Here is a 56,841-nt window from a genome sequence, read left to right as displayed (position 1 = left end):
CTGTCATAAAGTCATAAAAGTGTCACAGAAAATTCTAATAATTGGCGCACCCATCTTCACAGAGGAGAGAGAAGGGAATGGCTAAGCGAATTCTGGTGGTCGAGGACGAAGCACCGATCCGCGAAATGCTCTGTTTCGTGCTGGAGCAGAAGGGGTATGAGACGATTGAAGCGGAAGATTTCGCCGACGGACTGGCGAAGGTGCGTGAACCCTACCCGGAACTTATCGTGCTGGACTGGATGATGCCAGGCGGCAGTGGCATCCAGTTTATCAAACAGCTCAAGCAGGATGAGGTGACCCGCCAGATCCCGGTGGTGATGCTCACCGCCCGCGGTGAGGAGGAGGACAAGGTGCGTGGTCTGGAGGCCGGTGCCGACGACTATATCACCAAGCCGTTCTCGCCCAAGGAGCTCACCGCTCGCCTCCATGCGGTGATGCGCCGAGTTTCCCCCACCTCGGTAGACGAGGTGATCGAGGTGCAGGGGCTCAAGCTGGACCCCGTCTCCCACCGGGTCAGTGCCGAGGAGAAGGCGCTCGACATGGGGCCGACCGAATTCAAGCTGCTGCATTTCTTCATGACTCACCCCGAGCGGGTCTATAGCCGTGAGCAGTTGCTCAACAATGTCTGGGGTACCAATGTGTACGTCGAGGACAGAACCGTGGATGTGCATATTCGGCGCCTGCGCAAGGCGATTGAAGAGACAGGGCACGACAGATTGATCCAGACGGTGCGTGGAGCCGGATACCGCTTCTCAACCCGTCTCTAGAGGCAGTTATGTTGCAACCTTACGCCTGGCGGCGACAGTTGTGGCGAATGGCGTTTTTCTACGCCCCCTTCGCATTGGTTGGCTGGTTGATTGATCATCTTGCCCTCTGCCTGTTGGTGGCGGCAGTGTTGCATCTGGGCTGGCATTACCGTTTTCAGAAGCGGCTGTCTGATTGGCTGTGGCACGACCGCAGCCTGGTACCACCTAACGGCAGTGGCAGCTGGGAGCACATTTTCAACGGGATCTACAAATTGCAACAGCGTCACCGGGCTCGGCGGCGCGAGCTGGCGGGGCTGATCCGCCGCTTTCGGGAGGGGGCCGAGGCGCTGCCCGATGCGGCCGTGGTGTTTCGCGAAGATGGCAGCATCCTATGGTGCAACCGGCTGGCAGAGCAACTGCTCGGTTTCCGCTGGCCGGAAGATGCAGGTCAGCACATTGGCAACTTGATCCGCCATCCTGCCTTTGCCGCCTATCTGGGGAAGGGGAGCTATGATGAACCACTGGAGATGACTTCTCCGATCAACGAAGAGAAGTTTCTCGAGTTTCGCATTATGCCCTACGCCTCCGATCAGGCGATGCTGGTGGTACGCGATGTCACCCGCCTGCGCAGTCTGGAGAAGACCCGCAAGCACTTTGTCTCAAATGTCTCCCACGAGCTGCGCACTCCGCTCACCGTGCTCAAGGGCTATCTGGAGATGACTGAAGATCCGCCCCCGCCTGCCATGTGGGCCAAGGCGCACCGGGTGATGATGGAGCAGACCATCCGGATGGACAATCTGGTCAACCAGCTGCTCACCCTGTCGCGCATCGAGGCGGCACCGACCGTTGATCTCTCCCATCTGGTGGACATGCCTGCCATGCTCGGACTGCTGGAGCAGGAGGCGCGGGCGCTCTCGGGCGAACGGGCCCACCAGATCGAATTCATGGTGCAGCCAGACCTGTTTGTGCGCGGGGATAAGGAGCAGCTGCGCAGCGCCGTCTCCAATCTGGTCTACAACGCCATCCACTACACACCGGCAGGGCGCAAGATCAGCGTGGAGTGGCGCAAGCAGGGGGCAATGGCGCTGTTTGCCGTGAGGGATGAGGGGGAGGGGATTGCCCCCGAGCATCTGGCGCGGCTGACCGAACGGTTCTATCGGGTCGACAAGGCCCGCTCCCGCCACACCGGTGGCTCCGGACTCGGCCTTGCCATCGTCAAGCATGCCCTCAGTCATCATGACTGTCAGCTCGAGATTGAAAGTCGTGTCGGCCTTGGCAGTCGCTTCAGCTTCCTGATACCGGCTCGTATGGTGGTGTTAAAATAGCTTTTATGACAATGGGTTAGTAAATTCGAGAGGGCCACAATGCGGGCCCTCTCTGCATTTGTGCAACTTTGTTGTCATGTCATTAAAGTGTCACATTTAATCCATAAATTTGTCACTGCCAGGTCAGATACTGGCGCCGTCTTAAGAACGGACCTTCTGTAACTTTGGAGAGATTGGATGAAACTCAACAAACTGGCTGGTGTAATCGGATTTACCGCAGCAACCCTGTTTTCTGCCAGCACCCTGGCCTATGGTGTCGACAAGGATCTGCCGGATTACACTCCGACCAGCGGTATCTCAGGCAACCTGTCCTCTGTCGGCTCTGATACTCTGGCCAACATGATGACCCTGTGGGCAGAAGAATTTAAGCGTGTCTACCCCAACGTCAATGTCCAGATCCAGGCTGCCGGCTCTTCTACCGCACCGACCGCCCTGACCGAAGGGGTTGCCCAGTTTGGTCCCATGAGCCGCGCCATGAAGGCCGGTGAAATCGAAGCGTTCGAGAAGCGTTATGGCTACAAGCCGACCGCTATCCGCGTTGCCGTCGATGCCCTGGCGGTATTCGTCAACAAGGACAACCCCATCAAGGGGCTGACCATGCAGCAGGTTGATGCCGTTTTCTCCAGCACACTCAAGTGCGGCGAAGCCAAGGCGGCTACCAAGTGGTCTGATCTGGGTCTGGATGGCAGCTGGTCCGGCAAGGATCTGCAACTGTTCGGTCGCAACTCGGTATCCGGCACCTACGGTTACTTCAAGGAGCACGCGCTCTGTAATGGTGACTTCAAGAGCGGTGTGAACGAGCAGCCGGGTTCCGCCTCCGTGGTGCAGTCTGTTTCCGCTTCCCTCAACAGTATCGGTTACTCCGGTATTGGTTACGTTACCTCCGGCGTTCGTGCCATTCCGCTCTCCAAGGATGGCAAGACCTTTGTCGATGCTACTGCCGATAATGCCATCACCGGCAAATATCCGCTGTCACGCTTCCTGTACGTTTACGTGAACAAGCATCCGAACAAGCCGCTCTCTCCGATGGAGCAGGAGTTCGTCAAGATGATGCTCTCCAAGGCGGGCCAGAACATCGTTGCCAAAGATGGCTACGTACCGGTACCGGCCAAGGTGGTGCAGGCGGATCTGAAAAAGCTGGGCATCATGTAACCGCTTGCTGCCAGCATCTACTGATAAAACGAGCCCCAATCGGGCTCGTTTTGTTTTTGGTGACTGTCAGTTCTGTTAATAGCGCTGGATGGATGTTTTTCCGCCAGCCGGGGGCAGGTTCCCTTGCGTAGCAGGGCTGCATTTCCGAGAATAGGGCAACGTTATGGCAAAGGATCCCTTCATGATTGCGTCCCTCTCCAAGTTTGGCCTGGTAGCCCTCTGTAGTTCCCTGCTGGTCGCCTGCGCCCAGTCGCCGACTGGCCGCAGCCAGATGCTGCTCTACTCCCCCCAGCAGATGAACCAGCTTGGTGCCGACTCCTTCGAGCATATGAAAAAGCAGGAGAAGGTGAGCAAGGATGCCAAACTCAACGCCTATGTCTCCTGTGTCGCCAAGGCGGTGACCGCCCAGGTGCCGGCCAGCTATGGCATCACCAATTGGGAAGTGGTGGTGTTTGACTCCAAGCAGGTCAACGCCTTCGCCCTGCCCGGCGGCAAGATCGGGGTCTACAGCGGCCTGCTCAAGGTGGCCAAGAATCAGGATCAGCTGGCGACCGTCATCGGTCACGAGTTGACTCACGTGCTGGCCCAGCACTCCAACGAGCGACTCTCACGCAGCCAGTTGGCGGGGATCGGTCTGGCGGCTGCGGACATTGCCATGGGCACCAGCGAGTATCGCGGCGCCACCATGGCCGCCCTTGGCCTCGGGGTTGAGGTCGGAGTGATGCTGCCCTATGGCCGTACTCAGGAGAGCGAAGCGGATCGGCTCGGGCTTGAGCTGATGGCGCGCGCCGGATTCAATCCGGCCGAGGCGATCCCCCTGTGGCAAAACATGAGTGCCGCTGCCGGTGGCAACACCCCGCCGCAACTGCTCTCCACCCACCCGAGCAACGAGAACCGGATCGCCGAGTTGCAGGCGCAACAGGCGCAAGTGCTGCCGCTCTATGAGCAGGCCCGCGCCAACGGTCTGGTGCCCCAATGCAAGGCATAAGCCTGCGCATGGCGCGCAGCGACGATGCCGCCGCCATGACGGTGATGCAGCGAGCCAGTTGGCTCGCTGCCTATGGCCAGGTGCTTGGTGCCGACCTGCTGGAGCAGCTGGACGTTACCGCCCATCTGCAGATCTGGCAGAGCCGTCTGGCCGAGCCGGGCCCAAGGCCCATGCTGCTTTGTCTCGATGAGGTAGTGATAGGCCTGCTCTACTGGCAACCACAGCAGGAAGCGGAGCAGAGCAGCGCCCTGATCCGCGCTTTTTACCTCCATCCCGACCACTGGCGACAAGGCTATGGCAAACGGCTGTGGCAGGCGGTGGCGATGCAGATGCGCCGCGCCGGTTGCCATAGCGTCAAATTGTGGCTGCTCGATGGCAACCACATTGGCGAGGGGTTCTACCTGCGCCGCGGCTTTGTCTTTGATGGCGAAGAGCGCACCCTGATAAGCCTCGGGCAGCCCTGCCTGCAGCGACAAATGAGCCGTTTGCTCTGATCACTCTCCCGTTTTTCGCCTTTGGTCACTTTATTTTTTTTGCGAATTAATACAATGTTCCCCTTGAAACAGAGTTGGATAAACACGGGCTGACAAGGGAGTGCTGGCATGTATTACGGCTTTGATATCGGTGGCACCAAGATCGCCTTTGCGGTCTATGACGGTGCATTGAACCTCTGCCACGAGGAGCGCATGAGCACCCCGGGCAACGATTACGAGGGGTTGCAGCAGCTGATCCGCTCCCGGGTCGAGCAGGCGGATGCCCGCTTCGGCGCACGGGGCTCGGTCGGTATCGGTTTTCCCGGTGTCATCAACAGCCAAGATCACAGCATAGTGGCGGCCAATCTGCCCTCCATCAATGGTCGCCATCTGGGCGCAGATCTGGCCGAACTGCTGGAGCGGCCGGTCAAGGTGGATAACGACGCCAACTGCTTCCTCTGGTCCGAAGTGCATCAAGGGGCAGCCGACGGCGCAGGCAGTGCGCTCGGCGTCACCATCGGCACCGGCATCGGCGGCGCTGTTTATCTGGCGGGCAAGCTTATTCAGGGGCGCAACTGGCTGGCTGGCGAGATTGGTCACTACCCCTTGCCCGCGACCATTCTGATGAAGTATCCCGAGTTGCCGCGTCCCCGTTGCGGCTGTGGCCGTCTGGTCTGTTTTGAAACCTATGCCTCCGGCACCGGTCTGGAGCGTCTCTATCACCATTTCCATGGCCAACGTGCCACGGGTCACCAGATTGTGGGACGCTTCGAGGCCCATGAACCCCATGCGGTCGAGACGGTCGAATGCTGGCTGGAGATCATGGCCGCCGGGCTTGCCACCGCCATTTCGGTGATTGATCCCGAAGTGGTGGTGTTGGGGGGCGGCCTGAGCGGCCTGCCCGCCCTCTATGAACAGCTGCCGCTGCGTCTGCCCGGTCACTTGCTGCCCGGGGTCGCCCTGCCCGAGATCCGCCAGGCCCGCTTCGGCGGCGCCGGTGGTGTGCGCGGCGCAGCCTTGCTCAATCTATGAGATCAGATGTGGGGTCTGATCTCCCCGAAAAAGGAGTCCTCATGACCCGTCTTGAAATCTGTATCGACAACCTGGAATCCCTGTTCACCGCCCAGCAATCCGGGGCGGATCGCATCGAGCTCTGCTCTGCGCTGGGTCTGGGCGGCCTGACCCCCTCCTACGGTTTTATGCAGCAGGCGGCCCGCCATGCCAGCGTGCCGGTTTATGCCATGATCCGCCCGCGCGCCGGGGATTTTTGCTTCAACGACGGCGAGTTCGAGATGATGCTGCAAGATATCGCGGCGGCACGTGCTGCGGGGCTGCAAGGGGTGGTGGTCGGTTTGCTGGATGAGGAGGGACGGGTGCCTGCCGCCAAGCTCAAACAGCTGGTGGATGCAGCAGGATCGTTGGGGGTCACCTTCCATCGCGCCATCGACCTCTCTTCCGACTGGCGCCTCGATCTGGAGACCATAGTTGCTGCCGGTTGCGAGCGCATTCTGAGCTCGGGCCATGCGCCGACCGCGCTGGCGGGGCTGGAGACCCTGCAGGAGATGCAGCAGGCGCTGGCGGGACGTGCCAGCCTGATGCCGGGCGCCGGGGTCAATGCCGACAACGTGCGTACCATCATCGAGTTCACCGGGGTGAGCGAAGTGCATATGTCCGGCATGGGCTGGCGCGGCGGCATGGTGCCGCACGGAGTGAATATGGGCACTTCGGATGATGGTCGGGTCAATATCACCGATGGCGCCAAGGTGGCTGCGGTCAGAGCCTTGCTGGATCGCGGTTAAGCAGATCGCCGCCGTTGGGCGGCGTTCATCCGCATCTTGTGTGAAGTTCCTCCCACTGACGGGGAAATCAGGGGCGCCCCCGGCAGCACCCAGGCCAAAAGTCTGATATTATCCCGCCTCTTTACTACATGGATCTGGAGCAACATCTCAATGTCCCAATACGACTCTATCGAACAGAAGGCCAGCTATGGCATCGGCCGCAACATGGGTGATCAGCTGGCGCAGCAAGCTTTCGCCGGTCTGGATATCCCGGCCCTGCAACAAGGTCTGGCAGATGCCCTGAATGGTCTGGAGTTCGCGGTCAGCCGTGACGATATCAATGATGCCTTCCAGGTCATCACTGCGCGTATGCAAGAAGAGCAGGAAGCCGCCGCCAAGGCCGCCGCTGCTGACGGCGAAGCCTTCCTGGCTGATAACGCCAAGCGCGCTGAAGTGAAGGTGACCGACTCCGGTCTGCAGTACGAAGTGCTGGTAGAAGGCAACGGTGCCGTTCCGGTAGCCGGTCAGTCCGTGCGTGTGCACTACCACGGTACCTTCACCCACGGTGGCGTATTCGACAGCTCCGTCGCTCGCGGCCAGCCGGCTGAATTCCCGGTGACCGGCGTGATCGCTGGCTGGGTTGAAGCGCTGCAGCTGATGCCGGTTGGTTCCAAATGGAAGCTCTACATCCCCCACGATCTGGCCTACGGTGCCCGTGGCGCGGGCTCCATCCCGCCTTACTCTGCACTGGTATTTGAAGTCGAGCTGCTGGACATCCTGTGATCCTGCTGGCTTGATGCAAACGGCGACCCTCGGGTCGCCGTTTGTTTTTGGGCTATGTGATAGACAGCATTTGTCGCGACCAGCGGGCTGGAGAGCAGAAAAGGGCGGCACTTTTGCGCTTTTTACTGGTTTTTTCAGAAACGGGAACAGGCATACTGCGACTCATTAGAGAGGATAAGGAGAACCCGATGAGCAAGAAGATGAAGAAAGTAGCGGGGCTTGCTCTGTTGCTGCTGAGCATTCCGGCCAGTGCTGATGCCATGCGCTGCAAGAACGCCCTGATCACCGAGGGAGACACCACCGCCGAGATGCTGCTCAAGTGCGGTGAGCCGATGTTGCGTGAAGAGCTCAACCGCAACGAGGAGAACCAGTTTGGCAACATGGTGCAGGTCAAATATGGTGAACGCTGGACCTACAACTTCGGCAAGAACGAGTTCATGCGCTTTGTGACGGTGCGCAACGGCATCATTACCGATATCGAAAACGGCCCGCGCGGCCAGTAGCCGGCGGGCAAAGCATGGATGCACAACAGACAGTAGGGCAAGACCCTTTGACTCACATGTCCGGCAAGGGGTCGCGGTGACCAAGTTGTCTGACCGCCAGATTGATCTGGCGAGCCAGTCTTAGCCGCTGGCGGCAGGTCAGGCCATGGAGGCTGATCCTGCCCGCGTTGAATTCAAATGTCCCCAGCGACTCGATGGCAAAATAGCCTCGATGAAAGCTCTTGATGTAGCGAGCGATCTGCCGTGGGGATAACTGCTTGAATACCTTCATCACACGGTTCCCTGATTGCCTGGACAGGGCACACTATGGTGTCGGTCGATGACACTGATATGACGGTTTATAAAGATTTGCATGAATCCTTATTTTGCCAGTGAGCTCGGCAAATTGACGGCATCATCGAAAAAGTTGTGCCATGACAAACCACCGCACCGATATACTGCGGGCTTGAATGGAACAAATAAAAGGGCCTGTGCGTGGAATGGGTTGATGTGGTGGACGAGGATAACCGGGTGATTGGCGTGGCCGAGCGAGCCAAGGTGCGACGGGAGAATCTCTGCCATCGCGCCAGCTATATTCTGGTGCTCGACGACGCGGATCGGATCCTGGTGCAGCGACGCACCCTCAGCAAAGATTTCTGCCCCGGCATGCTGGATGCCTGCGCCGGTGGCGTGGTCACCACCGGTGAGGAGATGGAGCGCTCCGCCCGCCGCGAGCTGGCCGAAGAGCTGGGGATTATGGATGTTCCTCTGCAGGGCTTTGGCAGCTTTTATGCGGAAGGGGAGGGCTACCGGGTCTGGGGTGGCCTCTTCAGTTGCCGTTATCAGGGGCCGCTGCAGTTGCAGGCCGAAGAGGTGAGCGCGGTGCACTGGATGAGCCTGGCCGAGATCGCGGAGCGCGCCAGCGAATTTACCCCCGACTCCCTGCTCGCCATCGCCACTTGGCAGGCGAGACGCTGACAAGCGCCGCACATTTTCTTCGCCAGAGAGAAGACGGGCAGCCTGATGGCTGCCCGTCTGCCTTTGTGAATTTACTTGGCCTGCTACACCAGTTTTAGGCGCCGGTTGGAGCGACCGCACGGGCTTGGCGTCGTGAGCCAGTGCCCCTGCCAGTCGGTGACGAGGCGCAGCAATGGATACTCCAGGTCAAGCCTGGTCAGCACCAGCTGGCCGGTCTCGTCGCCGCTCACCGGCTCGCCGCTGGCGGGATCGATGATCTCGATTATGCAACTCTCGCTCACAATAAATCCCTCTCCTGGTCGGCTCTCGTAAGCCACCACCCCCACATCCTGCCACACCAGACAGTTGAGGGCTGCAATGCCGTGAATGGCGCGCAGCGGCGCGGTTTCCGGGTGAGTGGCTTCACACAGCAGGGCGCGGCGCAGTGAGTCGGTCGGGATGTCGGCCGCTTCGGCCGCTTCCAGCAGATCGAGCAGGGTCACCAGCGGACCGACGTAGCCGGTGGGTTGATAGCGCAGCAGCGCCTCCAGTTGGCGCTGGGTATCGTGGGGCCCGCAAGGTACCACGGGGGCACCCAGCTGTCGGGCACCGTTATCGAAGATAAAGGCGGTGGGGCCGGCATGATAGTCGTGGCCATTGAGTATTACCTCACCCGGCTTGAAGCCGGCGGCAAACAGTGCTCGAGCGGCCCCCCACCAGTCTGCTCCCGCATACTCGGGGATGGCCAGCTGGCCCGGACAGGAGAAGACCCGTAACGCCTGACTGGCGGGGCGGCCGGTGAGTCCGGCGAACGGAGGGTGAGCCTGTTGGGCGGCAAACAGTTCTTTGCTGTCGAGCAGTGGCAGGGTGGCCAGCTCTGCCAGATCCTCGAGGCGGCACTGGCGATAGACGCTGGAGTAACCGGCGCAATATTGACTGACATGGGTAAGCTGATGATTGAGCTGCTCCAGCTGCTGTTGTTCGCGCAAGGCGGGGGGGCGAATTTCCAGTCCATCGTAATAGTGCTGCATGAGGCCTCCTTGGTCGGCTGATCCTGCTCAAGGTTAGTTCAAATGATCCCGGCAAAGGGAGGTCTGTGTCACAGCTCGGCAGTGGGGTAGACTGGGGCCTCCTCCCTCCACTTAAGGACGAGCACAATGATTGCGATGGGTCAGACTCTGCCTTCGGGCGAATTTACCTTTATCACCGCCGAGGGCAAGCAGCTGCGGGATAGCCAGACGCTGTTCGCCGGTAAAAAAGTAGTGCTGTTTGCCGTGCCCGGTGCTTTTACTCCCACCTGCTCCAATGCCCACCTGCCCGGTTATGTGGTGCTGGCCGATCAGTTTATGGCCAAAGGGGTGGATGCCATCTGCTGTCTGTCGGTCAACGATGCTTTCGTGATGCGGGCATGGCAGACGGCCCAGAATGCCGAGGCGATCACCATGCTGGCGGATGGCGACGGCAGCTGGACCCGGGCGTTGGGTCTGGCCAAGGATACCGGCGCCTTTGGAGGTATCCGCGCCCAGCGCTTTGCGTTGATCGCCAACGATGGCGTGGTCGAGCAGCTGTTTGTGGAGGCGCCTGGCAAGTTTGAGGTCTCCGATGCCGCGAGTCTGCTGGCTGTGCTGTGAAATGTTAATCGCAGTTTGATTTTCCCTTGAAATGGGAGGCTGGCTCGTTACACTGGCGCCACTTTTGAATTGGGTCAGGAGCTTGTCCTGACTCTGTTGCTTACTGGCGATGGGATGGAGATGTTATGACCCTGGCTGTTGTTGCCCTGATTGCCGGACTGGCGCTGCTGGTCTGGAGTGCTGACAAGTTTGTGGATGGTGCTGCGGCGACCGCCCGTTATGCGGGGATGCCACCGCTGCTGATCGGCATGGTGATCATCGGTTTTGGTACATCGGCCCCTGAGATGGTGGTCTCCGCGCTGGCGGCGTCACAGGGCAATCCCGGGTTGGCGCTTGGTAATGCCTATGGCTCCAACATCACCAATATCGCGCTGATCCTGGGTCTGACGGCACTGATCAGCCCTATCGCGGTGGCCTCTCAGGTAGTGCGCAAGGAGATCCCCATCCTGCTCGGTATTACCCTGCTCTCAGGTGCCCTGCTGATTGATGGTCATCTGGGCCGGATGGATGCGGTCATTCTGGGGGCCGTCTTCGTTGCCCTGATGGGCTGGTCTATCTGGGCTGGCATGAATGGCAAGGGAGATGCGCTGGATACCGAGACCGCCGAGGATATCGAGAGTGAGGGGATGTCCCTCAAGAGCGCCGTTTTCTGGCTGGTGGTCGGGCTGGTGCTGCTGATCGGCGCTTCCCGCCTGTTGGTCTGGGGGGCGGTGACCATCGCTCAGGCACTTGGTATCAGCGATCTGGTGATTGGTCTCACCATAGTCGCGATAGGAACCTCCCTGCCGGAGCTGGCTTCGTCTCTCATCGCCATTCGCAAGAACGAGCATGATCTGGCCCTTGGCAACGTGCTGGGCTCCAACCTGTTCAACACCCTGGCGGTGGTGGGGATCGCGGCGGGTATTCATCCGTTGGATGTGGCGCCGGAAGTGCTCTCCCGCGACTGGAGCATCATGATGGGGTTGACCCTGCTGCTGCTGGTGATGTGTCTGGGCCGCAAGGGGCAGGGCCGTATCAACCGGTTGGAGGGGGGCGTGCTGCTCACCTGCTTCGTCGCCTACACCGGCTGGCTGCTGACCAGTCAGTTCGTCTAGCCAGATCTGGCAAGATAAAACGAAAGAGGGGAAGCCTGGCTTCCCCTCTTTGCATTCGGGTGTCGGTCTTAAGCGACGGCCACCAGTTTCTGCCCCTTCTGACTGCTGTCCAGAATCAGGATGCTGGCCTTGGGGAAGAAGTTGAAGGTGGAGGCGGAGGCCCAGGTGTAGGCGCCCATCACCTTGCCAACCACCAACTCGCCGATAGCCAGATCCGGCAACATGATGCCATCGCGGATCACGTCCACGCTGTCGCAGGTGGGGCCTGAGAGTACCGAGTTATGCAGCTCGCCACTGGCATAAGGCGTGCTCACCGGATAGGTGACGTGGTCATAGAGCTGGCCGTTGTAGCTGCCGTAGAGGCCATCATCCAGGTAGTACCAGATCTTGTCGCCACGGTGGGCCTTGCCCATCACGCTGGATACCGAAGTCATGGCCGGCGCACTGATAAAGCGGCCCGGTTCGGCAATCTTCTGCACTGTAGCGGGCAGCTTGGCCAGCGCTTCGCGGATCGGGGCGCAGAAGCCGTCGATATCGAACTCGCCCCCCTCATAATCGACCGGGAAACCGCCGCCGATATCCAGCACCCAGGGCTTGAGCCCGAGCGCCCAAGCCTGCTCCATGATCTCGCGGCAGGCGTCGATGGCCTGCACATGGCGACGGGCATGAGGCACTTGCGAGCCGACGTGGAACGACAGCCCCATCACCTTGATCCCCTTGGCGTGGGCCAGTTGCAGCAGCGGCAGCGCCTGCTCCGGAGTGCAGCCGAACTTCTTGGAGAGATCGACCTTGGTCTCGGGGTTCGGGAAGCTGACCCGCAGCAGCAGTTTCACTTCGTCCTTGTAGGGAATGAACTTCTCCAGCTCCAGCGGGTTGTCGTAGACAAACACAGTGCAGCCGAACTCCAGCGCATAACGGATATCGCTGTCGCGCTTGATGGGATGGGTATGAATGCAACGTCCCGGGCGAACCCCCTGACTGCGCACCAGATCCACTTCGCCATTGGTGGCCAGATCGAAACAGGCCCCCTCTTCCTTCAAGACAGAGACCACCGCCTCATGGGGCAGGGGTTTGAGTGCATAGTGCAATCGTACATCGGGCAGGGCGGCGGCCAGGGCCCGATACTGTTTGCGGACGGCTGCCTTGTCGAGCAGCAGCAGGGGGGAGCCGAATTGTTCAACCAGCTGACGGTAATCTTGTGCGACCACATCTTTTGCAACCAGGGTCTCGTTCATTCTCTTTTGGTCATCCTTAGGGGGCGTGATATGCCCAAGCCATATGCGATTGAACCGGCGACGGCCGGGTCAGGCGAGCGGTCCGGTGGGACCAACCGAACACAGTGCATAAATTGATAACAAAGTGCTTGGTTATGCAGCGGATTATCGGCTTATTGATTCTGTGTGCAAGCATTTTGATTGGATATGTCGGCAAGATTTTCTTGGCGAAACGAGAGGGATCACTGTTCTCTATCCGCCATTTTTCCCGTTTGGGCCACATTTGATCCGTGAAAGCCTAACTTGTTGATAGTTAACTAACATTTAACATTCTTGCTGCGATTCTGGTGGTCACTAAAAAAATATAAATGGGGGCGGCCAAGTGCGAGACAGCTCACATTTTTTGGATTAACATGCCGACTTCCTAATCCAAACTAGTTCGGATGAAGGTAGCAGGAGAGCGATGGGCAACCATCCACCGAAGAAGTGAATCTTTCAGGTACCGGGCAACCGGTGTGGACTGCTACTGGACGATACTCTGGAGAGACCCGTTAAATCGGGCGCCGAAGGAGCAAGGCACCATGACTACCCGCAAGGGCAGGCTGGCGCCGGAAACTCTCAGGCAAAAGGACAGAGGGGATGGGATGGTTGTACCTGAGCTTGAAACTGTTCACGGTCTGTAACGAGAGGTCGTCAGCAAGGTAAAGAGCAGCGCAGGAACCGGAGTGTATGTGAATACATGAGGCTTTCGAGCAGCGCATGAGCCTTGATCACAACCTCGCAGCAAGAGTGTGAACACGTTTTTGGCCCGCATCCGATCGCCTCTGGCCGATCGCGACACCTATGGGAAGATCATCCTTCTCCTCCTTAATTTCTGTTTCTTAAGGAGGATGCATGTCATCAATTCAATCGGCGTTAACCGCCATCGATAGCTTTATCTGGGGGCCGCCCCTGCTGATCCTGCTGGTCGGGACCGGTATCTATCTCACCCTGCGTCTGGGTCTGCTTCAGGTCGTGCGCTTGCCACTCGCGCTGCGGCTGGTCTTTGGCCGCGATCAGGGGCAGGGCAAGCAGGGGGATGTCTCCAGCTTCGGCGCCCTCTGTACCGCCCTCTCTGCCACCATCGGTACCGGTAACATCGTCGGGGTGGCTACCGCCATCAAGCTCGGTGGTCCCGGTGCCCTGTTCTGGATGTGGATGGCGGCGCTGTTCGGCATGGCCACCAAGTACGCCGAGTGTCTGCTGGCGGTCAAATATCGCGAGCAGGATGCCAACGGCCAGATGGCTGGCGGCCCCATGTACTATCTGGAGAAGGGGCTCGGTTCCAAGCCGCTCGCCAAGTTGTTTGCCCTGTTCGGCATCGGCGTAGCTTTCTTCGGGATCGGTACCTTCCCGCAGGTCAATGCCATCTCCGACGCCATGAGCCTCTCCTTCTCGGTGCCCCGTGAAGCGACCGCCGTGGTGCTGACCCTGATCGTGGCGCTGGTGACCCTGGGAGGGATCAAGTCCATCTCCAGCGTGTCGAGCAAGGTGGTGCCCTTCATGGCCATCTTCTACATCGTCGCCTGTCTGGGCGTGCTGGTGAATAACGCCAGCGCCCTGCCCGATGCCGTCATGCTGGTGATCGAGAGTGCCTTCACCGGCCATGCGGCGACCGGCGGCTTCGTCGGTGCCAGCATCATGCTGGCCATTCAGTCCGGGGTGGCGCGCGGGGTCTTCTCCAACGAGTCGGGGCTGGGGTCGGCCCCCATCGCGGCGGCGGCGGCCAAAACCGATTCGTGCGTGGAGCAGGGGCTGGTCTCCATGACAGGTACCTTCATCGACACCATCATCATCTGCACCATGACCGGCCTGACCCTGGTGGTGACCGGCGTGTGGAGCGGCGATGCAAGCGGCGCGGCCATGACCAGTCTGGCCTTTGCCCAGGGGCTCGATGCTCATGTCGGCCAGTATCTGGTGAGCATTGGCCTGCTGTTCTTCGCCTTTACCACCATCCTTGGCTGGAACTACTACGGCGAGCGCTGCACCGAGTATCTGTTCGGGGTTAAGGCAATCAAGCCCTATCGTCTGGTCTATCTGGCGCTGGTGGCGAGCGGTGCTTTCCTCCATCTGGACATGATTTGGCTGCTGGCCGATATCGTTAACGGCCTGATGGCGGTGCCCAACCTCATCGGCCTGATTGGCCTGCGCCATGTGGTGATCGCCGAGACCCGCGCCTATTTTAGCCGCGATCTGGATAGCGAAGCTGAACCGGAGCCGCAGACGGCTTGAGCGCCTCAGCTCGTTTCACGCTTCCCTTGAAAAGAACAAGTCACGACTTCGGTCGTGGCTTTTTTGTGCGCTGTGTCTAAGGATAGGTACTTTCCCTCTCCCTTCGGGATAAGGTCAGGATGAGGGGGATAGCCCCTCGCTCAGCAGGCTATCCAGACGTGCTCGCACTTTCTCTACCAGCGCCTGATCGCTACCGTGCCAGCCGATGCAGCTTGCCAGCGTGGTGGAGGTTCCCGTCATAAAACGCAGTTCCCCGCCCGCCAGCTCGTAGAAGCGGCTTGCCATCCTGGTTCCCTCATCCACATCACCCGCCACCAGCAGCATGGCTTGCGCCAGCACGGCGCCCTGGTGATCCTGCCCTGGCGCCAGCCAGCGCTGGGCGGTACCGGTGATCTTGCGTCCCCCGATCACCAGATTGTACTGACCATCGCAAAAGGATCCGGGCACGAAGTCATAGCTTCCCTCAAGGCCGTACTCCGCCAACAGGGTCAGCAGCGGCGCCCCCAGCAGCCGGTAGTAGTGGGCGAGATCTGTGGTGGTGCGGGGCAGCAGCAGGGATAGGTTGAGGATCCCCGCACCGTGGGGCACGGCGGTACCGCCACTGTCGCGCACATGTACCGGCCAGCCTTCAGCTGCAAGTTGCTGGCAGGCGGCTTCGTAACGGGGGAGGCGGGTATCCTTGCGAGTGACAATCAGGCATTGGGGCGCCTGCCAGAGGTGAGCGCGGGGCTGGCCGTCATGGGCACAGTCGCGCAGCCAGTGCTGCTCTTGCGCCAGTATCTGTGCGGGTGAAGCGGTATCGGGAAGGGGGGAGAGCAGGCGACAGGGCATGGCGGCATCCTCAAAAAAGGCTGCCCAGCACACTACCCGTGGCGACTGGCAAGGTAAAGCCCCGCAAGTGCGGGGCTGTTTGCTATCGGTAGGCGATCTCTTAGGAGTGGCGCGCTTCGCGCTTGGGCAGCAGCAGGTTGAGCACGATGGCGGTAATGCCACCGGTGGCGACGCCGTAGGAGAGTACGCTCTTGGCCAGCTCCGGCAGGTGTTGTAGCACTTCCGGCACCTGCGCGACTCCCAGCCCCATGGCCAGCGACACAGCCAGGATCATCAGGGCGCGGCGATCCAGCTCCTCGCGGGCAATGATGCGCACGCCAGCGGCGGCGATGGTGCCGAACATGACGATGGTAGCTCCGCCCAGCACGGGTTCCGGGATCTGCTGCACCAGACTGGCGACCGCCGGGAACAGGCCAAGCAGCGCCAGCATGGCGGCGATAAAGAGCCCGACGTGACGGCTGGCGACGCCGGTCAGCTGAATAACGCCGTTATTCTGGGCGAAGGTGGACATGGGGAAGGTGGAGAAAACCGCCGCCAGCATGGAGTTGGCACCATCGGCCAGCACGCCGCCTTTGATCCGCTCCATATAGACAGGCCCTTCCAGCGGCTCGCCGGAGATGTCCGAGGTGGCGGTCATGTCGCCGATCGCTTCGAGCGCCGTCACCACGAAGATGATGGCGAGCGGCACGAACAGCTGCCAGTCAAAGCCTAGGCCGTAGTGGAGCGGAATGGGCACCATCACCAGCGGACCGTCGAAGGTGGGGGCGCTCACTTTGCCCAGCAGCAGCGCCACGGCATAGCCCGCCAGCATGGCGATCATGATGGCGGAGAGGCGCAACCAGGGATTGCGACTGCGTTGCAGCAACACGATAAGGCCGAGCACCAGCAGGGAGAGGAAGAGGTTGGTGTGACTGGCGAAGCTGCCATCAGAGAGGGCTGCATAACCGCCGCCCATGCTGATCAGGCCCACTTTGATCAGGGTCAGACCGATCAGCAGCACCACTATGCCGGTCACCAGCGGGGTGATGATCCGTTTCACCAGATGGAGGAAGCGGCTCATCACCACGATAGTGAGTGCGGCAACCATCATGGTGCCGAACAATGTACCCAACAGATCCTCGGTGGGCATGGCCGCCTGTTTGAGGGCGAGACCGGAGGCGATGATGGGGCCGAGGAAGTTGAAGCTGGTGCCCTGTACCGAGAGCAGGCCGGAACCGATGGGGCCGAAGCGGCGGGTTTGAATGAAGGAGGCGATGCCGGACATGACCAGCGACATGGAGACGATATAACGGGTGTCGGCGGCAGGGAGGCCGAGGGCATTGGCAATAATCAGGGGCGGGGTAATGATGGCGACAAACATGGCGAGCATATGCTGCAGGGCGGCGAACAGCGTCTGGGGCAGAGGCGGGACATCCTCTATGCCATAGACCAGTTCGCTATGGGCTCGCCTGGGTGGATGTGCCTCTCGATTGGCGCGTGTGACAGCAGCCTGTTCCATAAGTACCTCGAATTGTGTGGGGAGGGGGAGAAAATTGGGCGCTATTGTAGTGATTGAAATGAGGCTGACCAGCGCTAATTATGCAAAAAAAGGTTTATTTTTTGATGGGTTGAAACGTTTGCGCGCTGCGATTATCATCTGTCGGTTTGTGTGACCGACCTCTCCTTTTTATTCTCCCCGCTAATGACATTTTTACCACTTTGTAGGTGTAGAATGAGCCCTCAGTATTCATCGTGGAGACTCTGGATGCTCAAGTTGTCAGAGTTCTGGAGTGCGAGGGTTCACTCCGAAGACTTTACTCGTACTCGCATGGGGTTTATGACAGTGCGTTTGCGCCTGCTGACCTGCTTGCTGATGCTCGGATTGCCCGCCTGGGCCGTGGTGGATTGGTTGACCTTGCCCGCCGTTCATTTCGAGCAGCTGTTTCAGGCCAGGATCTTCTGCACCCTGGCGCTCTCGCCACTTATTCCGCTCTCGTACCTCATCCACTTCAAGCGGGAAAGAATGAAGCTGGCCCTTGGCTACCTGATGGCCGTGATGATGCTCTTCTCCCTCTTCTGCCTGAACAGCTTTGGCGCCGGACAGGAGTTGCAGGCGGGTTATGCGGCCTTTCCCTATCTGCTGATCACCCTGTTTGCCATCTTCCCCATCCCCCTATCCCTCGGCTTGCAACTGGCAGGCGTGGTACTGGTGACCATGCTGCTGGGCCACTGGCTGCTGGTGGGACAGAGCATCTGGAGTCAGGCCACCCTGAATCAGGTGTGGGTGCTCGGCATGTTTACCATGGCCAGTTGCTGGGTGCAGTGCGGCCAGCTCAACATGCTGCTGCGGCTCTATCGGGAATCGACCACCGATGAGCTGACCGGTATGATGAACCGCCGCCTGCTGATGAAGCAGCTGGAGCAGGCCAGAATCCGGCTGCAACTCAAGAAGAAGCCCTTTGCGGTGATGCTGCTGGATCTCGATCGCTTCAAGCGGATCAACGATATCTACGGCCATCTAGCGGGGGATGCGGTGCTCAAGGAAGTGGCTACTACCCTGGGGGAGCAGCTGGAGCCTGATATGGTGCTGGGGCGTTATGGCGGCGAAGAGTTTGCCATCCTGATGCACAACTGCGCCGATCCGGCGCTGGCGAGCAAAATGGCCGAGCGGCTGCGCATTGCCGTCGAGGCGCGGCTGGTGAAGAGCCCCACCTCGGACGAATTGCTGGAGGTGACGGTGAGTATCGGGATTGCCATGGCCCGTTGTGATGACACCATCGATATTCTGATCAACCGTGCTGACGAGTGCCTCTATCAGGCCAAGATGGCGGGACGCAACTGCGTGGTGGTCGAGGGGCAAAACCGCGCAAAAACAGATGCCGCCTGAGGGCGGCATCCTGTTGGCAATGTGCTGGTGCGATCAGCCCAGCTTGTACTTGCCGGAGAGCTGCTGGGCCAGCAGCTTGAACATGTTGAAGACCGCCATGGTCTTGCCGGTCGGGGTGCCGTCTTCGGCCAGGAAATACTCCCCCTTGAACACCAGAATATCCCCCTTCTGCTCCACCGAGTCGGCGCGCATACCGTGGATGAAGTCTTCATGCTCTTTGATGATCTTGTTGGCCATCTCAAGCAGGGCCGTCTCGGTGATCAGCTCTTTCTGTGGTTGCATGCTCGTCTCCTTAAACGACTACTGGACAGGGAAATCGTGGATCCCTGTCTCTGATTGAAGAGGCGCCCAGCATACTGCAAACAGGGTTTTTCTGTCATTGATATGACCCCGATTTGTGGCTGTTTATCCGATCACCAGATTCTTCAACCAGCAGCGCTGGCGAATACGGCGCTGTACCAGCAGCACCTTGCTGAGCTCTTCCAGCAAGACCACCGCCACCACCCAGGAGAGGGGCCAACCGAGTAGCGTGACCGCCACCCAGGCGAGCGGGATGCCGATGCACCACATGCCGACGATATCGATGAAGATGCTGTAGTTCACATCGCCCCCCGAGCGAAGTACCCCGATGATCCCCACCATGTTGAACACCTTGAGCAGCATCCCGAGACACATGATGCCGAGCACCTGTCCCGCCTCCGTCATCAGCTCGGGGGGCAGGTTGCCGACCCACTGCAGCAGGTTGGCTTGCAGCAGCCAGACGATGATCCCCACCAGTAGCGCGCCAATCGGTGCCAGCAGCAGGAACAGCTGGGAGTGCTGCCAGGCGACCTCGTACTCTTCGGCCCCGAGCCGGTGGCCGAGCAGGGTGGAGCAGGCCACTGCCAGCCCGAAGAAGAGGGAGATAAGGATGCTCTCCAGGGTGCCGAGGGTGGTCATGATGGCCAGCGAATCGGTGCCAAGATGGGCATAGAGAAAGCCGTAAATCAGCATGCCGAAGGCCCAGAGGCCGTCATGGAACAGCAGCGGCAGGGCGATCAGGGTAAAGCGCACCACCTCCTTACGCTTGAAGGCGGCCAGCCAGTCTGGTGCGCGCGGGATCAGGCGCGCCTCATAACGCTTTACGTAGAGCAGCAGCAGGGCTGTCTGCAGCAGCCGGGAAATGGTGGTGCCCCAGGCCGAACCGGCGACCCCCATCGCCTCGAAGCCGAAGTGACCGAAGATGAGGGCGTAGTTGAGGATGACGTTGGCGATGATGGCGATAATGCCGATGCGAGTCGGCGCGGCGGCATTGCCCACCGAGCGCAGGGCTGACTCCAGCGGCACCACGATGGCGGTACAGAGGATGGTGGCGCCGGTGATCATCAAGAATTGATCCGCCAGTGCCCGCAGCGCCGGATCCTGACTGGCAAAGCCGAGTACGCTGCCCGGTGATAACACATAGATGAAGGCAAAGGGCAGGGTGACCAGCAGGGCGCCCACTATGGCCAGCGCCAGGGTGCGGCGCACCCCGGCCATCTCCCCGCGCCCGAAGTATTGTGCTGCCAATACCGAGACCCCGCCCGCGAGGCCCGCTATCACCAGCAGATTGAAAAAGAAGACCCGGTTACCCAAGCCGACCGCCGCCACAGCCGTGGTGCCAAGCTGACTCACCATCATGATATCGATGAGGCCGAGCAGGGAGAACATCATGGATTGCAGCGAGACAGGCAGAGCCAGCCGCCACAATCGGGTCATGAACTCGCGATCGGTGGTTTGTTTTAAAATCGCTTGCCAATAATTCATAGTTGTTAACCGGGTATTAGAAAAGCAAGGTTTGTCAGGGGTATGATAGGGGCTGGCGAGGCTCTTCTCACTGTGAGTAGCTCTCGGTTTTCTTGTGTAAAACTATCCTGTTGAGGTGTTATGCCATTTGCCAGCGAGTGTCTGGAGATAGCGCCAGCCTGTGAAGAGCAGATGTTGGGACGTGAAGGGCTGCCCCTGCTCGGCGAGGCAGGGATCTTCCTGACCGGCCTCTCCCGGGTGCGGGATCACTACCTCATCCGTCGCAATCGCCCCGAGTTTCACATCCTGATGGTGAGTCACGATGAGGGTGGCGCGCTGCTCACCGACGAGGGGGAACAAGCCATTCCTGCCGGGTCGCTGATTTTCCTGCCCGCCGCCGTGCCTGGCGGTCTCAAGCTGATTGGCGAAAGCTGGCAGATCAGCTGGATTTTGCTCGATGACGTGCCGCGCTGGCAGCACCTGCATCGCCTTGGTCACCGTATCTGGCAAGGGGATGGCGGCGATCAGCTCTACCATCTGCTCAGCCTGATGCAGGGTGAGGGGGTTCGCTCTTCGCTGCAACCTCAACTGCTTAGCCTGTTGCTGGCGCTGCTGGAACGCACTCTGCAGGGAGAGGTGCGTGGCACACCGGAGTTGCGCCTGCAGGCACTGTTTCGCCGGGTGGAGGCGCGCCTGGACGAACCCTGGAGTGTAGCCCTGCTGGCCCGGCAGATGGCCTGTTCGGTGCCCCATCTGCACCGGCTCTGTCAGCAAGCGTTCGGTATGGGGCCGATGGCGAGGGTGACCGAGCTCAGAATGAACAAGGCACGCCAGCTGCTGCTCTATACCAACTGGCCACTTGGCGAGCTGGCGGCCCGGGTCGGTTACAGCGATGGGGCCAACTTTGCCAACCGCTTTCGTCGTCTGACTGGTCAGACCCCCGGCGCCTTTCGTCGACTGGGTCGCAAACCTTTTGCAACGGATGTGCAAACTCTTTGAAATTAATGAGACAAGCCCCTAGGATCGGCGGGTCCCTGCGTCTAGCTAACCGTTTAGGTACCAAGATCCATGTTTGAAGATAATAACCAGAAACGTCCTCTCTACATTCCCTACGCCGGTCCCGCCCTGCTGGAGACCCCCTTGCTCAACAAGGGCAGCGCCTTCACCAGCGAAGAGCGCAGCAACTTCAACCTCGAAGGTCTGTTGCCCCAGAATATCGAGACCATCGAAGAGCAGGCCGAGCGCGCCTATCGCCAGTTCATGGCGTTTGGCAACGACATGGACAAGCACATCTATCTGCGCAACATCCAGGATACCAACGAGACACTGTTCTACCGTCTGCTGCACAACCACCTGACCGAGATGCTGCCCATCATCTACACCCCGACGGTGGGCAAGGCGTGCGAGGAGTTCTCCAACATCTATCGCCGCGCCCGTGGCCTGTTTATCTCCTATCCGGACAAGGACAGGATCGATGACATGCTGCAAAACGCCACCAAGCAGAACGTCAAAGTGATCGTGGTGACCGATGGCGAACGGATCCTGGGTCTGGGTGATCAGGGGATCGGCGGCATGGGCATTCCCATCGGCAAGCTCTCCCTCTACACCGCCTGTGGTGGCATATCGCCCGCCTACTGCCTGCCGGTGGTACTGGATGTCGGCACCAACAACCAGCAACTGCTCAATGACCCCTTCTATATGGGGTGGCGCAATCCGCGTATCTCGGGGGATGAGTACGCCGAGTTTGTCGATGCCTTCATTCAGGCGGTCAAGCGCCGCTGGCCCGACATCCTGCTGCAGTTCGAGGATTTCGCCCAGAACAACGCCATGCCACTGCTCAACCGCTACAAGAACGAGCTCTGCTGCTTCAACGACGATATTCAGGGTACTGCTGCCGTGACCCTGGGCAGCCTGATCGCCGCCTGCAAGGCCTCCGGCGCCAAGCTCTCCGAGAAGCGGGTTGCCTTCCTCGGGGCGGGCAGCGCCGGTTGCGGTATCGCCGAGCAGATCGTGGCGCAGATGAAGGCCGAAGGGCTGACCGATGCCCAGGCCCGCAGCCGGGTATTTATGGTGGACCGCTTCGGTCTTATCACCGACAAGATCCCCAACCAGCTCGACTTCCAGCGCCGTCTCTCCCAACCGGTGGAGCGGATCAAAGACTGGCCGGTGGGGGACAATATTTCCCTGCTGGAGGTGATGGAGCACGGTCGCCCAGACATCCTGATCGGGGTCTCCGGTCAGCCGGGGCTGTTTACCGAAGAGGTGGTCAAGACCATGCACAAGCACTGTGCCCGTCCCATCATCTTCCCGCTCTCCAACCCCACCTCACGGGTCGAGGCAACCCCTGCCGATCTCATCCGCTGGACTGACGGTCAGGCGCTGGTGGCCACCGGCAGCCCGTTTGCACCGGTGGAGTTCAAGGGCAAGCGCTACGTCATCGCCCAGTGCAACAACTCCTTCATCTTCCCGGGGATCGGCCTTGGCGTCATCGCCTCCGGCGCCACCCGGGTGACCGACGCCATGCTGATGTCGGCCAGCCGCGCGCTGGCGGAGTGTTCGCCGCTGGTGAAAGGGGAGGAGGGCTCGCTGCTGCCGGATCTGGCGGATATCCATCAGGTCTCCCGCTACATCGCCAAGATGGTGGCCAAGACCGCCATGCTGCAGGGCAAGGCGGTGCAGACCCCGGACGAGGTGATCGATCAGGCCATCGACGCCAACTTCTGGCATCCGGAATATCGCCGCTACCGTCGCACCTCGTTCTGATTTCTGCGGGAAGTGGCAAAGCAAAAGGGATGCCTCGGCATCCCTTTTTACTGCACGTCTGACATGGTTATCGCCTCAAGATGAACTACTCGCTGCCGCCCTGTACGCCGGTGACGCGCACCTCGACCCGGCGATCCGGCCCAAGGCAGTCGATGAGCGCCGCCTTCGCCTTGATGGCATCACACTGACTGCCGGTGACCGGATTACTCGCGCCATTGCCCTGGATGCTCACCTTGTCGGCAGGCAATCCCTTGCTGATCAGAAAGTCGGCAACGGTTTGGGCCCGAGCTTCTGACAACCTCTGATTGTTGGCATCCGAGCCGATACGGTCGGTATACCCCATCACGACTGCACTGCCATCCTTGGGCTGCACGTCGACGATCTGCTGGTAGAGAGCGTCCAGCGCGCTCATCCCCTCCGGTTTTAGGTCCGCTTTGCCAAAGGCGAACAACACATCGGAACTGAGGTTGAAGGTCTGATCTACCACCTCCGGTTCGGCCGGTGGCGGGGGGACCACGACCGGTGCGGGCGTGGGAGCCGGCTCTGTCGGCTGGCTGCGATTGGGATGGATCACTACTTCCAGGGTTGCTGTGCTGATGTCGCTGACCCAACGCTGGGTGCCGCTGTTTGCCTTGTCATTGTCAGGATCATCGCCGACCCTGACCAGATAACGATACCTGGCCTGGAGATCGACCCAGTCATGGAGCCGGGCCGTCACTCCCAGACCTGCCAACGGTGCCAGGTTGTCGTCCCCGCCATTGATCGATTCAACGTGATAGATATAGCCACCACCCTCGGCAAACACCGAGAACATCTCGCTGAGCGGCAAACGACCAATCACAGACAGGGTAGCTCCCTTGCTGTTGAACTCATGACCGCTGATATCCCAGTCACCTGTGGAGAGGTAACCAATTTCGGCGCCCAGGTTCTCCGTGAAGTTGTAGCCGCCAAACAGGGAGAGCGCAGTCGCATCCTTGCTGACATCCTGGCTGAAATCATTCAGATCGTGGGCTATCGCCCAGCCACCGCCTATCCCGGCATACCAGTCATGGACCGGTACCGCTTGTGCGCCTGTGCTCGCCAATGCCAGTGCAATCCACACAGGTTTTAATCTTATGTTCATCGCGTATCCTCGTCGATGTGTGGTTTAGTGGGGCTGCTTGTTGGTCAAACCCCACACTTATGTATAGGTGACAGGTTGTATTTAACCACTCAAGAGGTGTGGATTGCGGCCATAAGTGAACCTATGTCACTGAAACCATGCGGGAAGAGGAAAGATAGCCTGAGGTGGGCGGCATGGAAGACAATAAAAAGGAGGCCATATGGCCTCCTGCTTATCCAGGTGATCAGGATTATTGTGTGACTTGTTGCACACCGGTGACGCGCACTTCAACGCGGCGATCCGGCGCCAGGCAGGAGATCAGCTGAGCCTTGCCCTTGACGCTGTTGCACTGGGTGCCTGTGACCGGATTGGCTTCACCGCGGCCTTCGATGGCAACTTTGCCAGCCGGCAGGCCCTTGCCAACCAGGAAGTCGGCTACGGTACGGGCGCGTGCTTCGGAGAGTTTCTGGTTGTAGGCGTCAGTGCCGATACGGTCGGTGTAACCGACGACCACGGCACTGCCATCTTTTGGCTGTACGTCGACGATCTGCTGATACAGGGTGTTGAGCGCTGCGACACCTTCTGGCTTGAGGGTGGATTTGCCAAAGGCAAACAGCACGTCAGAGCTCAGGGCGAAGTTCTTGTCAACCACCACAGGCTCTGGGGTTGGCTCGGGTGCTGGTGCCGGAGCGGGGGCCACGTAAGTGGTGCGGTTCGGGTGCATCACCAGCTCCAGGGTTGCGACGCTCATGTCGCTCTCCCAGGTCTTCTGCTCGTCACCCAGACTCCACATGTAGCGGTAGCGGGCTTGCACATCGATAAGGTCGGAGAGCTTGGCTGTCACCCCCAGACCGGCCAGTGGCGCAGTGCCGTTGTCGCTGTTGCCATTGCCGTTGACGTGATTGAAGTAGGCACCGCCTTCAGCAAACACCGAGAAGATGTCGCCCAGCGGCAGGCGGGCGATACCGGACAGGGTGGCCCCCTGGGTTTTGAAATCGGCACCGTCAACGCCCGCTTTACCGGCGTAGAGGTAGCCCAGTTCAGCTGCGTAGTAGTCGTTGAAGTTGTAACCGCCGAACAGGCTCAGCGCAGTGGCGTCTTTGTCAGTGTCTTTGCCAAAATCATCCAGACCGTGGGCATATGCCCAGCCTGCACCAACACCGGTGTACCAGTCATCGGCAGCCTGAGCTGTGGTGCCTGCGGCGGCCAGCGCCAGTGCAATCAGGGTAGGAGCCATTTTGAGTTTCATCGGTTTATCCTCGTTGTGTTAGCCCATGTCGGGCAATGCACTTGTTTTTATTGCTGCGAAAAATCGCCAGCAAAGTGGATAGCGAAGGCTTTGGACTCTCATGATGCATTGGCGTCATGGACAACAGACCGGACAAGAAGCGCTTTTTAGTGCTTATCCAATACCTTACAGGCGCAACTACTTTATGCTTTCGGGGCGGGGCAGGCAAGGGTAGGGAGGCGGGAGTGAGGGATGATGCAAGCGAGAATGAGGCAAACAAAAAGGGATGCCGCAGCATCCCTTTCTTTTGCATTATCTGAACGAGGTCAGATTATTGCTGAACTTCTTGTACGCCAGATACGCGAACTTCTACGCGACGATCCGGAGCCAGGCAGGAGATCAGCTGAGCTTTAGCGGTGATACCGTTGCACTTGGTGCCGGTAACCGGGTTGGCTTCGCCACGACCTTCGATGGCAACCTTGCTGGCAGCCATACCTTTGCTCACCAGGAAGTTGGCAACGGTACGGGCACGGGCTTCAGACAGCTTCTGGTTGTACGCGTCGGAACCGATACGGTCGGTGTAACCAACAACAACAGCGTTGCCATCTTTCGGCTGGAACTCAACGATCTGCTGGTACAGCGCATTCAGGGCTGCAACGCCTTCCGGCTTCAGAGTCTCTTTGCCAAAGGCAAACAGCACGTCTGAGTTCAGTGCGAAGTTCTTCTCTACAACTTGCGGAGCAGGAGCCGGTGCTTCTTCAACAACCGGGGCAGCTACCGGAGCTACGTAGGAATTGCGGAACGGGTGGTATACCGCTTCCAGAGTAGCGATGCTCTGGTTGGCCTTGTAACGCTCACCGTTGGCGTGCAGGTCAGCCACGTCCCACATGTAGCGGTAACGAGCTTGCAGATCCAGCGCGTCATTTACCTTGTAGGTCACACCGGCGCCAGCCAGCGGGGAAACTTTAGTGTCGCTGGTGCCCAGGCCGTCGGTGTGACCCCAGTAGGCGCCGCCTTCAGCGAACAGGGAGAAGTCGTTGCCAACCGGCATACGGGCGATACCGGACAGGGTGGCACCCTGGCTCTCGTAACGGTTGCCGTCGGTGTTGCCACGACCGGTGTACTGGTAGCCCAGTTCGGTACCGAAGTTTTCGGTGAAGTTGTAACCCATGAAGGCGTTGGCGGCAGCCGCGTCTTCCTGGCCTACATTGGTGCTTTCCAGCTTGTTCAGGCCGTTGAAGTGAGTAGCACCGACACCGGCACCGAAGTAGATGTCGTCAGCGGCGTGAGCAGCGGTAGCACCCAGAGCAGCCATGGCGATGGCGATCATGGAAGGAGCCATTTTCATCATAAAAAAATCCTCGTTGAGATCGCACGTTATTCACGTGCTTCACACTTTGTAATTTATGTAAGCTGCAGGCTCCGCCGTACGGCTGGCGTCGAGTCTGGCAGATGACCCGGTATAACCGGGTTGCACACTCTCCTGGTGTGTCGAGTGCGCTGGCATGGCACGCAATGCGTGAGAAACCACTGCCAGGCAACTGATGTCATTCCGATGACGAGGCGCACTCTATGCCGATTTTAAAACATGATCAAGCTCACAAATGAGCCTTGTGGCAAATTGTGTCGTGACCTTAAATGGCTGTTTATCCAGATTAATTAGTGATCCAGATAGGCCCTGTGCAGTTTTTTTTCCAGTTTCATATAGGCCTGAACCCAGTCGGAGTGCGGGTTGGCAGGATTTACTCTGGCAGTGAACACCTCGAGGTAGTCTGCTTCCGTTGCACTTTTCAGCAGGGGAGTAAACGCCATCAGGTAGTGGCGGGCCAGATAGGGATCCAGGGGCCAGATGTTGAGGATGGCGCGAGCCACAGGCTGAACCGCAGCTGAACAGATGAAGTGGCGGTGTCCCGCCTCCAGCCAGTCGGCCATCTCGCACATGCCCGATTCGGGCACCAGACCACCATCACCCGGGGTAGTTGCCAGCGCAATAGACTGGCCATTTACCGTGGTGAGCTCTTCATTGTTATGCAGGGCACCATCGTGGCTGCGCAAGGGTAGGTTATGCGATTCCTGTTCAAGAAACAGGCTGCAGCTCTCCGGCAGGGCGGCCAACAGCTCGCTGGCGTGGCTGGACATCAAGGCCGGAAGCCAGAATGCTTCGGCGCGATATTGTTCACCTTGCAGGCGCTGTTGTGCCAGTTCTTCTGTGCTGGATACGGGGTGCAGGCGAGAGATAATGCCGGGAAACGCCATACTTATTCCTCTTAATGGGTATCCGGCGGATTATACGAGTTATTGGGGGGGCCACAATAAAGGTTTCTTTTCGAGACTGTTTACCTGAGGCGGCTGAGCGATTACCATCCCCCGTTGAAGATAAGGGTTGTCGCCGAAAGGCGCTCATAAAGATAGAGGCTCGACCATAACGAGTCCGTACAAAACTGATACACTTGACTACGAGTCGTCGCGAAAAATAAAGACGGATTTAATCCGTCAAACGGAGTATGGAACATTATGAATTCAAATATCGTCACTGTTGGCAAGAAGATCCGTCAGATCCGTGAAGCGGTCGGTTTGAGCCGTCCGAAGTTTGCTGATTTGCTCGGTGTTCCCCCCACAACCCTGAAAAACTACGAGCTGGGTTACCGTGAAGTTGGGGGCGCCTTCCTGGTTGCCCTGGCGCACCACCCGGATCTGCACAAGTTCACCCTCTGGCTGCTGGCAGACAAGAAAGTCGCCGAAATCGGCCAGATTGGCCCGGATGACCTCGCCAAGGCGTGATCATCGATGTGAATAGAAATGCCGCCTTCGGGCGGTATTTTTTTTTGGGTTGTCGATCGATATTTTGATCTAACACGCTTTGAATTACCCATGCAGGCCAACGAGAATAAGCGGCCCCGAAAAGTGGGCCCCCTGGTGGTATCTGGCCACCTGAACACTATTACATTCAGGATGATATGAGCAATCGGTATGGAGTATGGGTATGAGCAGTAATGAGTTGGATAAACGCTATGGCCTGATGACTGCCATTGCGATGGTGGTCGGCGTGGTGATCGGCTCCGGTGTCTTCTTCAAGGCCGATGATGTACTGCGTCTGACTGGCGGTAATCTGGCCATTGCGCTGCTGGCATGGGCGCTGGGGGCATTTTCGATGATCTTCGGCGCGCTGGTGTTTGCCGAGTTTGCCCAGCGGATCGAAAAGTCCAACGGTATCGTCGATTATGCCGAAGCGGCATACGGCAAAATGTTTGGTTATCTGGTGGGGTGGTTCAAAGGCGTACTCTATTACGCCCCTCTTTCCGCCATCCTTGCCTGGGTCGCCGCTCTTTACACCATGATCTTGCTCGGTAGTGATAATCCGACCAACTCTGGTGCGACCTGGATACTGGCGGCTGTCTATATGACGGTCACCTATCTGATCAACTTTTATACCCCGGTCCTGGCGGGCAAGCTGCAAGTGGGTTCTACCCTGATCAAGTTGATCCCGCTAATCCTGGTTGCCATTGTGGGCACCATTTCAGGCTTGCTCAATGGTGTCACCGTGACCAACTTTGTGCAGGCAATGGATGGGATAGGAAGCACCGGAGGCACGCTGGCCACGGCCGTGGTTGCCACCGCCTTCGCTTATGAGGGGTGGATTGCCGCTGTGACCATCAACAGCGAAATTCGCGATTCCAAGAAGAATCTGCCCAGAGCGCTGGTGATTGGCACCCTGATAGTCTTTGTGGTCTATGTCACCTATTTTCTGGGGATCGCCAGCGTCTTGCCGACGGACGAGATAGTGGTGCAAGGGGATAACGCGGTAAATCTCGCGACAACCAGCCTGTTTGGCGGGACTGCCTCGACCATTTTGACCGTGTTCGTGATTATCTCCTGCCTCGGCACCCTCAATGGTCTGGTGTTGGCGACCATGCGCATTCCCTACTCGCTGGCGATCCGCAATCAGGGGCCAGCCCCCAAGTGGATGAGCCGTATCGAACCGCATCACCACATGCCAATCAACTCGGCCCTCGCGGCAGCGTTGTTGTCGGTGATCTACTCAGTGCTGTGGTACAGCAGCATCAACGAGACATTCGGTCGTTACATCGCCCTGGACGAGATGCCGATCGTGCTGATTTATGGCCTCTATCTGTTCCTCTATGTCTGGTACATGCGCACCTTTACCGAGTTGGGCCGGATAAAGCGGTTTGTGATCCCGACCTGCGCCACTTTGGGGGCACTCATCATTCTGTATGGCGGTATCACCAATCCCAGTCTGGGACTCTATCTGCTGGTCTCTGTGGGGGTGATTCTGCTCGGGTTGCTCTTCTACCGTAAGGAGTGACCGGGTAAGTGAGTTGAAAAAAAAGCGCCGAATGGCGCTTTTTTTCATTTGTAAACCGCAGCATGTCGACAACTAATTGCCCAGCAACCCGAGGCGGCCCAGTTCATCCTTGAGCTGATCGAGGTTGCGCTCGACACAGGCTTCCCCCTCGTTGATGGCATCGCTGGCGCGATGAAAATCCATGATGGAGAAGCTGCCAAGGCGCGGGCAGAGCTGGATCTCCGGTGGGTCACCGGCCATCCGGGCGCGGGTGATCCGCTCCTGCATGATGTTGATGGAGCCACTCATCACGCTCCACAGACCCGGGGTGGCTGGCGCGGATTCTCCGCGATTGAGCCACTGGCTGAGCAGACCGCCGCTGCCGGGTTGATCCGGCTCGTCGGTCCAGGGTTGGTGCATATCGGTGTTGAGGTTGACCGCAATCACCACCTCGGCCCCCATGGCGCGGGCCAGCGAGATGGGCACCGGATTGACCACGGCGCCATCGACCAGCCAGCGGTCGTTGATCCGGGTCGGGGTTAGGATCCCCGGCATACCGCAGGAGGCGCGCACCGACTGGCGCAGCGGGCCTTGTTGCAGCCAGATCTCGCGGCCGGTATCGAGCTCGGTGGCGATGCAGGCGAAGGGGATGGGCAGGCTCTCGAGATCGGGATCCCCCAGATGGCTGGCGGCAAGACCAAACACCTTTTCGCCGCGAAACAGACCGCCGGAGAGGGCCGGGTCGAGCAGGCTGACCACCTGCAGGCGGGTAAAGCCGCGCACCCAGGTTTCCAGCCGATCCAGTTCTCCGGCGGCATAGGCGGCACCGACAAAGCTGCCGATGGAGCAGCCAGCGATCAAATCCGGTTTGATGCCGAGACGTTCAAGGGCGCGGATGACGCCGATATGGGCCCATCCTCTGGCTGCGCCGCTCCCGAGAGCGAGCCCTACGCGGGGTTTACGTGGCACGACAGTCCTCCAAAAAAGGGGTTGAGGGCTCAGCTTACTCCGAGAGTCAGGAGGCGTCATCCTGCCATCTTTCGCTGCGGTTGCGACCGTTGGCCTTGGCCTGATAGAGCGCCACATCGGCGCGGCGTACCGCTTCGTGCAGGGGAAGGTTCTCCTGGTGGGGCAGATAGCCGAGACTGATGGTGACCTCCAGCTCGGGCTCGATGGCGGCCCAGTCGTGATCTGCCACCGCCTTTCTCAGCCGCTCCGCCAGTTCGCCGATCTGTGCGGCGTTACTGCGGCCAATCAGCAGCAGAAACTCTTCACCCCCCCAGCGGATCAGGCGATCAGTGGGCCCAAGCTGCTGCTGGCAGATCTGCACCAGCCGGATTAGCACCATATCCCCCACGGCATGGCCGAAGTTGTCATTGACCCGTTTGAAGTGATCCGCATCGAACATCAGGATCCCCGCTTGCAGCCGGGCCAGCTCTCCCGCCTGCTCCAGTAGCACCACATAGTGGCGGTTGAAAGCGCCGGTAAGGGCATCGTGGCAGGAGAGGTAGTTGAGCCGCTCGTTGAGGCGATGGGATCTCAGGTTGGAGAGGACGGCCAGCAGCATAAAGAGGATGGCGAGCAGGGTCGGCGCGGACTGGCAGAGCATGGCCCACACCAGCGGTAGCAGGGTCACGCTGTGCACCAGCCGCAACGGGGTATCAGGTATCGCCATGGTCAGCTGCAATGTGCCTTGCCGCCATTGATATTCGCCGGTCGGTTCGGTGTTTTGCGGCGCCACGGGTTGGCGCGCGCTGCTGGCCAGCACCTGGTGGTACTGATTGAGCAGCAGATATTCCCCCAGCGCCGGGGTCATCTGATCGAGCTGCTGCTGCAGGCGGGCGAGCAGCACATCCATGTTGATCATTCCCACCAGAGTTCCCTCTTTGTAGAGGGGCTGGGACATGGTGACCATGGGGCCGCGCCCGATAAAGTCCTCATAGGGGCGCGAGAGAACGGTCTTCTTGTCCGGATTGGTGCTGTGCAGCGCATCTTGCCAGAAGCTCTTCTGGTAGATGGTGGGATAAAAGCGAAACCGGCTGGAGGGTTGCCAAGGGTAGAGATAGATAAAGTTGTCCACACCGGTGAAGTAGACCCAGGCGATCTCGTTGCCAAGGCGCTGGCTGGCGGTGGCAAGCAAGGGGGAGAGGCTCAGGGCCAGATGAATGCGTGCCTCACGCTCGCTGCCGGGGGGCGGCAGCGGGCCATCACCGGTGAGGTTGCCTGCCAGTCCGGCCGGCAAATCACCGGGGAGCTTGTCGAGAGCCAGCCCCTCTGGCAGCGTCTCGATATAGCGATAGAGCTGGCGGGTGAGCACCGACTGGGGGTCGCTGCGCAGTCGCTCCTCAGCCTGCCCGCGCATCGCCTCCAGAAATACTTCGGTCCGTTTGAACCGATCCCGCAGGTAGATGGCACTGTTGAGGGTATCGCTTTGATAGAGGCGTTCAATCTGTTTCAGGCTTTGCCACAAAGTCAAACCAATCAGCAGGATGACCACGGCGAACAGGAGCCAGGTCAGGCGTGTGAGAAAACGGTGGCCAGACATGTTGGGCATAGGCAGTCAGTCGGGTTGCGAAGGAAATTGTCGTTAGTGTATGCGATGTGGTGTGAAAACAAACTGAACTACCTGAAACCGGGTGAGTTCACCATGCACCTGTTACGTTTTGTCACATTTATACATAGTCACGGCATAGTCTGGGGCTAAAATGGCCCCCACTCAGATTTCCCCTTCTTAACACTTCATGGATTGTTTGATGAAAATGCGTATCTGGATTGGCCTCGGCCTGCTCTCTCTGGTAGCGGCCATCTGGTGGGCGGTTGGCCACTTGCAACCAGCAGCCAAAGCCCCTTCCCGCGAGATAAATATTCGTACCCAGACCGTCAAGCAGAGTCTGGCCGAGCCGACTCTCAAGCTGGTAGGTAAACTGGCGGCCAACCACTCGGTGGTGATCACTCCCGAGGTGACCGGGCGCCTGGTCAAGATTGCGGTGCAGTCGGGTCAGCAGGTCAACAAGGGCGATACGCTGGTCGCGCTGGATGCGGGCAAGCAACAGGCGGAGCTGGCCGAGCAGAGTGCCAGTCTGCGCGACGAGAATCGCAAGCTGACCGAGATGCGCAAGCTGGTCGCCCGTGGAGCCGTCACCCAGTCGGTGTTGGAGGGGCAGGAGGCCACCGTTGATCAGGTGCAGGCGCGGGTCGATGCCGCCCGTTACGAACTCTCCCAGCGCACTCTCACCGCTCCCTTTGCCGGTACCGTGAGCCTGATTGATTTGAGCGAAGGGGCCCTGGTCAATAGCGGCGATACCCTGTTGCACCTCGACGATATCGACACCCTGCGCCTCGATCTGGCAGTGCCGGAGCGCTACCTTTCCCTGCTGCGCCCCGGCATGGCGGTGACAGCGACCAGCGCAGCCTGGCCGGATCAGCGCTTTAACGGCACCCTCACCACCCTCGATAGCCGTATCTCCAACGAGACCCAGAACATCAAGGCGAGGGTCGAGTTACCCAATAATAACGGCCAGTTGCGCCCGGGCATGCTGCTCAACGTGGAGCTCTTGCTCCCTTCCCGCCAGCTCACTCTGATCCCTGCCCAGTCGGTGGAGTACGCCGGCGAGCAGCGTTTCGTCTATCGCCTTGAGGCCGATGGCCGGGTCAAGCGGGTGCCAGTGGTGCTCGGCGAGACCGAGGGTGAGACTGTCTGGGTTACCGAGGGGCTGAAAGTCGGCGATCGCATCGTGGTCGAGGGGCTGGTCAACTTGCGTGATGGTGCCAAGGTGCACGATCTGGCGGAGGTAAATGGCTGATGTGGCTCTCCGATATCTCAGTACGCCGACCGCTGGTGGCGGTGGTGCTCAGTGCCCTGCTCAGCGTGTTCGGTCTGGTCGCTTTTAGCAAATTGACGGTGCGGGAGATGCCGGATGTGCAGATCCCGTCGGTCTCCATCACCACCACCTATGAGGGCGCGGCTCCCGCAGTGATGGAGAGTCAGGTCACCAAGCCCATCGAGGATCAGCTCTCCGGCATCAGCGGTATCAAGAATATCAACTCGGTGACTCGCAAGGGGCGCTCGATGATCACGGTGGAGTTCAAGCTTGGCTGGAACATGGTGGAGGGGGTCTCCGATGTGCGCGACGCCCTGACTCGCGCCAAGAGCAAGCTGCCGGAGGATGCCGACGAACCGCTGGTGACCAAGGATAGCGGCAGCGGTGACGTGGCGGTCTGGCTCAACTTCAGCAGCAGCCAGATGGATCGCACCGCCATGACCGACTACGCTAACCGGGTGCTGGTCGACCCCTTGAGCCTGGTGGATGGGGTGAGTGAAGTGGCGCTCTCCGGCGATCTGACCCAGGTGATGTATGTGCGGTTGAGGCCGGCCGATATGGCGGCCCGCGGCGTGACGGTGGCGGATGTGCAGGATGCCCTCAAGCGCGAGAACATCGAGCTGCCGGGTGGCGAGATCCGCAACAACTCCATGACCATGTCGGTGCAGATTGCCCGGCTCTACCACACCGCCGAAGATTTCCAGCAGTTGCAGGTCCGTACTGCGACCAACGGTCAGAGTGTCTATCTGGCCGATATTGCCGATGTGGAGGTGGGAGCCAAGAACGAAGACAGTGCCTACCAGCGCAATGGTAAGGAGAGTCTAGGTATCGGCATCGTCGCCCAGTCCACCGCCAACCCGCTGGCGGTGGCACAGGGGGTTGAGAAGAAGCTGGTGGAGATGCAGCGCTTTCTGCCGGAGGGGGCCAAGCTGGAGGTTGACTACGACTCCACCATCTTTATCAAGCAGGCCATCGACGAGGTATATGAAACATTGGCCATCTGCGCCGTGCTGGTGGTGGCGGTGCTCTATCTGTTCCTCGGGCAGGGGCGCACCACCCTCATTCCTGCCATCACGGTACCAGTGTCGCTCATCTCCGCCTTTATCGGCGCCTGGTATCTCGGTTTTTCCATCAACCTCATCACCTTGCTGGCGCTGATCCTCGCCATCGGTCTGGTGGTGGATGATGCCATCGTGGTGGTGGAGAACATTCACCACCATCTGCAGCGGGGTGAGTCACCCCTGCTGGCGGCCTGGCACGGCACCCGCGAGGTGGGCTTTGCGGTCATCGCCACCACGGCGGTGCTGGTAATGGTCTTTATCCCCATTGCTTTTATGGATGGCATGGTGGGCAGGCTCTTTACCGAGTTTGCGATGTTGCTTTCGTTGGCGGTGCTCTGCTCCTCGCTGGTGGCGCTGACCCTCACGCCAGCCATGGGCTCCTGGCTGATGCGCCCGCTCGACAAGCCGAACCGGCTGACGGCGGCCCTCGATCGCGCTTTGGGCCGGATGGAGGGGCACTATCGTCATCTGCTGCAGGGGCTGCTGCGTCGCTCGCGCTGGATGCCGCTGGCGCTGCTGCTCTGTCTGGCCGGTATCGGTGCCCTCTTTACCCAGCTGCCTAGCAGTCTCACCCCGACCGAGGATCGCGGTGTGGTCTTCGTCTTCGTCAAGGGGGCGGAGGGGACCAGCATCGAGCGGATGAAGCGCAACATGCAGCAGGTGGAATCGACCATCATGCCGATGCTGGGCCAGGGGGTGGTCAAGGCGATGAGCTTCAGTACCCCCGCCTTTGGCCGTGGCGGCGATCAGACCGGCATGGTGATCATCCAGCTCACCGACTGGGCCGAGCGTGATGTGACCGCCACCGAGTTTTCCCGCTCGCTCGGGGCCAAGCTGTCGGTTATTCCCGATGTGATGATCCGCACCTTCCAGCCAGGCTTCCGTGGCGGCTCTACCGCTGCGGTGCAGTTCGTGCTGCAGGGCAACGACTATGCCGAGCTCTACCAGCAGGGGCTAGAGCTGCAAAAAGCAGCGCAGGCCAGTGGCCTGATGATAAGCCCGGATCTCGACTACGCCGAGAAGACTCCTGAGCTGCAGGTGACCGTCTCGCGCGACAGCGCCAGCCAGCTCGGCATACCGGTCTCCACCGTTGCCAGCACCCTGCAGGCGATGTTGGGCGGGGTGAGCAAGACCACCTATGTGGACAGGGGCGAGGAGTATGACGTCTATCTGCGCGCCAACCAGAAGGAGTTCAACGGCATCTCGGATCTCGGCCGCATCTACCTGAAAGCGGCCAATGGCGAGATGGTGAGCCTCTCGACCCTGGCGACCGTCAAGCAGGTGGCGACCGCCAATCGCCTCAACCACTATCAGCGCCAGAAGGCGGTGACCCTGACCGCCGATGTGGCACCGGATCACACTCTGGGCGAGGCGCTCGACTTCCTCGATGGCTGGGCCAACGAGCATCTGCCGAGCGGTATGACGGTGGATTACGCCGGTGACTCCAAGGATTACCGCGACAATCAGGGGGAGATGGCGATGGTCTTCGGCCTCGCCCTGCTGGTGGTCTATCTGGTGCTGGTGGCCCAGTTCGAGAGCACCCTCACCCCGACTGTGGTGATGATGACGGTGCCGCTCGGCATCTTCGGCGGTCTACTTGGCCTCTGGTTGACGGGGCAGGAGATGAGCATCTACAGCCAGATCGGGATGATCATGCTGATCGGCATGGTGACCAAGAACGGTATTCTCATCGTCGAGTTCATCAACCAGTTGCGTCAGCGCGGTGAAGGATTCGAAGAGGCGATCATCGCGGGTTCGGTGCGCCGTCTGCGGCCGATCTTGATGACCTCGCTCACCGCCATCATCGGCGCTGTGCCGCTGATGCTCTCCATGGGGGCTGGCTACGAGAGCCGGATGGCGGTGGGGACCGTGGTCTTCTTCGGTCTCTCCCTGGCGACTCTGGTTACCCTGCTGGTGGTGCCCGCCACCTACCACCTGATCGCCCGTCACGCCAGCATGACCGGGCAGCGGGATCAGCAGGTAGATGAGGCGCTGGCCGCCAGGGGGGACACTTCTGAGCCATAACGGCAGTGTCCGATGCCAGCTTTGACTGGGGCCGCGGAGCGTATCAGTCCGCACCCGCAAGCGTGCAGAGCCCGATAGCCGGCTCTGCACGCGCCATCCCCCCGGACTGATAGCCCGTCGAGTGGTTAATCTTCACAACAAACCACTGGTCAAGTGGCTCGACAAACATCACGGTTCTACGGTGTGGCCGGTTACGGAGCCGTGCCGTGCGTGAAGCGGCCTATTCCCCGATCCCCCTCATCATCTCTTTTTCCCCTCCATTTCTGCGGCTTGAGAACGTTTTTACCTAATTGGCACTTTTATTGCTTTTGGTCCGTCAGCGTCAATGATTTGTCTGGGGACAGAAAATGGAAATTAGTGCAAGCAGCCTGATGCAAGAGATGCAGGCTCTCAAGGTAGAGGCCGGTGCAACCCCGCTGTCACAGCCTGGCCGTCAGGTGACCTCCGATTTTGGCCTGCTGTTGCAGCAGGCGCTCGGTAACGTCAACGAGTTGCAGGGCGCAGCCAATGATCTGCGCACCCGTTTCGATATGGGCGACAAGTCGGTGGATCTGGCCGAGGTGATGATCGCGGGCCAAAAATCCTCCATCGCCTTTGAGGCGACGGTGCAAGTGCGCAACAAGATGGTTGATGCCTACAAAACCATCATGAATATGCCGGTCTGAGCGATGACCGTGCATCATGACATGTCAGCAATAAGGACATAAATCGTGGCTACTGACCAAAATGGCGATCTGCTGATAAACGATGAGGGCACCGCCGCCCTCGATGCCAACGAGCAGAAGAGCTCGGCACTGGGATTCTTGTCCAATACCGATGTACTGCGCCAGATCACTCTGATCCTGGGGCTTGCCATCTGCCTGGCCATCGCCGTCTTCATCCTGCTGTGGGGCAAGGAGCCGGATATGCGCCCTCTTGGCACCTATACCACTCAGGAGCTGGTCAAGACCCTCGACTTTCTCGATCAGCAGAAGATCCCCTATGAGGTCGATGGCAAGAGCGTGCTGGTCAGTGCCGAGAACTTTGCCAGTATCCGGTTGGCACTGACCCGGGCCGGCCTCACCAATGCGGCCGATGTAGCCAATGGTGGAGAGGATATTCTGCTCAAGGACTCCAGTTTCGGTGTCAGCCAGCGGATGGAGGCCGAGCGCCTCAAGTTGAGTCGCGAGCGCCAGTTGGCGAGCGCCATTGAACAGTTCCAGAATGTGGCCAAGGCCCAGGTGCTGCTGGCCATCCCCAAAGATAACGTCTTTGCCCGCAACGAGCGCAAGCCCAGTGCTACCGTGGTACTCAACCTGAAAGGGGCGGCACTGGGGCAGGGGGAGGTGGACTCCATCGTCGATATGGTGGCCTCTGCGGTACATGGCCTAGAGCCGACTCGTGTCACCGTCACCGACCAGAATGGCCGCCTGCTTAATTCCGGCTCCCAGGATCCCGTCTCTGCCCAGACGCGCAAGGAATTTGCGATGCAACAGAAGCAGGAGCTGGAGTACAAGCAAAAAATTGACGCCATTCTGATCCCGGTGCTTGGCGCCGACAATTATACGGCGGAAGTGGATCTCTCCCTCGACTTCTCCCAGCAGGAGCAGACCCGCAAAACCTACAACCCGGATCTGCCTGCAGTGCGCTCCGAGATGACGTTGGAAGAGAACAGCTCCGGCGGCAGCAATGGCGGAGTGCCGGGGGCTCTCAGCAACCAGCCCCCTGCCGCGTCCAATATTCCTGAACAGGCCACTGGCGGTGATGGGGCCAGCGCTGCTGCCTCGGGGCGTTCTCGCAAAGAGGCGACCCGCAACTTCGAACTGGATACCACCGTCAGCCATACCCGGCGTCAGATGGGGGGCATTCGCCGCATGACCGTCTCGGTCGCGGTGGATTACAAGGCGGTGCCCGGTGCCGACGGGGCTGTGACCCGCGAAGCGCGCACCCAGGCGGAACTCGATACCCTGCGCCGTTTGCTGAGCGGTGGCCTTGGCTTTGATGTGACCCGTGGTGATACCCTCGAGGTGGTCGCCATTCCGTTCAATCGTCCCGAGCTTGATACCGTGGCCGAGGTGCCGCTCTACGATCAGCCCTGGTTCTGGCGTGCGGTACGGATTGCCGCCTCGGTACTGGTGATTATTGTCTTGATCGTCACCGTGGTTCGCCCCATGCTCAAGCGGTTGCTCTATCCGGATGCCAAGCCGGAAGGGGAAGTGGACTTTGACAACCACACCGTATTGGGGGGTGACGACGAGCTCAGCTTGCTGGCAGCCCAGGTTGAGGGAGAGCAGGTATTCGGGGTGCGCGATGGTCAGCTGAAACTGCCGGATCTGCACCGTGACGAAGATTTGCTCAAGGCGGTGCGTGCGCTGGTGGCGAACGAACCGGATCTGGCCGCTCAGGTCATTAAAGAGTGGGTAACCAAAGATGCCTGAAGAAACTAAAAGCCAGGTGACCGGCAACGACATTACCGACAGCCAGCGCCAGTTGCTGGATCAGATGTCCGGTATGGAGATGGCGGCTGTATTGATGTTGAGCCTCAACGAAGAGGATGCCGCCCAGATCTTCCGCCATCTCGAACCCAAGCAGGTGCAGCGGCTCGGTATGTCGATGGCCTCCATGTCCGATTTCAGTCACGATCGGGTGGCGGCGGTGCACCGTCAATTCATCGACGATATCCAGAAGTACACCAACATAGGTATCGGTAGTGAAGACTTTGTGCGCAAGGCGTTGGTGGCGGCCCTTGGCGAGGACAAGGCGAGCAACCTGGTGGACCAGATCATTCTCGGTTCCGGCGCCCGTGGCCTCGATTCGCTCAAGTGGATGGATGCCCGTCAGGTGGCCAGCATCATCCAGAACGAACACCCGCAGATCCAGACCATAGTGCTCTCCTATCTGGAGCCGGAGCAGTCCGCCGAGATCCTGAGCCAGTTCCCGGAGCAGGTGCGCCTCGATCTGGTGATGCGTATCGCCAACCTCGAAGAGGTACAACCGGCGGCACTGCAAGAGTTGAACGACATCATGGAGAAACAGTTCGCCGGTGCGGCCGGTGCCCAGGCAGCCAAGATGGGCGGCCTGAAGGCAGCCGCCAACATCATGAACTATCTGGATACCAATATCGAAGGCCAGTTGATGGACTCCATCCGCGAGTCGGACGAAGAGATGAGCCAGCAGATCCAGGATTTGATGTTCGTGTTCGAAAACCTCATCGATGTGGACGATCGCGGTATCCAGACTCTGCTGCGGGAAGTGCCTGGGGATCTGTTGCAGCGCGCCCTCAAGGGGTCCGACGATCAGATGCGCGAGAAGATCTTCAAGAACATGTCGAAACGGGCGGCAGAAATGCTGGCAGACGATCTGGAGGCCATGGGGCCGATCCGGGTCTCCGAGGTGGAGGCTGCCCAGAAGGAGATCCTCTCCATCGCCCGCCGTCTGGCGGATGCCGGCGAGATCATGCTGGGTTCCGGCGGTGGCGAGGAGTTCCTCTAAACCATGGCCAACTCATGTAACCTGTCTGCCGCCCAGTATGTTGTCTTGGCAAGGAGCGGCGCGAATAGATGAACAACAAGCTGCGTGGTTATGTGCGGCCTGAAGGGGAAGAGACCCGGGTAGAGGCCTGGGGCTGGCCCGAAATGGACGTGGTGGCTGAGGCCGAGACCAATGCGCTCGGTCTTGCACCTGACTGGTATCAGCAGGAAGAGGAGGTGGTGGAGCCGGAACCCGAGCAGGAGCCGACCCCCAGCATCACCGCCGAAGAGCTCGAAGCGATCCGTCAGGCCGCCTGGGAAGAGGGACTGACCGAAGGGCGCGAGGCCGGTTTTGCCAAGGGGCTCGAAGAGGGCAAACTGGAAGGATTGCAACAGGGTCATGCTGCAGGTCTCGAACAGGGGCACGAGGAGGGGCTGGCCATGGGGCGCGATCTGGTGGAGCAGGAGATCGCCCACTGGCAGGGTCTCGCCGCACGCCTTGCCAATCCCCTGAGCGCGCTGGATCTGGCGGTAGAGCAGCAACTGGTCTCGCTGGTGATGCAACTGGCCCGCGCGCTCATTCGCCATGAAGCAGAGACCTCGCCCCGCATCCTGCTGGAGGCGCTCAAGGAGGGGCTGGCGTTGCTGCCTGCCGCCGAGCAGGGGGTGACTCTGATGCTGCATCCCGATGACATCACGCGAATCGAGCAGGCATTTGGCGCCGACGAGTGCGCCAAGCGGCACTGGCGACTGCAGAGCGATCCCACCCTCTCCCCCGGCGATCTGCAACTGGTCACCGAGCTCTCCAGCATCGATCTGACCCTCTCCGGGCGCATCGATCAGCTGCTGCGCAACTTCTTGCGGGACAATGCGTCGCAGAAACCGGCCTCGCAGGATCCACGCCCATAACCGATGCCGGACGTTACCGTCCGGCTGCACTTTTTAGCTTCCAGGAGGCCAGATGAGCGGCTCGCTACTGAACCGGTTGCAAGGGTACAAGGTACGCGACAGCGCCCCCAAACCGTCGGTTGCCGGCAAATTGACCCGGGTGGTGGGGCTGACCCTCGAAGCCATCGGCTGCCGTGCTGCCATCGGAGCCTTGTGTCGCATCGATACCCTGGATGGGACGCTGGAGGCCGAAGTGGTGGGGTTCTCGGGCGATCGCCTCTATCTTATGCCGAGTGAACAGCTCAAGGGGGTTATCCCTGGTGCCCGTGTGGTGCCCATCACCGAAGAGCACGGTATTCCTGTTGGCATGAACCTGCTTGGTCGGGTCATCGACGGCATCGGCCAGCCGCTTGATGGCCTCGGCCCCATTATCTCGTCCCGGACGGTGCAGTTTGCCCAGCACCGCATCAACCCGCTCTCTCGCCGCCCGATCCATCAACCGATGGATGTCGGGGTACGCGCCATTAACGCCGTGCTGACGGTGGGGCAGGGCCAGCGGATGGGGCTGTTTGCCGGTTCCGGTGTCGGTAAATCGGTGCTGCTGGGCATGATGACCCGCGGCTCGGTGGCGGATGTGGTGGTGGTCGGCCTCATCGGTGAACGGGGCCGGGAAGTTAAAGAGTTTATTGAAGACATTCTGGGAGAGGAGGGCCGTGCCCGCTCCGTGGTGGTAGCGGCTCCCGCCGATGCCTCGCCGCTGATGCGGCTCAAGGGGTGTGAAACGGCGCTGGCCATCGCCGAGTATTTCCGCGATCAGGGGCTTAATGTGCTGCTCTTGATGGACTCTCTTACCCGTTACGCTCAGGCCCAGCGTGAGATCGCGCTGGCGGTGGGCGAGCCGCCAGCGACCAAGGGCTATCCACCGTCGGTATTTGCCAAATTACCGGCGCTGGTGGAGCGGGCAGGCAACGGCAGTGACGGCCAGGGCTCCATCACGGCATTCTTCACCGTATTGACCGAGGGGGATGACCTGCAAGATCCCATTGCCGATGCGGCGCGGGCGATCCTCGATGGCCACATAGTGCTGTCGCGCGAGCTGGCCGATGCGGGCCACTATCCGGCCATTGACATCGAGAAATCCATCAGCCGGGTCATGCCCATGGTCACTTCACCTGAGCACATGGAGTTGGCGCGCACCCTCAAGCAGTTTTACTCCCTCTATCAGCAGAACCGGGATCTCATCACCATCGGTGCCTACAGTCAGGGTTCCGACCCCCGCATCGACCGCGCCATCATTCAAAAACCCTACCTGGATCAGTTCTTGCAGCAGGGGATGCGCGAGGTCATTCACTACGATGATGGCCTGCAAGCCTTGCAGATGGTGGCGATGCCCTTGATGCGTTGATGACGGTTGGGAAGAGAGGGTGCGACTATGAGTAAAGGGTTGCTATTGTTGGCAGAGCGGCTGGCTGAGGCAGAGCAGCAGTGTGCGCTGGCGCTGGTGAAGGCGCAGCAGGATCTCAAGCTGTTTATGGATCAGCAAAATGCCCTCAACCAGTACCGCCAGATCTACCACCAGCAGTGGACCGATCGCGGTTTACAAGGGATTTCGCCCCAGCAAAACAGCCAGTATCACGCCTTTATCAACAAGCTTGAGCAGGCGGCGACCCAGCAATACGAAGGGGTGCTGCAGGTGCGTCAGGCGCTGGAGCAACGTCGTGGAGAGTGGCTGGCTGCCCAGCAGCGACGCAAGGCGGTAGAGCTGTTGCTGGAGAAGCAGGCGAGCCGCGAGCAGCAGAAAGCTCTGCGTCAGGAGCAGAAGATGCTGGATGAGTACGCCATGTTGCGGCGTTTTCATCAATCTGGCCTGTAACTTGCTTTGATCTGGACATTGTCGGCGGCCATCTCGTAGGGGGCCGCCAGAATTCAGGGATGCCATCATGATGCAGACAGTGTTGACACAAACGCCTTCGGCTGCGGCCAACGGATTGGACAAAGCGCCTCTGAGCAGCTCAGTCGAGAGCAATGGCATCGATCTGGGGGGGCGCGACAGCAAGGGTGATTTCGCCACTCTGATTGCCAAGGCCCGGAACAGCGAACAGGGCGCCGCCGAGGCTACTCAGGGCGATAAAAATGTCCGATCAGCCAAATCTTTGGCGACCGAGGGCGCCTCTCCCAAAGAGGAGGCCAGCAAGGAGCAGGAGCCTGGCGCCGACAACAAGGCGGAGGAGCTCCCTGCCACCGACTTTCTGCTCCGTCTGCAAGACTCCCTCAAGCTCGATACCTCGCTAGTGACACCCCAACTGGCGGTGGCGGCCCAACAGAGCGCCACTGCGGCAGACGGCAATCCGTTGCCGCAAGAGGGTGCGCTGGAGGGGATTGCGCTTGATGAAAGCGAGCAGTCCCCTGCAACTGTCAGGACTGTACGCCAACTTGCCGATCAGTCCGGGGCGCAGTCGCTTCTGGCTACGACTGGTAAATCATCCCTTGAAACTCCGGTTTCACTCTCTGCAGGAGGAGTGATTGAGCAGGGCGACGCCTCGACCGCCGTACTGTCCTCCGCTCCCAACACTTCTGAGGGGAAGGATGCCGCCGCCACCCAAGATGGTCAGCCCGGGGAGAAAGTCTCTGCCAAGGGTGAAACTCTCGGGGCAGATGGCAAGCTCACCAAGCCCCTTACGGGGGCTGAGCGGATGGCCCAACTGGCCAGGGTGTTGCCGGTTGAGGCGTCCGCCAATGCGGCAAATAGTGGTGAGTCACCCGCAGTGAAAGAGGGAGATGACAGCAAATCCGACCCCGCTGCCAGCAGCGTCGTGACCGGCAAGGGACAAGCTGCTCAAGCCGCGACTCAGGGGGCGGTGCTCAAGGCATTCGGTGAGGGGGGCAAACAACCAGATGCGGGTAGCTCAACCACTTCTACTGCCGTAGAGAGCATCGCTAATGGGGCTGGCAAGGGAGCTGATAAGAGTAGCGCCGAGGGGGGACAGCAGGCAGCGACAACCACATCCTCCAATCCAGGTGCGGCGCAAGTGACGACAGTGCAAAGTGCCACAGCCCAGAGCAGCGTGACGCCAAATGTGACGACTCAGACCGATAGCGCTGCCGCACCCGTGATGGTGGCGCCGCAGCAGGTGTTGGCGCAGGCCGAATCTCAGGGGCCGCAAGCACCGCTGTCGAGCATTTCAGCCGGGATCAGGCAGATGGAAGTGACGGGCACCGACGAGGTGCGCAAAGCGGTTTCGCTTGAGGTAAAACCGAAGGCCGGTGAGTCTGAGAAGAGTCTTGTCGCTACGACATCGAGCAGCGAGAGCAGCCAGAGCCAGACTGTACAGCATGGCCAGAACAGCCAGCCTCAGCCCCAGGTGGCCGACAGCCGGGCGCCCGCCGCTGAGGGCACGTTGCGCCGTGAACCGCAGAATTTACCCCATTTGAAACTGTCTAGTCAGGAAGCACCCGCCGAATTGCACCAGAAGGTCAACCTGATGCTGGCCGACAAGCTGCAGCAGGCCGAGCTTCAGCTAGACCCCATCGGCCTTGGCAAGATGAAGATCAAGATCCAGATCGACGCATCCAGCCAGGCGAGCGTCCATTTTGTAGTCCAGCACGGACAGACCCGTGAGATGCTGGAGCAGGCGATGCCCCGTCTGCGTGAAATGCTGGCGGGGCAGGGGATCCAGCTTGGCCAGACCCAGGTGCAGCAGCAGTCACAACAGTCACCGCAGCAACAACAGCAGGGTCAGTCGGCGTTTGCCGGGCAGGGACAATCAGGAGAGGGACACTCCGGTCATAGCCATCTTGACGGGGAGGTCACTACGACCAACCCCAATTTGTCGGTGGAATCGACAAACGGTTCAGGAATAGATTTCTATGCTTGATGCAATCCCGAGTAAGTTTATGATATCGAACAAGTTTGAGACTAGGGTGGACAAGGGATGGCTGACGATAACGAATTGACGCTAAAAGACCCGGCTGCGGGCAAGAAAAAGAAGCTGATTATTATCATTGCCCTGGCGGTCATTTTGCTGGGCGGTGGTGGAGCTGGCGCCTGGCTTATGCTGTCCGGCTCGGATACCCCCCCTGCCGAAGCGGCGGAGGGTGCTGAGGCCAAACCCAAGGTGGAAGCACCCCAGCCATCCCTTTATGTCGGGATGCCGCGTCCCTTTGTCTTCAACGTCGCGGGAGCCCAGCGGGATCGACTGGTGCAGATCAAGATCCAGCTGATGGTGCGCGGCACCGCCGACGAGACGCTGGCCAAACAGAATATACCCCTGATTGAAGGCACCTTGCTGCGGGTGTTCAGTGCAGCCAGTGCCGAACAGCTGATGACCTTTGAAGGCAAGGAGAAGCTGCGCAAGGATTCACTGGAAGAGTGCCGTCGGGTGCTTAAGGACCTGGTCTCTTCCCCCGTTATCGAACAAGTGCTGTTTACCGGCTTTGTAATGCAGTAGGTGAAGCGTGAGCGATCTGTTAAGTCAGGACGAAATTGATGCCCTCTTGCACGGTGTCGATGATGTCGAAGAGGAAGAGATAGGCGGCGCCGGAGACCCCGGCGTTGCCCAGTTTGACTTCTCCTCCCAGGACCGCATCGTCCGTGGCCGGATGCCGACCCTGGAGCTGGTGAACGAACGTTTTGCTCGCCACATGCGGATCAGCCTGTTCAACATGATGCGTCGTACCGCCGAGGTCTCCATCAACGGGGTGCAGATGCTGAAGTTTGGTGAGTATGTTCACACCCTGTTCGTGCCGACCAGCCTCAATATGGTGCGTTTCCGGCCATTGAAAGGAACCGCACTCATCACCATGGAGGCACGACTGGTTTTCATCCTAGTGGAGAACTTCTTCGGTGGTGACGGGCGCTACCACGCCAAGATTGAGGGGCGCGAGTTCACGCCGACCGAGCGACGGATCATCCAGATGCTGCTCAAACTGGTGTTTGAGGATTACAAGGATGCCTGGGCGCCGGTGATGGACGTAGGGTTCGAGTATCTCGACTCTGAAGTGAACCCGGCGATGGCCAACATCGTCAGCCCGACCGAAGTGATTGTGGTGAGCTCGTTTCACATCGAACTCGATGGTGGCGGCGGCGATTTCCACGTGGCCATGCCCTACTCCATGCTGGAGCCGATCCGTGAACTGCTCGATGCCGGTGTGCAGAGTGACAAGGGTGACACAGACGTGCGCTGGAGCAAGGCACTTCGTGACGAGATCATGGATGTAAAGGTCGAGTTGAGGGCCAAACTGCTGGAGACCGAACTCACTCTGCGTGAACTGATGGAGCTGCAGCCGGGAGATATTATTCCGGTCGACATGCCCGAACATTTGCTGGTCTACGTGGAAGATTTGCCCACCTTCCATGCCAAGATGGGGCGGACCAAGGAGAATGTGGCACTCAAGATCACCGACAAGCTCAAGCGCCCGGAAGGGGTCAAGACCGAGATGCATCTGGTGACCCGGGGTGGTGTACGTATCGATGGTGAGGCCGAGCTTGAAGAGCTTGAGCGCAGCATCGAAGAACAACAGCGTTAATCGACGGTTTGCAGTTATTGATCGTCACGAAGTGGTATAAGGAAACAAGATGAGCGGAACAGAGGAAGAGGATCTGATGGCTGATGCCTGGGCGGCAGCACTGGAGGAGCAGGTGACGGCGGAAGCCAAACCGGCCCCGCTGGAAGAGCTCAAGGACGATGCCCCCATCAGTGCCGAGGAGCGGCGCAAGCTTGACACCATTCTGGATATTCCGGTCACCATCTCGATGGAGGTCGGTCGCAGCCAGATTAGCATTCGTAACCTGCTGCAGCTCAACCAGGGCTCGGTCGTGGAGCTGGATAGGGTGGCGGGCGAGCCCCTCGACGTGCTGGTTAACGGTACCCTGATCGCTCACGGCGAGGTGGTGGTGGTGAACGACAAGTTCGGTATTCGCCTGACCGACGTCATCAGCCAGATTGAACGGATTAAGAAACTCAAATGATGCGTCTGCTGCTGTTGTGGCTGCCATTGCCGGTGTTTGCCGAGGTGGGGGGGGCCGCCAACCCTCCCAGCCTGAGCTCCTGGCTGCTCTCCAGCCTGATGGTGATCGGGCTTATTCTGGTGCTGGGTTTCTTGCTCAAGAAGAGCAAAATTGCCACCGCCATGGGGGGCGGGCAGATGAGAGTGATTGCTACGCTGCCTGTGGGCTACAAGGAGAAGTTGCTGGTGGTCAAGGTGGGTGAGCAGCAGCTGCTGGTCGGCGTAACGCCGCAGCAGGTCAACTTTCTCTATCGGCTGGAGGAGCCGCTGGACGAACAGCAGCCGCAGGCGTTTTCCCAGCAGCTGGGTAAGTTGATGGGCAAACATGAAAAAAACTAACGGCTTGTTGTGGCAAAGCGGATTGCTGGCCAGCCTGTTGATTTCGCTGTTTTGCGCCTGGCCTGCGCTGGCGCAGGACGGCATGTCGGCAGTGACCGTCAAGACCATGGGGGATGGCTCTCAGGAGTACAGCCTGACCCTGCAGGTGCTGGCGTTGATGACGGCACTTTCATTCCTGCCGGCAATGGTCATCATGATGACCTCGTTTACCCGTATCATCATAGTGTTGGGTATCTTGCGTCAGGCGATCGGTCTGCAACAGAGCCCCTCCAATCAGGTGTTGATCGGCATCGCCCTGTTCATGTCGTTCTTCATCATGTCGCCTGTGCTGGATCGCATAAATGACGAGGCACTGCAGCCCTATCTGGCCGAAACCATTGAGGCCAAGGAGGCGCTGGAACGGGCTGAATTGCCCATCCACCAGTTCATGCTGGCCCAGACCCGGATCAAGGATCTCAATACTTTTATGGAGATCGCCAACGTGCAGGTGGAGAAGCCTGCCGATGTGCCGCTGCGGGTGCTGATCCCGGCCTTTGTCACCAGCGAACTGAAAACAGCCTTCCAGATTGGCTTTATGCTGTTCTTGCCGTTTCTGGTCATCGATCTGGTGGTCGCCAGTATCTTGATGGCGATGGGGATGATGATGCTCTCGCCGATGATCGTCTCATTGCCTTTCAAACTGATGCTGTTTGTGATGGTGGATGGCTGGAACCTGATCCTGGGTTCGCTGGCCAACAGTTTCGGACTGGGTGCCGGTTAACCGGTCCCATGCAAGGAGCCCGAACATGAGTCCAGAAACCTTTGTCGATGTATTTCGTGAGGCGCTCTGGCTGGTCAATATCATGGTCAGCGCCGTGATCCTGCCCAGCCTTGCTATCGGGTTGGTGGTAGCCATCTTTCAGGCCGCCACCTCCATCAACGAACAGACCTTGAGCTTTCTGCCCCGTCTCATCGTGACCCTTTTGGCCCTAGGGATTGGTGCTCACTGGGGAATGCAGAGTCTGATGGACTTCTTCATCCTGATGGTCAATCAAATTCCCGAGGTGGTGGGGTGACCTATACCACCGCTCTGATCATGGAGTGGTTGTCGTCCATTCTCTGGCCACTGGCTAGAATAAGCAGCCTTTTCATGGTGATGGCGGTATTTGGCAGCCGGCTGGTCGCCGCTCGGATCAGGTTGGGGCTGGCGGTAGCCGTGACGTTTCTGGTTGCTCCTCTGCTCCCTCCCATGCCCCCAGTGGAGCTCTTCTCTGCCGGCAGTTTTCTGGTCTTGGGCCAGCAGCTGCTGATCGGTATTGCGCTGGGGTTGATGACCCAGTTTCTGATGGAAAGCTTCGTGATGGCGGGGCAGGTGATAGCCATGCAAACCAGTCTGGGTTTTGCCACCCTGGTGGATCCGATGAATGGCCAGTCGGCCCCTGTGGTCGGTCAGTTTTATCTGATGCTGGCGACTCTGGTATTTCTGGCGCTTGATGGTCATCTGGTGATGCTACGCCTGGTTATCCTCAGTTTTGAGACGCTACCCATCTCCGATAGCGGTCTGTCACTCTCTTCTATGCAAACCCTGAGCGCGTTCCTGGGGGTCATGTATCAGGCCTCGCTGGTGATGGCCCTCTCTGCCATCGTGGCGCTGTTGCTTATCAACTTCGCTTTTGGCGTGATGACCCGGGCAGCCCCCCAGCTCAATATTTTCAGTATCGGTTTTGCCGTCAGCATGATGTCGGGTTTGCTTATCCTCTGGCTTACGATCGGCGGGTTCCTCGGCCATTTCGACACCTTGTGGGAGCGGGTGCAGGAGGTCAGTTGCGAGCTGATTGACACCCAATGTTTCGGAGGTGTCAATGGCTGATACCGACCAGGAACGTACCGAACAACCCACGGGCAAACGACTGCAACAGGCCCGTGAAAAAGGGCAGATTGCACGTTCAAAGGAGCTGGGAACAGCCAGTGTGCTGTTGTCAGCCGTATTTGGCCTGCTGTTTATCAAGGGTTACCTAGCGAACGCCATGCTCAAGGTGGTGACCATGGGCTTCACGCTGAACAGAGAGCAGGCTTTCGATCCCAATGCCATGGTTGCCATGGTGCCGGCGCTGCTGGGGGAACTGGTGTTTCCGCTCGGATTGCTATTCGCTCTGGTCGCTATTGCAGCTTTTATCGGCAATATCCTGATGGGGGGGATGAACTTCTCCACTGAAGCAATGATGCCGAAATTCAGCAAGATGAGCCCCATCAGCGGGTTCAAGCGGATGTTTGGGGTGCAGTCACTGATTGAGCTGGTCAAGTCCATCGCCAAGGTGGTGTTCATCACCCTGTTTGCCTGGTGGATGCTCTCCAGCCAGTTTGATCATCTGCTCAACCTCTCCATGGAGGGATTCCCCGGTGGGATTATAGATGCCCTCGACCTTTTTTTGTGGATGCTGATCATTCTTTGCTGTGCCCTGTTGCCTATTGTGGCCATCGATGTGCCGTTCCAAAAATGGAACCATATGCGTCAGCTCAAGATGACCAAGCAGGAGGTGAAGGACGAGTTCAAGGATAGCGAGGGTAAACCCGAGGTAAAGGGCAAGATCCGCCAGTTGCAGATGCAGATGGCGATGCGCCGGATGATGGGGGATGTACCCAAGGCTGATGTGGTGATCACCAACCCGACTCACTACTCGGTAGCGCTCAAGTATGATGCGGGCAAACCCGGTGCTGCGCCCAAGGTCTTGGCCAAGGGAACTGATGAAATTGCAATGAAGATCAGGGAGATAGCTAGAGAATACGAGATACCCATCATGCCGTCACCGGCCTTGACCCGGGCTATCTACCACTCTACCGAGTTGGGCCACGAGATCCCGGAAGGGTTGTTTGCGGCGGTTGCCCAGGTTCTGGCCTATGTCTTCCAGCTCAAGAAATTCCGCCGTGGCCAGGGGCGCCGTCCCCAGCCACTGGCTAAAGATCTCCCCATTCCGACCGAATATCGCAAATGACAAAGTTCTGACGTAGTCAAAATAAATCCATTGCATTTCAATGTCTTGTATTGTTGGCCTGATGTTTGCTTTAATCTGTCACCAGCAGGTTGACATTGAGAAGAGCGATGGAATTCAAGGCAGTATTGGGCCAGTTAAAACAGTCTCGGGGAGTATTGAGCAAAGGCCTTGGTACCCCTCTGCTGGTATTGGCCGCGCTCGGCATGGTGGTGTTGCCCATCCCGCCACTGATGCTGGATGTGCTCTTCTCCTTCAACATTGCGCTCTCTATCGTGGTGCTGCTGGTATCCGTCTATACCCGGCGCCCCCTCGAATTTGCTGCTTTCCCGACCGTACTGCTGCTCGCTACCTTGCTGCGGCTGGCATTGAACGTGGCCTCGACCCGGGTGGTGTTGCTGGAAGGTCACAATGGCAGTGCAGCGGCAGGCCATGTGATCGAGGCATTCGGTAATGTGGTGATCGGCGGTAACTATGCAGTCGGCATCATCGTCTTTACTATCCTGATGATCATCAACTTTGTGGTTATCACCAAGGGGGCCGGGCGGATCGCGGAAGTGAGCGCCCGTTTTACTCTGGATGCGATGCCGGGCAAACAGATGGCCATCGATGCCGATTTGAATGCCGGCCTCATCAACCAGGAAGAGGCGAAGAAGCGTCGCCAGGATGTGACCCAGGAAGCGGACTTCTATGGCTCTATGGATGGTGCTTCCAAGTTCGTCAAAGGGGATGCCATTGCGGGCATCATGATCCTCTTCATCAACATCATCGGCGGCTTTATCATCGGGATGATGCAGCATCATCTTACCTTCAGGGAGTCTGCCGAGATCTATACCCTGCTGGCGATAGGTGACGGTCTGGTGGCGCAGATCCCCTCCCTGTTGCTCTCTATCGCCGCCGCCATCATAGTGACCCGTCAGAATACCGATCAGGATATGGGCACGGCGGTATTGGGCCAACTGTTCGATAATCCCAAGGCCTTGATCATCTCTGCCGGTATCCTGCTGATGATGGGACTGGTGCCGGGGATGCCGCACTTCGCCTTCCTGAGTCTGGGGGCGATCGCTGCCGCTGGAGCCTGGTGGCTGCTGCGCCGCGAGAAGCTGGCGGTAGCCAAAGCAGCCAGCGGCGAGTTGATGCCGACCAGTACTGACCAGCCATCGCATGAACAGAAAGAGTTGAGCTGGGACGATGTGATGCCGGTAGACATCATCGGGCTGGAAGTGGGTTACCAGCTAATCCCGCTGGTGGATCGCAATCAGGGGGGCGAACTGCTCAACCGGATCAAAGGGGTGCGCAAGAAACTCTCGCAAGAACTGGGCTTTCTGGTGCCTGCCGTCCACATCCGCGACAACTTGGATCTGGCACCAAATCAATATCGCATTACCTTGATGGGAGTCAGTACCGGCGAGGCCAGCGTCTACCATGATAAAGAGATGGCCATCAACCCGGGGCAGGTATTCGGCCAAATTCAGGGGATTGCTACCCGGGATCCCGCGTTTGGACTTGAAGCAGTGTGGGTAGCCAAGGAGCAGGTGTCACAGGCGCAGACCCTGGGGTATACAGTGGTGGATACTGCGACCGTAGTTGCCACCCATTTGAGTCAGATCTTGACCAACCATGCCTCACTGTTGCTCGGCCATGACGAGGTACAACAACTGCTCGACATGATTGGCAAACACCAGAGCAAGTTGGTCGAAGGGTTGGTACCGGAAGTGATCAGCATGGGTAACCTTGTGAAGGTATTGCAGAATTTGCTCAATGAAGGGGTGCCAATCCGCGATATGCGCACTATCCTGCAGACCCTGGTTGAATACGCGCCGCGCAGTCCGGATCCGGAAGTGCTCACCGCGGCTTGCCGGATTGCCCTGCGTCGTCTGATTGTGCAGGAGATTGCCGGCCCAGACCCAGAGCTACCGGTGATAACATTGGCACCTGAATTGGAACGTATATTGCATCAATCCCTGCAGGCGGGTGGAGGTGATGGTGCCGGTATTGAGCCGGGTCTGGCGGAGCGAATGCAGCGCTCGCTGGTGGAAGCCACTCAACGACAAGAATTGGAAGGCCAACCGGCTGTGCTTCTGACATCGGGGATCCTGCGCAATACCCTGGCGAAATTTGTCAAGAATGCCATTCCTGGATTACGTGTGCTGTCCTATCAGGAAGTGCCGGACGACAAGCAGATTCGCATCGTCAGTGCGGTAGGGCAGAACTAGTTAGCGGAGACGACGGGTGAAGATTAAGCGGTTTTTTGCCAAGGACATGCGAACGGCTCTGGCCGAGGTCAAGGAGACGCTCGGGCCCGATGCCGTCATCATGTCCAACAAGAAGGTTACCGGGGGGGTAGAGATAGTCGCCGCTGTTGATTATCAATCCCAGGTTCCGAGCCCCAAAGATGCGCCGGTTCGCCGTCAGCTGAACGATGAGAGCGTCAATATTTCGTCTGCTGCTCGGCAGATGACCCGTCCCGAGCCCGCAAAGGTTCAGGAACAGAACGAACATTATGCTGATACCCTGGCCGCCCTCCTCGCGCGTCAGCAGAAACTGAAGCCTGGCAATGGGGCTCCCATGGGCAACACCCAATCGGCTGGTCTGGCTGCTGCCAATGCAGTGCCCAGAACGCTGGCCGAGCAGGGACAGTGGGGCACAGTCCCGGAACCTGCCAAACCCAAGGCGCGTGTCGTATCCGGCCAACGGGCCCATCAACCTGCCCAGCGGGATCAGGAGATGGAGGGGATGCGCAAGGAGATGGCCAGCATCCGTAAACTGCTGGAGCACCAGATCTCCGGTCTGATGTGGCAGGAGGTTGAACGACGCGAGCCGATGCGTGCCCTGCTCATCAAAGAGCTCAAGAAGATGGGCTTTGACGATGCCTTTTCCGATCAACTGGCGGGGCTGATCCCTGAAGACATGCCTATCCATCAGGCGATGGCCCAGTTGGCTGAAGTGTTGACGGCTCAGCTCAAGATCAGTGAAGACGAAATTTTACGTCAGGGGGGCGCGGTTGCTCTGCTGGGGCCAACAGGGGTGGGCAAGACGACCACCATCGCCAAATTGGCCGCCCGTTTTGCCATGAAGTATGGCGCCGAGCAGGTGGCCCTTATCACCACTGACAACTACCGGATCGGGGCTCATGAGCAATTACAGACTTATGGCCGGATCATGGGCTGTCCGGTACGTCAGGTGCGTGATGCCGAAGAGCTGGCCAATGCCCTCTATCAGTTCCGCCACCGCCGGCTGGTATTGATCGATACGGCAGGCGTGGGGCAACGGGATATCCGGCTGACCGAGCAGCTCGATACCCTGGTCAAAAATGCCAAGGTGAGGATCCGCAGCTATCTGGTGATGTCGGCAACTTCCCAGCGTCGGGTAATGCAGGAAGCGGTTGACCATTTCCGGCGCATTCCCTTGAGCGGCTGCATACTTACAAAGTTGGATGAGAGTCTGAATCTGGGCGAAGTAATTAACGTGTGTATCCAGAATGCCTTGCCTATCAGTTACATCACAGATGGGCAGCGGGTTCCGGAAGATATTCAGGTTGCCAATGCGGCGCAGCTCGTCGGAGCGGCCATGGGCTCGCTGGAGCGAGAAACAGAGGAGCCCTATTTCTGGGGCACAGGCTTTGGCGAGGCCGAAGATTCGGAGTTTTATGAGTAACATGTATATGGATCAGGCGAGTGGTCTGCGCAAAATGCGTCAAAACAATCGAGTAAAAGTGATCGCCGTTTCCGGTGGTAAAGGTGGCGTAGGCAAGACCAACGTGACCCTGAACGTGGCGGGAGCCATGGCGGCCCAAGGCAAACGGGTGATGGTGCTGGATGCTGACCTTGGTCTGGCAAATGTTGACGTCATGCTTGGGTTGCGGGTTCATCGCAATCTCTCTCACGTGCTGGCAGGCGAGTGCACGATCGACGACATTATCGTTGAGGGACCGTACGGCATGATGATTGTGCCTGCAACCTCGGGGACCCAGTCTATGGTCGAGCTTTCGCCGGTACAACATGCCGGACTGATCCGCGCCTTCAGCGAGATGAAGACCCAGGTTGATATTCTGATGGTGGATACGGCGGCGGGGATCTCGGACATGGTGCTGAGTTTCACCCGCGCCGCGCAGGACATCATGGTGGTGGTGTGTGACGAGCCGACTTCCATTACCGATGCCTATGCCCTCATCAAGATCCTCTCCAAAGAGCACGGTGTATTTCGCTTCAAGGTAGTGGCAAACATGGTACGCAGCCTGCGCGAAGGGCAGGAGCTTTTTGCCAAGCTGACCCGGGTAACGGATCGTTTCCTCGATACGTCACTGGAACTGGTTGCCTGCGTGCCTTATGACACCAATTTACGCGCAGCAGTACGCAAGCAGAAACTGATTGTCGAGGCGTTTCCCAAGTCGCCGGCGGCTTTGGCTTTCCGCGCATTGGCCAACAAAGCGGCTAGCTGGCCGGTACCCAACCAGCCTGGCGGTCATCTGGAGTTTTTCCTGGAGAATCTGTTACAGACTCAGGCCACCACACAGGAAGGTTCCCGTGAATAAAGCCCAAGCGTACTTGCGTCATCAGGATTCCTATCTGCTGGTAGAGCGCCATGCTCCACTGGTCAAGCGGATTGCCCAGCATTTGCTGGCTCGCCTGCCAAGCAGTGTCTTGCTGGATGACCTGATCCAGGCAGGTATGATTGGGCTTCTCGAAGCGTCGCGGAACTTTGATGGTAGCAAGGGGGCCAGTTTCGAGACTTATGCCGGGATTCGTATCCGTGGTGCCATGCTGGATGAGATCCGGCGTGGTGACTGGGTGCCCCGTTCCGTGCATCGAAACAGCAGAGCGATTGCCGAAGCGATCGAAAATGTGGAGCAAGCCAATGGACGGGATGCTCGCGACGCGGAAGTCGCAGCGCAAATGGGGGTCTCTCTCGCTGATTATCATGTCATGCTGCAGGATGTCTCCTGTGGCAAGATCATCGGTATCGAGGATCTGGGGGTCAGTGAGGATGTGATCGGTAACCCTGATGAAGCTCCGTCAGGCTCGGGGTTTGATGAACTGGCCACAGAACGATTTCAAATTCAACTGTCGGAGCAAATTGGTCGCTTACCGGAGAGAGAAGCCCTGGTTCTCTCTCTTTACTACGATGAAGAGCTGAATTTACGTGAAATTGGCGAGGTTTTGAATGTGAGTGAGTCGCGCGTGAGTCAGATACATAGTCAGGCAATGCACAGACTACGCGCTCGTTTGAGAGATTGGCATCTATAAGTGTTTGTACTGGCTACACTGAGATGAAACTCTAAGGCATAATCCGCATGACACAACCCGTTTTTAGCATCATGTAAGTGAGCCACTGAGGTGGCTATTGAGGAGGGAATTTTGGACAAGAACATGAAAATCCTCATTGTTGACGATTTTTCAACGATGCGCCGGATTATCAAGAACTTGCTTCGCGACCTTGGGTTCAACAATACCCATGAAGCGGATGACGGCAACACAGCATTGCCGATGCTGAAAAATGGTGATTTCCAGTTTGTGGTTACCGACTGGAACATGCCAGGCATGCAAGGTATCGACCTGCTGAAAGCCATTCGTGTCGATGAAAAGCTCAAGCATCTGCCGGTACTGATGGTGACGGCAGAAGCCAAACGCGAGCAGATCATCGAAGCCGCGCAAGCCGGCGTTAACGGTTATATCGTCAAGCCTTTCACTGCAGCAACGCTCAAAGAAAAACTCGACAAAATTTTTGAACGCCTTGGCTAAGGAGCAGCAGGGATGATGGCCAAAACGAAAGCAATGATTTCGCTCGACCAGGCAAGGATGCTTGTTGCTCATCTGGAGCAAGGTGAATTCGAGCTGGCCGATGAACTGCTTGCCAATGTATGTGCCCCCAACGCAGCCGATCTGTTTGAAAAAGTTGGTCAGCTGACCCGACAATTGCATAACTCACTTCAAGAATTTCGTCTCGACCCCCGAATTCCCGATTTGGCCACCCATGACATTCCCGATGCGAGGGAGCGCCTCAATTACGTCATAGATATGACCGACAAGGCTGCTAATCGCACCATGGATGCGGTAGAGGCCAGTCTGCCAATAGCGGATCGCCTGAATGATAATATCCAGCTGGTGATGCCCAACTGGAACGCACTGATGTCCAGAGATATGAGCGTGGGACAGTTTAAGTCCTTATGCCATCAACTTGATGATTTCATTAAGGCTTCTGAGTCAGATGCCGATAAGTTACGACAACTGCTGACAGAAATTCTGATGGCACAAGACTTTCAGGATTTGACAGGCCAGATGATCCGCAAGGTCATAAAACTGGTTCAGGAAGTTGAAACAAAATTAATAGAAATGCTGACTATGTTTGGTGAGGCTGCAGCTGAGCATTCAACTCGTACTCTCCCTGTGAACGGGATTGAAGCCGAAGGCCCAATCATGAATCCAGAGGCGCGTGCCGATGTAGTCAATGGTCAGGATGATGTGGACGATCTGCTGTCTAGCTTGGGATTCTAATGGAGTGACGCATGGCCTTCGAAGTTGATGAAGACATA

General features: G+C 58.9%; 54 protein-coding genes and 1 riboswitch. Of the genes, 41 read left to right on the top strand and 13 right to left on the bottom strand.

Annotation, left to right across the window (positions count from 1 at the left end):
* The first annotated feature begins 77 nt into the window (after positions 1-77).
* From phoB to G5358_RS03525, 9 genes are all read left to right on the top strand, one after another.
* The gene (gene phoB / locus G5358_RS03565; RefSeq protein WP_026457670.1) at positions 78-767 is read left to right on the top strand and encodes a phosphate regulon transcriptional regulator PhoB; all 690 of its coding nucleotides are present in this window, start codon (positions 78-80) and stop codon (positions 765-767) included.
* Positions 768-775: 8 nt separating this feature from the next.
* Entirely contained in the window at positions 776-2,071 is a 1,296-nt protein-coding gene (gene phoR / locus G5358_RS03560; RefSeq protein ID WP_216951836.1) for a phosphate regulon sensor histidine kinase PhoR, read from the top strand.
* 177 nt (positions 2,072-2,248) lie between these two features.
* Positions 2,249-3,223, top strand: coding sequence for a PstS family phosphate ABC transporter substrate-binding protein (locus G5358_RS03555; protein ID WP_216951835.1), 975 nt, complete (start codon positions 2,249-2,251; stop codon positions 3,221-3,223).
* A gap of 181 nt (positions 3,224-3,404) precedes the next feature.
* On the top strand, positions 3,405-4,211 hold the full coding sequence (locus G5358_RS03550) for a M48 family metallopeptidase (protein ID WP_216951834.1): 807 nt from the start codon (positions 3,405-3,407) through the stop codon (positions 4,209-4,211).
* A complete protein-coding gene (locus G5358_RS03545) occupies positions 4,199-4,705 on the top strand; it encodes a GNAT family N-acetyltransferase (protein WP_216951833.1) in 507 nt (168 codons plus the stop codon). Before G5358_RS03550 ends, G5358_RS03545 begins: the two co-directional genes overlap by 13 nt.
* A 108-nt stretch (positions 4,706-4,813) precedes the next feature.
* Complete coding sequence (locus G5358_RS03540) at positions 4,814-5,716, top strand: ROK family protein (protein WP_421323617.1); 903 nt, start codon at positions 4,814-4,816, stop codon at positions 5,714-5,716.
* Positions 5,717-5,757: 41 nt separating this feature from the next.
* Positions 5,758-6,483 (top strand): copper homeostasis protein CutC, encoded by a 726-nt coding sequence (locus G5358_RS03535; RefSeq protein ID WP_216951832.1) that lies wholly within the window; start codon positions 5,758-5,760, stop codon positions 6,481-6,483.
* 150 nt (positions 6,484-6,633) lie between these two features.
* Positions 6,634-7,245, top strand: coding sequence for an FKBP-type peptidyl-prolyl cis-trans isomerase (locus G5358_RS03530; RefSeq protein WP_005338405.1), 612 nt, complete (start codon positions 6,634-6,636; stop codon positions 7,243-7,245).
* A gap of 188 nt (positions 7,246-7,433) precedes the next feature.
* Entirely contained in the window at positions 7,434-7,748 is a 315-nt protein-coding gene (locus G5358_RS03525) for a DUF2845 domain-containing protein (protein ID WP_005338404.1), read from the top strand.
* A gap of 52 nt (positions 7,749-7,800) precedes the next feature.
* Here G5358_RS03525 and G5358_RS03520 read toward each other — a convergent pair whose 3' ends face one another.
* Positions 7,801-8,019 carry a DUF1107 family protein gene (locus G5358_RS03520; protein ID WP_005338403.1) on the bottom strand — a complete coding sequence of 73 codons (219 nt, stop codon included), beginning with the start codon at positions 8,017-8,019 and terminating at the stop codon, positions 7,801-7,803.
* 203 nt (positions 8,020-8,222) lie between these two features.
* Here G5358_RS03520 and yfcD point away from each other — a divergent pair, with 203 nt between their 5' ends.
* Entirely contained in the window at positions 8,223-8,705 is a 483-nt protein-coding gene (yfcD, locus tag G5358_RS03515; protein ID WP_047435956.1) for an NUDIX hydrolase YfcD, read from the top strand.
* An 83-nt stretch (positions 8,706-8,788) separates the two neighbouring features.
* Here the strand turns inward: yfcD and G5358_RS03510 are convergent, their stop codons facing one another.
* The gene (locus G5358_RS03510) at positions 8,789-9,715 is read right to left on the bottom strand and encodes a phenylacetate--CoA ligase family protein (protein WP_216979277.1); all 927 of its coding nucleotides are present in this window, start codon (positions 9,713-9,715) and stop codon (positions 8,789-8,791) included.
* A gap of 126 nt (positions 9,716-9,841) precedes the next feature.
* On the opposite strand from G5358_RS03510, the gene G5358_RS03505 reads away from it, so the two are divergent.
* Positions 9,842-10,315: a peroxiredoxin gene (locus tag G5358_RS03505; protein WP_100646526.1), complete on the top strand. Its 474-nt coding sequence runs from the start codon at positions 9,842-9,844 to the stop codon at positions 10,313-10,315.
* 125 nt (positions 10,316-10,440) lie between these two features.
* Positions 10,441-11,409 carry a calcium/sodium antiporter gene (locus G5358_RS03500; protein ID WP_216951830.1) on the top strand — a complete coding sequence of 323 codons (969 nt, stop codon included), beginning with the start codon at positions 10,441-10,443 and terminating at the stop codon, positions 11,407-11,409.
* Between the two features lie 68 nt (positions 11,410-11,477).
* Here G5358_RS03500 and G5358_RS03495 read toward each other — a convergent pair whose 3' ends face one another.
* Entirely contained in the window at positions 11,478-12,644 is a 1,167-nt protein-coding gene (locus G5358_RS03495; protein ID WP_058059164.1) for a type III PLP-dependent enzyme, read from the bottom strand.
* Positions 12,645-13,151: 507 nt separating this feature from the next.
* Positions 13,152-13,267, top strand: a riboswitch (glycine riboswitch).
* A 250-nt stretch (positions 13,268-13,517) separates the two neighbouring features.
* On the opposite strand from G5358_RS03495, the gene G5358_RS03490 reads away from it, so the two are divergent.
* Positions 13,518-14,894: an alanine/glycine:cation symporter family protein gene (locus tag G5358_RS03490; protein ID WP_005338391.1), complete on the top strand. Its 1,377-nt coding sequence runs from the start codon at positions 13,518-13,520 to the stop codon at positions 14,892-14,894.
* Between the two features lie 114 nt (positions 14,895-15,008).
* Here G5358_RS03490 and G5358_RS03485 read toward each other — a convergent pair whose 3' ends face one another.
* Together G5358_RS03485 and G5358_RS03480 are read right to left on the bottom strand one after the other, a co-directional pair.
* Positions 15,009-15,725 (bottom strand): lipoyl protein ligase domain-containing protein, encoded by a 717-nt coding sequence (locus tag G5358_RS03485; RefSeq protein WP_421244156.1) that lies wholly within the window; start codon positions 15,723-15,725, stop codon positions 15,009-15,011.
* A 100-nt stretch (positions 15,726-15,825) separates the two neighbouring features.
* Complete coding sequence (locus G5358_RS03480; protein ID WP_040066712.1) at positions 15,826-17,223, bottom strand: nucleobase:cation symporter-2 family protein; 1,398 nt, start codon at positions 17,221-17,223, stop codon at positions 15,826-15,828.
* A 246-nt stretch (positions 17,224-17,469) separates the two neighbouring features.
* Between G5358_RS03480 and G5358_RS03475 the strand changes: the two genes are divergently transcribed.
* Complete coding sequence (locus tag G5358_RS03475) at positions 17,470-18,591, top strand: GGDEF domain-containing protein (RefSeq protein ID WP_040066714.1); 1,122 nt, start codon at positions 17,470-17,472, stop codon at positions 18,589-18,591.
* A 33-nt stretch (positions 18,592-18,624) separates the two neighbouring features.
* Here the strand turns inward: G5358_RS03475 and G5358_RS03470 are convergent, their stop codons facing one another.
* Positions 18,625-18,873 carry a YciN family protein gene (locus G5358_RS03470; RefSeq protein ID WP_421244155.1) on the bottom strand — a complete coding sequence of 83 codons (249 nt, stop codon included), beginning with the start codon at positions 18,871-18,873 and terminating at the stop codon, positions 18,625-18,627.
* 123 nt (positions 18,874-18,996) lie between these two features.
* Positions 18,997-20,376: an MATE family efflux transporter gene (locus G5358_RS03465; RefSeq protein ID WP_421244154.1), complete on the bottom strand. Its 1,380-nt coding sequence runs from the start codon at positions 20,374-20,376 to the stop codon at positions 18,997-18,999.
* A 120-nt stretch (positions 20,377-20,496) separates the two neighbouring features.
* Between G5358_RS03465 and G5358_RS03460 the strand changes: the two genes are divergently transcribed.
* Together G5358_RS03460 and G5358_RS03455 are read left to right on the top strand one after the other, a co-directional pair.
* On the top strand, positions 20,497-21,354 hold the full coding sequence (locus tag G5358_RS03460; protein WP_005338380.1) for a helix-turn-helix transcriptional regulator: 858 nt from the start codon (positions 20,497-20,499) through the stop codon (positions 21,352-21,354).
* A 69-nt stretch (positions 21,355-21,423) separates the two neighbouring features.
* Positions 21,424-23,118 carry an NAD-dependent malic enzyme gene (locus tag G5358_RS03455; RefSeq protein ID WP_421323616.1) on the top strand — a complete coding sequence of 565 codons (1,695 nt, stop codon included), beginning with the start codon at positions 21,424-21,426 and terminating at the stop codon, positions 23,116-23,118.
* Positions 23,119-23,203: 85 nt separating this feature from the next.
* Here the strand turns inward: G5358_RS03455 and G5358_RS03450 are convergent, their stop codons facing one another.
* From G5358_RS03450 to G5358_RS03435, 4 genes are all read right to left on the bottom strand, one after another.
* A complete protein-coding gene (locus G5358_RS03450; RefSeq protein WP_421323615.1) occupies positions 23,204-24,241 on the bottom strand; it encodes an OmpA family protein in 1,038 nt (345 codons plus the stop codon).
* 229 nt (positions 24,242-24,470) lie between these two features.
* A complete protein-coding gene (gene ompA / locus G5358_RS03445) occupies positions 24,471-25,469 on the bottom strand; it encodes a porin OmpA (protein WP_216951824.1) in 999 nt (332 codons plus the stop codon).
* Between the two features lie 310 nt (positions 25,470-25,779).
* A complete protein-coding gene (gene ompA, locus G5358_RS03440) occupies positions 25,780-26,799 on the bottom strand; it encodes a porin OmpA (protein ID WP_216951823.1) in 1,020 nt (339 codons plus the stop codon).
* A 308-nt stretch (positions 26,800-27,107) separates the two neighbouring features.
* Complete coding sequence (locus G5358_RS03435; protein ID WP_216951822.1) at positions 27,108-27,704, bottom strand: hypothetical protein; 597 nt, start codon at positions 27,702-27,704, stop codon at positions 27,108-27,110.
* A 258-nt stretch (positions 27,705-27,962) separates the two neighbouring features.
* Between G5358_RS03435 and G5358_RS03430 the strand changes: the two genes are divergently transcribed.
* Both G5358_RS03430 and G5358_RS03425 read left to right on the top strand, forming a co-directional pair.
* Positions 27,963-28,229 carry a helix-turn-helix domain-containing protein gene (locus G5358_RS03430; protein ID WP_005338367.1) on the top strand — a complete coding sequence of 89 codons (267 nt, stop codon included), beginning with the start codon at positions 27,963-27,965 and terminating at the stop codon, positions 28,227-28,229.
* 202 nt (positions 28,230-28,431) lie between these two features.
* Positions 28,432-29,772, top strand: coding sequence for an APC family permease (locus G5358_RS03425; RefSeq protein ID WP_421323614.1), 1,341 nt, complete (start codon positions 28,432-28,434; stop codon positions 29,770-29,772).
* Between the two features lie 72 nt (positions 29,773-29,844).
* Here the strand turns inward: G5358_RS03425 and G5358_RS03420 are convergent, their stop codons facing one another.
* Positions 29,845-30,720, bottom strand: coding sequence for a patatin-like phospholipase family protein (locus tag G5358_RS03420; RefSeq protein ID WP_139459998.1), 876 nt, complete (start codon positions 30,718-30,720; stop codon positions 29,845-29,847).
* Positions 30,721-30,766: 46 nt separating this feature from the next.
* Entirely contained in the window at positions 30,767-32,305 is a 1,539-nt protein-coding gene (locus tag G5358_RS03415; protein WP_421323613.1) for a sensor domain-containing diguanylate cyclase, read from the bottom strand.
* A 199-nt stretch (positions 32,306-32,504) separates the two neighbouring features.
* On the opposite strand from G5358_RS03415, the gene G5358_RS03410 reads away from it, so the two are divergent.
* The 23 genes from G5358_RS03410 to G5358_RS03300 all read left to right on the top strand — a co-directional run bounded on the left by G5358_RS03410 (position 32,505) and on the right by G5358_RS03300 (position 56,803).
* On the top strand, positions 32,505-33,554 hold the full coding sequence (locus tag G5358_RS03410) for an efflux RND transporter periplasmic adaptor subunit (protein WP_216951819.1): 1,050 nt from the start codon (positions 32,505-32,507) through the stop codon (positions 33,552-33,554).
* Positions 33,554-36,658, top strand: coding sequence for an efflux RND transporter permease subunit (locus tag G5358_RS03405; RefSeq protein ID WP_421323612.1), 3,105 nt, complete (start codon positions 33,554-33,556; stop codon positions 36,656-36,658). The genes G5358_RS03410 and G5358_RS03405 overlap by 1 nt, the downstream gene beginning before the upstream one ends.
* Positions 36,659-37,005: 347 nt before the next feature.
* Positions 37,006-37,323, top strand: coding sequence for a flagellar hook-basal body complex protein FliE (gene fliE / locus G5358_RS03400; RefSeq protein ID WP_042011636.1), 318 nt, complete (start codon positions 37,006-37,008; stop codon positions 37,321-37,323).
* Positions 37,324-37,368: 45 nt separating this feature from the next.
* Positions 37,369-39,075: a flagellar basal-body MS-ring/collar protein FliF gene (gene fliF / locus G5358_RS03395; RefSeq protein WP_266134068.1), complete on the top strand. Its 1,707-nt coding sequence runs from the start codon at positions 37,369-37,371 to the stop codon at positions 39,073-39,075.
* The gene (gene fliG, locus G5358_RS03390; protein ID WP_216951816.1) at positions 39,068-40,129 is read left to right on the top strand and encodes a flagellar motor switch protein FliG; all 1,062 of its coding nucleotides are present in this window, start codon (positions 39,068-39,070) and stop codon (positions 40,127-40,129) included. The genes fliF and fliG overlap by 8 nt, the downstream gene beginning before the upstream one ends.
* Before the next feature lie 68 nt (positions 40,130-40,197).
* Positions 40,198-41,016: a flagellar assembly protein FliH gene (gene fliH / locus G5358_RS03385; protein WP_421323611.1), complete on the top strand. Its 819-nt coding sequence runs from the start codon at positions 40,198-40,200 to the stop codon at positions 41,014-41,016.
* A 52-nt stretch (positions 41,017-41,068) separates the two neighbouring features.
* Positions 41,069-42,400, top strand: a complete 1,332-nt coding sequence (fliI, locus tag G5358_RS03380; protein WP_216951814.1) for a flagellar protein export ATPase FliI — start codon at positions 41,069-41,071, stop codon at positions 42,398-42,400.
* Positions 42,401-42,427: 27 nt separating this feature from the next.
* Complete coding sequence (gene fliJ, locus G5358_RS03375; protein ID WP_216951813.1) at positions 42,428-42,868, top strand: flagellar export protein FliJ; 441 nt, start codon at positions 42,428-42,430, stop codon at positions 42,866-42,868.
* Positions 42,869-42,935: 67 nt separating this feature from the next.
* The gene (locus tag G5358_RS03370) at positions 42,936-44,870 is read left to right on the top strand and encodes a flagellar hook-length control protein FliK (RefSeq protein ID WP_421222781.1); all 1,935 of its coding nucleotides are present in this window, start codon (positions 42,936-42,938) and stop codon (positions 44,868-44,870) included.
* A gap of 57 nt (positions 44,871-44,927) precedes the next feature.
* Positions 44,928-45,443, top strand: coding sequence for a flagellar basal body-associated protein FliL (gene fliL / locus G5358_RS03365; RefSeq protein ID WP_227341088.1), 516 nt, complete (start codon positions 44,928-44,930; stop codon positions 45,441-45,443).
* A 7-nt stretch (positions 45,444-45,450) separates the two neighbouring features.
* Positions 45,451-46,521 carry a flagellar motor switch protein FliM gene (gene fliM, locus G5358_RS03360; RefSeq protein WP_005343961.1) on the top strand — a complete coding sequence of 357 codons (1,071 nt, stop codon included), beginning with the start codon at positions 45,451-45,453 and terminating at the stop codon, positions 46,519-46,521.
* Between the two features lie 49 nt (positions 46,522-46,570).
* Entirely contained in the window at positions 46,571-46,963 is a 393-nt protein-coding gene (fliN, locus tag G5358_RS03355) for a flagellar motor switch protein FliN (RefSeq protein WP_005343964.1), read from the top strand.
* Positions 46,960-47,340, top strand: coding sequence for a flagellar biosynthetic protein FliO (fliO, locus tag G5358_RS03350; protein WP_216951810.1), 381 nt, complete (start codon positions 46,960-46,962; stop codon positions 47,338-47,340). The genes fliN and fliO overlap by 4 nt, the downstream gene beginning before the upstream one ends.
* Positions 47,327-48,100 carry a flagellar type III secretion system pore protein FliP gene (gene fliP / locus G5358_RS03345; RefSeq protein ID WP_216951809.1) on the top strand — a complete coding sequence of 258 codons (774 nt, stop codon included), beginning with the start codon at positions 47,327-47,329 and terminating at the stop codon, positions 48,098-48,100. The genes fliO and fliP overlap by 14 nt, the downstream gene beginning before the upstream one ends.
* A gap of 25 nt (positions 48,101-48,125) precedes the next feature.
* Entirely contained in the window at positions 48,126-48,395 is a 270-nt protein-coding gene (gene fliQ, locus G5358_RS03340) for a flagellar biosynthesis protein FliQ (protein WP_005334727.1), read from the top strand.
* Positions 48,392-49,189: a flagellar biosynthetic protein FliR gene (gene fliR, locus G5358_RS03335; RefSeq protein WP_216951808.1), complete on the top strand. Its 798-nt coding sequence runs from the start codon at positions 48,392-48,394 to the stop codon at positions 49,187-49,189. The genes fliQ and fliR overlap by 4 nt, the downstream gene beginning before the upstream one ends.
* The gene (flhB, locus tag G5358_RS03330) at positions 49,182-50,312 is read left to right on the top strand and encodes a flagellar biosynthesis protein FlhB (RefSeq protein WP_216951807.1); all 1,131 of its coding nucleotides are present in this window, start codon (positions 49,182-49,184) and stop codon (positions 50,310-50,312) included. The genes fliR and flhB overlap by 8 nt, the downstream gene beginning before the upstream one ends.
* A 107-nt stretch (positions 50,313-50,419) precedes the next feature.
* A complete protein-coding gene (gene flhA, locus G5358_RS03325; protein ID WP_216951806.1) occupies positions 50,420-52,525 on the top strand; it encodes a flagellar biosynthesis protein FlhA in 2,106 nt (701 codons plus the stop codon).
* A gap of 16 nt (positions 52,526-52,541) precedes the next feature.
* Entirely contained in the window at positions 52,542-53,966 is a 1,425-nt protein-coding gene (flhF, locus tag G5358_RS03320; protein ID WP_216951805.1) for a flagellar biosynthesis protein FlhF, read from the top strand.
* Positions 53,967-54,000: 34 nt separating this feature from the next.
* Positions 54,001-54,843 (top strand): MinD/ParA family protein, encoded by an 843-nt coding sequence (locus G5358_RS03315; protein ID WP_408082997.1) that lies wholly within the window; start codon positions 54,001-54,003, stop codon positions 54,841-54,843.
* Complete coding sequence (locus tag G5358_RS03310) at positions 54,836-55,555, top strand: RNA polymerase sigma factor FliA (RefSeq protein ID WP_216951804.1); 720 nt, start codon at positions 54,836-54,838, stop codon at positions 55,553-55,555. Before G5358_RS03315 ends, G5358_RS03310 begins: the two co-directional genes overlap by 8 nt.
* A gap of 111 nt (positions 55,556-55,666) precedes the next feature.
* Positions 55,667-56,050 (top strand): chemotaxis response regulator CheY, encoded by a 384-nt coding sequence (gene cheY, locus G5358_RS03305; protein WP_041234108.1) that lies wholly within the window; start codon positions 55,667-55,669, stop codon positions 56,048-56,050.
* A gap of 12 nt (positions 56,051-56,062) precedes the next feature.
* The gene (locus G5358_RS03300) at positions 56,063-56,803 is read left to right on the top strand and encodes a protein phosphatase CheZ (protein WP_216951803.1); all 741 of its coding nucleotides are present in this window, start codon (positions 56,063-56,065) and stop codon (positions 56,801-56,803) included.
* Positions 56,804-56,841 lie beyond the last annotated feature (38 nt).

Origin of the sequence: Aeromonas sp. 604176 (genome assembly GCF_049170755.1) — a bacterium.
Taxonomy (GTDB): Bacteria; Pseudomonadota; Gammaproteobacteria; order Enterobacterales; family Aeromonadaceae; genus Aeromonas; species Aeromonas veronii_A.
This window is presented reverse-complemented; position numbering and strand designations above follow the sequence as displayed.

Coding starts and splice junctions, on each gene's coding strand:
- phoB (WP_026457670.1), top strand. CDS start 78: ATGGCTAAGCGAATTCTGGTGGTCGAGGACGAAGCACCGATCCGCGAA.
- phoR (WP_216951836.1), top strand. CDS start 776: ATGTTGCAACCTTACGCCTGGCGGCGACAGTTGTGGCGAATGGCGTTT.
- G5358_RS03555 (WP_216951835.1), top strand. CDS start 2,249: ATGAAACTCAACAAACTGGCTGGTGTAATCGGATTTACCGCAGCAACC.
- G5358_RS03550 (WP_216951834.1), top strand. CDS start 3,405: ATGATTGCGTCCCTCTCCAAGTTTGGCCTGGTAGCCCTCTGTAGTTCC.
- G5358_RS03545 (WP_216951833.1), top strand. CDS start 4,199: ATGCAAGGCATAAGCCTGCGCATGGCGCGCAGCGACGATGCCGCCGCC.
- G5358_RS03540 (WP_421323617.1), top strand. CDS start 4,814: ATGTATTACGGCTTTGATATCGGTGGCACCAAGATCGCCTTTGCGGTC.
- G5358_RS03535 (WP_216951832.1), top strand. CDS start 5,758: ATGACCCGTCTTGAAATCTGTATCGACAACCTGGAATCCCTGTTCACC.
- G5358_RS03530 (WP_005338405.1), top strand. CDS start 6,634: ATGTCCCAATACGACTCTATCGAACAGAAGGCCAGCTATGGCATCGGC.
- G5358_RS03525 (WP_005338404.1), top strand. CDS start 7,434: ATGAGCAAGAAGATGAAGAAAGTAGCGGGGCTTGCTCTGTTGCTGCTG.
- G5358_RS03520 (WP_005338403.1), bottom strand. CDS start 8,019: ATGAAGGTATTCAAGCAGTTATCCCCACGGCAGATCGCTCGCTACATC.
- G5358_RS03510 (WP_216979277.1), bottom strand. CDS start 9,715: ATGCAGCACTATTACGATGGACTGGAAATTCGCCCCCCCGCCTTGCGC.
- G5358_RS03505 (WP_100646526.1), top strand. CDS start 9,842: ATGATTGCGATGGGTCAGACTCTGCCTTCGGGCGAATTTACCTTTATC.
- G5358_RS03500 (WP_216951830.1), top strand. CDS start 10,441: ATGACCCTGGCTGTTGTTGCCCTGATTGCCGGACTGGCGCTGCTGGTC.
- G5358_RS03495 (WP_058059164.1), bottom strand. CDS start 12,644: ATGAACGAGACCCTGGTTGCAAAAGATGTGGTCGCACAAGATTACCGT.
- G5358_RS03490 (WP_005338391.1), top strand. CDS start 13,518: ATGTCATCAATTCAATCGGCGTTAACCGCCATCGATAGCTTTATCTGG.
- G5358_RS03485 (WP_421244156.1), bottom strand. CDS start 15,725: ATGCCCTGTCGCCTGCTCTCCCCCCTTCCCGATACCGCTTCACCCGCA.
- G5358_RS03480 (WP_040066712.1), bottom strand. CDS start 17,223: ATGGAACAGGCTGCTGTCACACGCGCCAATCGAGAGGCACATCCACCC.
- G5358_RS03475 (WP_040066714.1), top strand. CDS start 17,470: ATGCTCAAGTTGTCAGAGTTCTGGAGTGCGAGGGTTCACTCCGAAGAC.
- G5358_RS03470 (WP_421244155.1), bottom strand. CDS start 18,873: ATGCAACCACAGAAAGAGCTGATCACCGAGACGGCCCTGCTTGAGATG.
- G5358_RS03465 (WP_421244154.1), bottom strand. CDS start 20,376: ATGAATTATTGGCAAGCGATTTTAAAACAAACCACCGATCGCGAGTTC.
- G5358_RS03460 (WP_005338380.1), top strand. CDS start 20,497: ATGCCATTTGCCAGCGAGTGTCTGGAGATAGCGCCAGCCTGTGAAGAG.
- G5358_RS03455 (WP_421323616.1), top strand. CDS start 21,424: ATGTTTGAAGATAATAACCAGAAACGTCCTCTCTACATTCCCTACGCC.
- G5358_RS03450 (WP_421323615.1), bottom strand. CDS start 24,241: ATGAACATAAGATTAAAACCTGTGTGGATTGCACTGGCATTGGCGAGC.
- ompA (WP_216951824.1), bottom strand. CDS start 25,469: ATGAAACTCAAAATGGCTCCTACCCTGATTGCACTGGCGCTGGCCGCC.
- ompA (WP_216951823.1), bottom strand. CDS start 26,799: ATGATGAAAATGGCTCCTTCCATGATCGCCATCGCCATGGCTGCTCTG.
- G5358_RS03435 (WP_216951822.1), bottom strand. CDS start 27,704: ATGGCGTTTCCCGGCATTATCTCTCGCCTGCACCCCGTATCCAGCACA.
- G5358_RS03430 (WP_005338367.1), top strand. CDS start 27,963: ATGAATTCAAATATCGTCACTGTTGGCAAGAAGATCCGTCAGATCCGT.
- G5358_RS03425 (WP_421323614.1), top strand. CDS start 28,432: ATGAGCAGTAATGAGTTGGATAAACGCTATGGCCTGATGACTGCCATT.
- G5358_RS03415 (WP_421323613.1), bottom strand. CDS start 32,305: ATGCCCAACATGTCTGGCCACCGTTTTCTCACACGCCTGACCTGGCTC.
- G5358_RS03410 (WP_216951819.1), top strand. CDS start 32,505: ATGAAAATGCGTATCTGGATTGGCCTCGGCCTGCTCTCTCTGGTAGCG.
- G5358_RS03405 (WP_421323612.1), top strand. CDS start 33,554: ATGTGGCTCTCCGATATCTCAGTACGCCGACCGCTGGTGGCGGTGGTG.
- fliE (WP_042011636.1), top strand. CDS start 37,006: ATGGAAATTAGTGCAAGCAGCCTGATGCAAGAGATGCAGGCTCTCAAG.
- fliG (WP_216951816.1), top strand. CDS start 39,068: ATGCCTGAAGAAACTAAAAGCCAGGTGACCGGCAACGACATTACCGAC.
- fliH (WP_421323611.1), top strand. CDS start 40,198: ATGAACAACAAGCTGCGTGGTTATGTGCGGCCTGAAGGGGAAGAGACC.
- fliI (WP_216951814.1), top strand. CDS start 41,069: ATGAGCGGCTCGCTACTGAACCGGTTGCAAGGGTACAAGGTACGCGAC.
- fliJ (WP_216951813.1), top strand. CDS start 42,428: ATGAGTAAAGGGTTGCTATTGTTGGCAGAGCGGCTGGCTGAGGCAGAG.
- G5358_RS03370 (WP_421222781.1), top strand. CDS start 42,936: ATGATGCAGACAGTGTTGACACAAACGCCTTCGGCTGCGGCCAACGGA.
- fliL (WP_227341088.1), top strand. CDS start 44,928: ATGGCTGACGATAACGAATTGACGCTAAAAGACCCGGCTGCGGGCAAG.
- fliN (WP_005343964.1), top strand. CDS start 46,571: ATGAGCGGAACAGAGGAAGAGGATCTGATGGCTGATGCCTGGGCGGCA.
- fliO (WP_216951810.1), top strand. CDS start 46,960: ATGATGCGTCTGCTGCTGTTGTGGCTGCCATTGCCGGTGTTTGCCGAG.
- fliP (WP_216951809.1), top strand. CDS start 47,327: ATGAAAAAAACTAACGGCTTGTTGTGGCAAAGCGGATTGCTGGCCAGC.
- fliQ (WP_005334727.1), top strand. CDS start 48,126: ATGAGTCCAGAAACCTTTGTCGATGTATTTCGTGAGGCGCTCTGGCTG.
- flhB (WP_216951807.1), top strand. CDS start 49,182: ATGGCTGATACCGACCAGGAACGTACCGAACAACCCACGGGCAAACGA.
- flhA (WP_216951806.1), top strand. CDS start 50,420: ATGGAATTCAAGGCAGTATTGGGCCAGTTAAAACAGTCTCGGGGAGTA.
- G5358_RS03315 (WP_408082997.1), top strand. CDS start 54,001: ATGCGTCAAAACAATCGAGTAAAAGTGATCGCCGTTTCCGGTGGTAAA.
- G5358_RS03300 (WP_216951803.1), top strand. CDS start 56,063: ATGATGGCCAAAACGAAAGCAATGATTTCGCTCGACCAGGCAAGGATG.